General features: G+C 66.5%; 53 protein-coding genes and 2 tRNA genes (2 of these 55 only partly in view). 28 read left to right on the plus strand and 27 right to left on the minus strand.

Going from position 1 to position 56345, the window contains the following annotated elements; all coding sequences use genetic code 11:
- The 5 genes from MUN73_RS06950 to MUN73_RS06970 form a co-directional block, all read left to right on the plus strand.
- Positions 1 to 1142, plus strand: partial view of an aldehyde ferredoxin oxidoreductase family protein gene (locus MUN73_RS06950; RefSeq protein WP_250139731.1) — the 3' portion only. Its footprint begins 661 nt before the window's first position; the window shows 1142 of its 1803 coding nt (coding positions 662-1803); its start codon lies off the left edge, out of view; the stop codon is at positions 1140 to 1142.
- A complete protein-coding gene (locus MUN73_RS06955) occupies positions 1135 to 1896 on the plus strand; it encodes a DUF7124 domain-containing protein (protein WP_250139732.1) in 762 nt (253 codons plus the stop codon). Before MUN73_RS06950 ends, MUN73_RS06955 begins: the two co-directional genes overlap by 8 nt.
- Before the next feature lie 129 nt (positions 1897 to 2025).
- Positions 2026 to 2283 carry a hypothetical protein gene (locus MUN73_RS06960; RefSeq protein WP_250139733.1) on the plus strand — a complete coding sequence of 86 codons (258 nt, stop codon included), beginning with the start codon at positions 2026 to 2028 and terminating at the stop codon, positions 2281 to 2283.
- Positions 2284 to 2486: 203 nt separating this feature from the next.
- On the plus strand, positions 2487 to 2840 hold the full coding sequence (locus tag MUN73_RS06965) for a hypothetical protein (RefSeq protein WP_250139734.1): 354 nt from the start codon (positions 2487 to 2489) through the stop codon (positions 2838 to 2840).
- 148 nt (positions 2841 to 2988) lie between these two features.
- Positions 2989 to 3156 (plus strand): hypothetical protein, encoded by a 168-nt coding sequence (locus MUN73_RS06970; RefSeq protein WP_250139735.1) that lies wholly within the window; start codon positions 2989 to 2991, stop codon positions 3154 to 3156.
- 90 nt (positions 3157 to 3246) lie between these two features.
- Here MUN73_RS06970 and MUN73_RS06975 read toward each other — a convergent pair whose 3' ends face one another.
- Positions 3247 to 3879 (minus strand): TorD/DmsD family molecular chaperone, encoded by a 633-nt coding sequence (locus tag MUN73_RS06975; protein WP_250139736.1) that lies wholly within the window; start codon positions 3877 to 3879, stop codon positions 3247 to 3249.
- On the minus strand, positions 3876 to 6098 hold the full coding sequence (locus MUN73_RS06980) for a hydrogenase iron-sulfur subunit (RefSeq protein ID WP_250139737.1): 2223 nt from the start codon (positions 6096 to 6098) through the stop codon (positions 3876 to 3878). The genes MUN73_RS06975 and MUN73_RS06980 overlap by 4 nt, the downstream gene beginning before the upstream one ends.
- 261 nt (positions 6099 to 6359) lie before the next feature.
- On the opposite strand from MUN73_RS06980, the gene MUN73_RS06985 reads away from it, so the two are divergent.
- From MUN73_RS06985 to MUN73_RS07015, 7 genes are all read left to right on the plus strand, one after another.
- On the plus strand, positions 6360 to 9674 hold the full coding sequence (locus tag MUN73_RS06985; RefSeq protein WP_250139738.1) for a molybdopterin-dependent oxidoreductase: 3315 nt from the start codon (positions 6360 to 6362) through the stop codon (positions 9672 to 9674).
- On the plus strand, positions 9671 to 10354 hold the full coding sequence (locus MUN73_RS06990; RefSeq protein WP_250139739.1) for a 4Fe-4S dicluster domain-containing protein: 684 nt from the start codon (positions 9671 to 9673) through the stop codon (positions 10352 to 10354). The genes MUN73_RS06985 and MUN73_RS06990 overlap by 4 nt, the downstream gene beginning before the upstream one ends.
- Positions 10347 to 11084 carry a hypothetical protein gene (locus MUN73_RS06995; RefSeq protein WP_250139740.1) on the plus strand — a complete coding sequence of 246 codons (738 nt, stop codon included), beginning with the start codon at positions 10347 to 10349 and terminating at the stop codon, positions 11082 to 11084. The genes MUN73_RS06990 and MUN73_RS06995 overlap by 8 nt, the downstream gene beginning before the upstream one ends.
- Positions 11081 to 12121: a cytochrome b/b6 domain-containing protein gene (locus MUN73_RS07000; RefSeq protein ID WP_250139741.1), complete on the plus strand. Its 1041-nt coding sequence runs from the start codon at positions 11081 to 11083 to the stop codon at positions 12119 to 12121. Before MUN73_RS06995 ends, MUN73_RS07000 begins: the two co-directional genes overlap by 4 nt.
- A 138-nt stretch (positions 12122 to 12259) precedes the next feature.
- Positions 12260 to 12439, plus strand: a complete 180-nt coding sequence (locus tag MUN73_RS07005) for a hypothetical protein (protein ID WP_250139742.1) — start codon at positions 12260 to 12262, stop codon at positions 12437 to 12439.
- 152 nt (positions 12440 to 12591) lie between these two features.
- Positions 12592 to 13302, plus strand: a complete 711-nt coding sequence (gene msrA / locus MUN73_RS07010; RefSeq protein WP_250139743.1) for a peptide-methionine (S)-S-oxide reductase MsrA — start codon at positions 12592 to 12594, stop codon at positions 13300 to 13302.
- 91 nt (positions 13303 to 13393) lie between these two features.
- Positions 13394 to 13543 (plus strand): hypothetical protein, encoded by a 150-nt coding sequence (locus MUN73_RS07015; protein ID WP_250139744.1) that lies wholly within the window; start codon positions 13394 to 13396, stop codon positions 13541 to 13543.
- Positions 13544 to 13638: 95 nt separating this feature from the next.
- On the opposite strand, the gene MUN73_RS07020 is transcribed toward MUN73_RS07015, so the two are convergent.
- The 3 genes from MUN73_RS07020 to MUN73_RS07030 form a co-directional block, all read right to left on the minus strand.
- Entirely contained in the window at positions 13639 to 13779 is a 141-nt protein-coding gene (locus MUN73_RS07020) for a hypothetical protein (protein ID WP_250139745.1), read from the minus strand.
- Between the two features lie 125 nt (positions 13780 to 13904).
- Positions 13905 to 14702: a DUF8081 domain-containing protein gene (locus MUN73_RS07025; RefSeq protein WP_250139746.1), complete on the minus strand. Its 798-nt coding sequence runs from the start codon at positions 14700 to 14702 to the stop codon at positions 13905 to 13907.
- A gap of 241 nt (positions 14703 to 14943) precedes the next feature.
- On the minus strand, positions 14944 to 15822 hold the full coding sequence (locus MUN73_RS07030; protein WP_250139747.1) for a thioredoxin domain-containing protein: 879 nt from the start codon (positions 15820 to 15822) through the stop codon (positions 14944 to 14946).
- Positions 15823 to 16413: 591 nt separating this feature from the next.
- On the opposite strand from MUN73_RS07030, the gene MUN73_RS07035 reads away from it, so the two are divergent.
- Positions 16414 to 18054, plus strand: a complete 1641-nt coding sequence (locus MUN73_RS07035; protein WP_250139748.1) for an MFS transporter — start codon at positions 16414 to 16416, stop codon at positions 18052 to 18054.
- Positions 18055 to 18214: 160 nt separating this feature from the next.
- Here the strand turns inward: MUN73_RS07035 and MUN73_RS07040 are convergent.
- Both MUN73_RS07040 and MUN73_RS07045 read right to left on the minus strand, forming a co-directional pair.
- Positions 18215 to 18289, minus strand: a tRNA-Val gene (locus tag MUN73_RS07040).
- A 27-nt stretch (positions 18290 to 18316) separates the two neighbouring features.
- Positions 18317 to 18610 (minus strand): DUF7553 family protein, encoded by a 294-nt coding sequence (locus MUN73_RS07045; protein ID WP_250139749.1) that lies wholly within the window; start codon positions 18608 to 18610, stop codon positions 18317 to 18319.
- A 174-nt stretch (positions 18611 to 18784) separates the two neighbouring features.
- Between MUN73_RS07045 and MUN73_RS07050 the strand changes: the two genes are divergently transcribed.
- Both MUN73_RS07050 and MUN73_RS07055 read left to right on the plus strand, forming a co-directional pair.
- The gene (locus tag MUN73_RS07050) at positions 18785 to 19798 is read left to right on the plus strand and encodes an MBL fold metallo-hydrolase (protein WP_250139750.1); all 1014 of its coding nucleotides are present in this window, start codon (positions 18785 to 18787) and stop codon (positions 19796 to 19798) included.
- A 12-nt stretch (positions 19799 to 19810) separates the two neighbouring features.
- A complete protein-coding gene (locus MUN73_RS07055) occupies positions 19811 to 21589 on the plus strand; it encodes an adenine deaminase C-terminal domain-containing protein (RefSeq protein WP_250139751.1) in 1779 nt (592 codons plus the stop codon).
- 89 nt (positions 21590 to 21678) lie between these two features.
- Here MUN73_RS07055 and MUN73_RS07060 read toward each other — a convergent pair whose 3' ends face one another.
- A complete protein-coding gene (locus MUN73_RS07060; RefSeq protein ID WP_250139752.1) occupies positions 21679 to 22212 on the minus strand; it encodes a cob(I)yrinic acid a,c-diamide adenosyltransferase in 534 nt (177 codons plus the stop codon).
- A 101-nt stretch (positions 22213 to 22313) separates the two neighbouring features.
- On the opposite strand from MUN73_RS07060, the gene MUN73_RS07065 reads away from it, so the two are divergent.
- Both MUN73_RS07065 and MUN73_RS07070 read left to right on the plus strand, forming a co-directional pair.
- Positions 22314 to 22481, plus strand: a complete 168-nt coding sequence (locus tag MUN73_RS07065) for a DUF7838 family putative zinc beta-ribbon protein (protein ID WP_250139753.1) — start codon at positions 22314 to 22316, stop codon at positions 22479 to 22481.
- A 272-nt stretch (positions 22482 to 22753) separates the two neighbouring features.
- Complete coding sequence (locus MUN73_RS07070; protein WP_250139754.1) at positions 22754 to 24544, plus strand: NAD(+)/NADH kinase; 1791 nt, start codon at positions 22754 to 22756, stop codon at positions 24542 to 24544.
- Positions 24545 to 24556: 12 nt separating this feature from the next.
- Here MUN73_RS07070 and gcvPB read toward each other — a convergent pair whose 3' ends face one another.
- From gcvPB to MUN73_RS07105, 7 genes are all read right to left on the minus strand, one after another.
- Positions 24557 to 26050 carry an aminomethyl-transferring glycine dehydrogenase subunit GcvPB gene (gcvPB, locus tag MUN73_RS07075; protein ID WP_250139755.1) on the minus strand — a complete coding sequence of 498 codons (1494 nt, stop codon included), beginning with the start codon at positions 26048 to 26050 and terminating at the stop codon, positions 24557 to 24559.
- A complete protein-coding gene (gene gcvPA, locus MUN73_RS07080) occupies positions 26047 to 27384 on the minus strand; it encodes an aminomethyl-transferring glycine dehydrogenase subunit GcvPA (RefSeq protein WP_250139756.1) in 1338 nt (445 codons plus the stop codon). Before gcvPA ends, gcvPB begins: the two co-directional genes overlap by 4 nt.
- A gap of 150 nt (positions 27385 to 27534) precedes the next feature.
- Positions 27535 to 28806 carry an AI-2E family transporter gene (locus MUN73_RS07085; protein WP_250139757.1) on the minus strand — a complete coding sequence of 424 codons (1272 nt, stop codon included), beginning with the start codon at positions 28804 to 28806 and terminating at the stop codon, positions 27535 to 27537.
- Positions 28807 to 28899: 93 nt separating this feature from the next.
- Positions 28900 to 30237: a hydroxymethylglutaryl-CoA synthase gene (gene hmgB, locus MUN73_RS07090; RefSeq protein ID WP_250139758.1), complete on the minus strand. Its 1338-nt coding sequence runs from the start codon at positions 30235 to 30237 to the stop codon at positions 28900 to 28902.
- A gap of 110 nt (positions 30238 to 30347) precedes the next feature.
- Positions 30348 to 32957: a carboxypeptidase regulatory-like domain-containing protein gene (locus MUN73_RS07095; RefSeq protein ID WP_250139759.1), complete on the minus strand. Its 2610-nt coding sequence runs from the start codon at positions 32955 to 32957 to the stop codon at positions 30348 to 30350.
- A gap of 72 nt (positions 32958 to 33029) precedes the next feature.
- A complete protein-coding gene (locus MUN73_RS07100; RefSeq protein WP_250139760.1) occupies positions 33030 to 34400 on the minus strand; it encodes an outer membrane protein assembly factor BamB family protein in 1371 nt (456 codons plus the stop codon).
- A gap of 217 nt (positions 34401 to 34617) precedes the next feature.
- Entirely contained in the window at positions 34618 to 36873 is a 2256-nt protein-coding gene (locus tag MUN73_RS07105; RefSeq protein WP_250139761.1) for an NADP-dependent malic enzyme, read from the minus strand.
- A gap of 152 nt (positions 36874 to 37025) precedes the next feature.
- Between MUN73_RS07105 and MUN73_RS07110 the strand changes: the two genes are divergently transcribed.
- Positions 37026 to 37496: a phosphopantetheine adenylyltransferase gene (locus MUN73_RS07110; protein WP_250139762.1), complete on the plus strand. Its 471-nt coding sequence runs from the start codon at positions 37026 to 37028 to the stop codon at positions 37494 to 37496.
- A 162-nt stretch (positions 37497 to 37658) separates the two neighbouring features.
- Here MUN73_RS07110 and MUN73_RS07115 read toward each other — a convergent pair whose 3' ends face one another.
- On the minus strand, positions 37659 to 37967 hold the full coding sequence (locus tag MUN73_RS07115) for a transcription initiation factor IIB family protein (RefSeq protein WP_250139763.1): 309 nt from the start codon (positions 37965 to 37967) through the stop codon (positions 37659 to 37661).
- A gap of 247 nt (positions 37968 to 38214) precedes the next feature.
- Here MUN73_RS07115 and MUN73_RS07120 point away from each other — a divergent pair, with 247 nt between their 5' ends.
- The 4 genes from MUN73_RS07120 to MUN73_RS07135 all read left to right on the plus strand — a co-directional run bounded on the left by MUN73_RS07120 (position 38215) and on the right by MUN73_RS07135 (position 40437).
- Complete coding sequence (locus MUN73_RS07120; protein WP_165874869.1) at positions 38215 to 38388, plus strand: hypothetical protein; 174 nt, start codon at positions 38215 to 38217, stop codon at positions 38386 to 38388.
- Positions 38389 to 38434: 46 nt separating this feature from the next.
- A tRNA-Leu gene (locus MUN73_RS07125) sits at positions 38435 to 38519 on the plus strand.
- Between the two features lie 336 nt (positions 38520 to 38855).
- On the plus strand, positions 38856 to 39668 hold the full coding sequence (dacZ, locus tag MUN73_RS07130; RefSeq protein WP_250139764.1) for a diadenylate cyclase DacZ: 813 nt from the start codon (positions 38856 to 38858) through the stop codon (positions 39666 to 39668).
- Position 39669: 1 nt separating this feature from the next.
- Positions 39670 to 40437, plus strand: a complete 768-nt coding sequence (locus MUN73_RS07135; protein WP_250139765.1) for a mechanosensitive ion channel family protein — start codon at positions 39670 to 39672, stop codon at positions 40435 to 40437.
- Between the two features lie 38 nt (positions 40438 to 40475).
- On the opposite strand, the gene MUN73_RS07140 is transcribed toward MUN73_RS07135, so the two are convergent.
- Positions 40476 to 41300 carry a nucleoside phosphorylase gene (locus MUN73_RS07140; RefSeq protein ID WP_250139766.1) on the minus strand — a complete coding sequence of 275 codons (825 nt, stop codon included), beginning with the start codon at positions 41298 to 41300 and terminating at the stop codon, positions 40476 to 40478.
- A gap of 59 nt (positions 41301 to 41359) precedes the next feature.
- On the opposite strand from MUN73_RS07140, the gene MUN73_RS07145 reads away from it, so the two are divergent.
- A complete protein-coding gene (locus MUN73_RS07145) occupies positions 41360 to 41800 on the plus strand; it encodes a DUF488 family protein, N3 subclade (RefSeq protein WP_250139767.1) in 441 nt (146 codons plus the stop codon).
- A 22-nt stretch (positions 41801 to 41822) separates the two neighbouring features.
- Here the strand turns inward: MUN73_RS07145 and cdd are convergent, their stop codons facing one another.
- The 8 genes from cdd to MUN73_RS07185 all read right to left on the minus strand — a co-directional run bounded on the left by cdd (position 41823) and on the right by MUN73_RS07185 (position 51061).
- Positions 41823 to 42221 carry a cytidine deaminase gene (gene cdd / locus MUN73_RS07150; protein ID WP_250139768.1) on the minus strand — a complete coding sequence of 133 codons (399 nt, stop codon included), beginning with the start codon at positions 42219 to 42221 and terminating at the stop codon, positions 41823 to 41825.
- A gap of 69 nt (positions 42222 to 42290) precedes the next feature.
- Positions 42291 to 43433 (minus strand): CaiB/BaiF CoA transferase family protein, encoded by a 1143-nt coding sequence (locus MUN73_RS07155; RefSeq protein WP_250139769.1) that lies wholly within the window; start codon positions 43431 to 43433, stop codon positions 42291 to 42293.
- A gap of 229 nt (positions 43434 to 43662) precedes the next feature.
- Positions 43663 to 44709: an ABC transporter permease gene (locus MUN73_RS07160; RefSeq protein ID WP_250139770.1), complete on the minus strand. Its 1047-nt coding sequence runs from the start codon at positions 44707 to 44709 to the stop codon at positions 43663 to 43665.
- Positions 44702 to 45952, minus strand: a complete 1251-nt coding sequence (locus tag MUN73_RS07165) for an ABC transporter permease (protein ID WP_250139771.1) — start codon at positions 45950 to 45952, stop codon at positions 44702 to 44704. The genes MUN73_RS07160 and MUN73_RS07165 overlap by 8 nt, the downstream gene beginning before the upstream one ends.
- Entirely contained in the window at positions 45949 to 47613 is a 1665-nt protein-coding gene (locus MUN73_RS07170; RefSeq protein WP_250139772.1) for an ABC transporter ATP-binding protein, read from the minus strand. The genes MUN73_RS07165 and MUN73_RS07170 overlap by 4 nt, the downstream gene beginning before the upstream one ends.
- A 4-nt stretch (positions 47614 to 47617) precedes the next feature.
- Positions 47618 to 48670 carry a BMP family lipoprotein gene (locus MUN73_RS07175; RefSeq protein WP_250139773.1) on the minus strand — a complete coding sequence of 351 codons (1053 nt, stop codon included), beginning with the start codon at positions 48668 to 48670 and terminating at the stop codon, positions 47618 to 47620.
- Between the two features lie 189 nt (positions 48671 to 48859).
- Positions 48860 to 50257, minus strand: coding sequence for a phosphohexomutase domain-containing protein (locus MUN73_RS07180; RefSeq protein ID WP_250139774.1), 1398 nt, complete (start codon positions 50255 to 50257; stop codon positions 48860 to 48862).
- 162 nt (positions 50258 to 50419) lie between these two features.
- Positions 50420 to 51061 (minus strand): MaoC family dehydratase, encoded by a 642-nt coding sequence (locus MUN73_RS07185; RefSeq protein WP_250139775.1) that lies wholly within the window; start codon positions 51059 to 51061, stop codon positions 50420 to 50422.
- 379 nt (positions 51062 to 51440) lie between these two features.
- On the opposite strand from MUN73_RS07185, the gene MUN73_RS07190 reads away from it, so the two are divergent.
- From MUN73_RS07190 to MUN73_RS07210, 5 genes are all read left to right on the plus strand, one after another.
- Positions 51441 to 51755, plus strand: a complete 315-nt coding sequence (locus MUN73_RS07190) for an AbrB/MazE/SpoVT family DNA-binding domain-containing protein (RefSeq protein WP_250139776.1) — start codon at positions 51441 to 51443, stop codon at positions 51753 to 51755.
- A gap of 2 nt (positions 51756 to 51757) precedes the next feature.
- Positions 51758 to 52243 carry a hypothetical protein gene (locus MUN73_RS07195; protein ID WP_250139777.1) on the plus strand — a complete coding sequence of 162 codons (486 nt, stop codon included), beginning with the start codon at positions 51758 to 51760 and terminating at the stop codon, positions 52241 to 52243.
- 42 nt (positions 52244 to 52285) lie between these two features.
- Positions 52286 to 52834: a poly(R)-hydroxyalkanoic acid synthase subunit PhaE gene (locus MUN73_RS07200; protein WP_250139778.1), complete on the plus strand. Its 549-nt coding sequence runs from the start codon at positions 52286 to 52288 to the stop codon at positions 52832 to 52834.
- Positions 52831 to 54381 (plus strand): class III poly(R)-hydroxyalkanoic acid synthase subunit PhaC, encoded by a 1551-nt coding sequence (gene phaC / locus MUN73_RS07205; RefSeq protein ID WP_250139779.1) that lies wholly within the window; start codon positions 52831 to 52833, stop codon positions 54379 to 54381. The genes MUN73_RS07200 and phaC overlap by 4 nt, the downstream gene beginning before the upstream one ends.
- A gap of 117 nt (positions 54382 to 54498) precedes the next feature.
- The gene (locus MUN73_RS07210) at positions 54499 to 55242 is read left to right on the plus strand and encodes a beta-ketoacyl-ACP reductase (RefSeq protein WP_250139780.1); all 744 of its coding nucleotides are present in this window, start codon (positions 54499 to 54501) and stop codon (positions 55240 to 55242) included.
- A 52-nt stretch (positions 55243 to 55294) separates the two neighbouring features.
- On the opposite strand, the gene moaC is transcribed toward MUN73_RS07210, so the two are convergent.
- Both moaC and MUN73_RS07220 read right to left on the minus strand, forming a co-directional pair.
- Positions 55295 to 55840 carry a cyclic pyranopterin monophosphate synthase MoaC gene (gene moaC, locus MUN73_RS07215; RefSeq protein ID WP_250139781.1) on the minus strand — a complete coding sequence of 182 codons (546 nt, stop codon included), beginning with the start codon at positions 55838 to 55840 and terminating at the stop codon, positions 55295 to 55297.
- Positions 55833 to 56345 carry the end of an NAD(P)H-hydrate dehydratase gene (locus MUN73_RS07220; RefSeq protein WP_250139782.1) on the minus strand. 915 nt of this gene lie beyond the right edge of the window, so the window shows 513 of its 1428 coding nt (coding positions 916-1428); its start codon lies beyond the right edge, outside the window — the gene reads right to left on this strand; the stop codon is at positions 55833 to 55835. The genes moaC and MUN73_RS07220 overlap by 8 nt, the downstream gene beginning before the upstream one ends.

A 56345-nucleotide genomic window follows, 5' to 3' on the forward strand; every position in this document is an offset into this window, starting at 1 on the left:
AGAGCGACGCCGGCCGCTGGCAGCGGGCGAGCGAGACGCTCGAGACGATCGACTTCGCGAACGAGGTGGGCGTCCTGCCCACCCGGGGCTGGCAGGAGGGGCAGTTCGACGGCGCGAGCGAGATCGGGATCGAGGCCGTCCGCGAGAACGCGCTCGAACGCGAGCGCGAGGACGAGGCCGTTCCCGGCGGCTTCCGCGTCGAGAGCGAGGAGGGTGACAGCGTCCCGCGCGGCGCGACGCCGATCGTCCTCGGGGCCGGTCTCGGGATCGACGACTTCGACGCCGTCGCCGCGCTCGGGGCGATCTGCGACCGCCTCGCGCTCGACGTGATCACGGCCGGGAACGCCGTGGCCTGGGCCGTCCGCGCGAGCGAGGACGGGATACTCGACCGGGACCTCTCGTTCGGCGACTACGAGGCCGCCAGGGACCTGATCCGCGAGATCGCGACCCGGGAGACGCCGCTCGGCGACGCCCTCGCGGACGGGATCGACGCCGCGGCCCGCGAGTTCGGCGGCGAGCGGTCGATCCCGACCGTGAAAGGGATGGACCTGTCGTCGTACGACCCTCGCGGTGCCGAGACGATGGCGCTCGCCTACGCGACGAGCGATCGCGGCGCCTGTCACCGCCGCGCCCGACCCGTCGAGACCGAGGCGCTGGGCCGATCGTGGGCGAGCGATCGCGCCCGGGTCGCCGCCGTCGTCGGCGAGCAGAACCGGCGGGCCGTCCGCTGGTGCCTGATCGCCGACGACTTCCTCGATGGCGCGCTGGCCGATCTCGGGGCCGAGTGGCTCGCCGCCGTGGGCCGGTCGTACGATCGGGACGCCCTCGCGACCGCGGGCGAGCGAGTCTGGACGCTGATCCGTCTGTTCAACGTTCGCGAGGGGTTCGACCGGGCCGACGACGACCTGCCGGCCGCCCTGCTCGACCCGCCCGCTGACGGCGACTGCGCGATCGATCCGGCGGCGTTCGAGTCGCTGCTCGATCAGTACTACGAGTATCGCGGCTGGGACGAGGCGGGGCGACCGACCCGCGAGACCGTTCGACGACTCGGACTGGCGTCGGTCGTCGACGACGCGACGCCCGTTCCCGCGGCGGACGCGGCCGGGGAGGACGGGCCGCCGGGGGTGACCGAGGATGACTGACCGGATCGACCTCGACGACCTCGAGCCCGAACCGGAGGCGGACGACCCCGACGGGAACGACGGCGACTGGGTGTGGCGCGACGACGGCGATCCGGACGCCGAACCCGACGCTCCGCCCTCCGAGCCCTCGTCGGCCGATCGGGATCGGGGCGGTGCGAGGGCGAGCGCGAACGGCGCGGAGGCGAACGCCACCGACGCCGATCCATCGGACGCTCCGGCACCGCACGTCCCGAAAACGGGCGACAGGACGCCGGCCGGAATTCCGGCCGCAGGACGCAGCGGAGACGCATCGCGATCGGCCGGTGCGGAAGCGGGCGGTACCGGACCCTCAGCACCCCGGCCGATGGGTGCCGACGCGGCGACGGGCCCCCACGGCGGCGGTGCCGACGACATGACGATGGCGATCACGTACGACGCCGTCCGGGACCTCGAACGGCCGGCCCGGGTCTTCGCGGGCGCAACGTGGGCCGACTGGATCGGCATCGTCGGCGACGTCCCCGCTCACGTGATCCAGAAGTTCCAGCGCGACCACGGGATCGACGCGGACTTCTTCAACGGAACCGGGACGGCCCCGGCCGAACGACTGGCCGAGATCGATCGCAACTCGATGTTCTACGCCGATCGGCTGGTCCTCGTCGGCCGCGCGGGTGCGGACGAATCGATCGCCGAGGACGCCGGCTGGGAGTTCGTCCCGCTCTCGGAAGCGGCCGCGAAGGCCGACTGGGACCTCGCGTCGGACGACGACGCGGCGTGATCGATCGCTCGATCCGCCGCCGGGGCCGTGAGCCGATTCGATCGTCGCGTATCGATCGAAATCCGTGACACTCACTGCGAGAGACCGTTCACGGTGGGAATTTTCACCGTGGGGAACGATACCACGGCCATGGGGATCCGAACTGCAATCGACCACAACCCGCTCATCGCGTTCGGCCTGCTGTTCGCGGCGGCCTGGACCGCGCTGATCGGACTCACCGTCGTGAACCGGATGGGCGGTCTCACACCCGGCAACTGGGTCGGACAGCACGGCTTCGGCGGCCTGATGGGCGTGATCGTGATGGGCGCGTTCCTCGGACTGATCCTGCTCGCGTTCGGTGCGCTCGGCGAACCGGATCCGGCGCCCGAGGAGTGGCCGCCCGAGTAACCCGCTAACCGACCTGCGTAACCCACATCCGACCTGCGACACCTCACCGTGCGACGCACTATGTACGCCGACCCGACACGCTGTGGACGATCGTATCGTCTCGGACGCGAACCGACTACCGCCTCGTTTCGGCCGCCTCACTCCGTCGAGGATCCGACTCGCCGGCCGATCGAGAGCGAGACGAACGCGGACGGACAGTCGCGATGACGCTCTCGATCACCGTCAGCGACCGGTTCCGGGAGGCGGCCGCCGACTGGGGCGACGATCGACTCGTGGACGAGGAACGGGCGCTCGAGACCAAGGCCGAACAGGCACTGCTCGAGATCGAACACCTCGTCGCCGGCGCCAGCGAGGTGTCGTTCGAGGTCGAGGGCGAGACGATCCACCACGACCCGAGCGACGACCTCGAGGCGTTCCTCGAGCGACAGGCCGACGCGTACGGACTCGACCCGGCGGACGTGCTCGCCCTCCACGTCGACCTCTTCGCTCGCGCGTTTCTCGAGGACGAGGGTGGCTCCGGGCCGGACTGGTCCGACGATCCTCGTCCCGGGCGGTGAGTCGGCGATCGGAGACGGTCCCGCGATCGACTCGCTCACCCCGCTCGTCCGCTCGGACGAAAGCGCCGCCCGAAACCGGTTAGCGGACCTGACAGACAGCCCGATCGCCACAAAGCTATATCCGTGCTACCGGTACACATGAGCCTGTATGACCCACACGAATTGGCGACCGAACCCGGGTCTCGACAAGAAGCGCGCAAAGGAGGTCTGGTACCACACCGCGCCACACGACGTCAACGACGGCGAAGTGGACGGAGAAGTTTCGTTCGACGACGAGATTCTGGAGCCGTTCCGCGACGACGAGAGCGACGAGTAACTCCTCCTCATACGGTTTACTGTACGTCAGTTCCGGCGCAACCGCGATCCGGGCGGCGGTTGCGCCGGTACATCGTTACAGCAATCCGTATCAGGCCATCTGCATCGCGATATCCTCCTCGAACGCGACGTATCCCTGCAGGATCGCCGCGACGGCAACGTAGAACCGTTCGTCGGTTTCCTCGCGGACGTCGGCGGCGAGGTCGTCGATCCACGCCGAGAGGTGCTCCTCGTGGAAGACGCGCTGGTAGCCGAACGTCTCCTCGTGACCCTGGCGCTGCTGTCGGATCAGGTACCGGAGGAAGGCGAGTTCCACGGCGACGTAATCGTTCTCCTCGGGGTACTCCTCGGGCGGCGACCAGCCGGCGGCCCCGTAACTCGCCTCGACCTGTGCCAGCCCCGACCCGCGGAAGTCGGTGTCCTCGCGGTAATAGGTTTCGTGGGCCATGATCTGCGGTCGCGGGCCGACGAACAGGCGCGTGAATTCCCGTTCCAGTTCGTCCCGGACGGCCCCGGGATTGCGGTCCGCGTTCGCCTCGACGAACGCCCGCAACTCGTCGAATCCCCGATCGAGGTCAGCGCTGACGCTCTCGTTCGGAAGCCGAACTTCGCCGCTCAGTAGCGTTTCGACGAACGACTCGCTCGGGACGTCCGCGAACGCGTCGATCAGGAAGGTCACGAGTTCGAGCCTGGCGTCGTACAGCGCCTCCTGGTCGACGCTCATTCGCTCCCACCTCGATCGTACAGGAGCGTGGCGCGACAGTCGCCACAGTAGTCGAAGATGCTCCCCGACGCGCTCGGTGCGAGGCCGGCGACGACGTCGCCGACTTCCTCCTGGATCTTCTCGGCGGATCCCTCGCTCGCGAACGGCGTGCCGCAGTGTGCACACTCGCGCATCGAGCCCTCGAACACCTCGACCCACGGGTCGCCGTCCCGGCGCTCGGGAAGCAGGGTGAGATCGAGCCCGTCTCGCATGGTCATGACGTCCTCGATGCAGCCCTCCTCGCAGGTCCCGCAGTTGACGCATCGCTCGTGGTTGAACTCGAGGGTCGCGGTCTCCTCGTCGCGCCGGATCGCGTCCGTCGGACAGAGGTTCGAACAGGTCGGCGTGAGCGTACAGCCCTCCGCGACGTCCATCCGGGCGAAGTCTTTCAGGCCGCGGATCACGTCCCGATCGGGATCCGCGTGGTCGACGATCGTCCGGACGCTCTCGAGGGTCCAGCCGTGACTGTCGAACGGCGGGTTCTCCCGGTCGGCGTCGCCGAACTCCGTTCGGCTGCTCGTGGAGCGTAGCTCCACGCTGCCGCCGGACTGCGTCCGGCTGTTCGCGGAACGTGGTTCCGCGCTGTCGATCCCGCCGGTGGCTTCGTGCTCGCCGACGGGGATCGGTGAGTCGTCCAGTTCGACGGCGAACGTCGAGATGTCCTCGACGAACGCCCCGTGATCGTCGGGATCGGGCGCGAAGAACCCGATGCGTTCGCCGAGACCGAGGTCCGTCGTCGCCCGGTTGAGGCGGTCCACGAGTTCGGACTTCGGATCGGGGCCCGAGTGCAGGCAGTCGCCGCCGCAGCCGACGATCGCGACGCCGTCCGCGCCGCAGGCCAGTGCGTGCATCGCGTGAGCCTCCCCAACGGTGTCCGTACAGTTCACGTGGACGGGAAGGATCGGCGGGTATTCGATTTCGGCCTTGCCAGCGGCGGCCAGGCGGCCGTACTCGGCCAGCGCGTCGTCCGCCCGTTCCGAGCAGACGAACGCGACGATCGGGGAGTCGACGTCCGTTCCCGATCGATCGAGGAGCCAGCCGCCTTCCTCGTCGGTCGGCCGGAGGAGGGCCTCGACTTCGCGAGCGATCCGCTCGTTCGACTGCTCGCGAAGCCTCGTCGCACCCGTGGGACAGGCGCTGGTACAGGCCCCGCAGTTCTGGCAGGCGTCCTTGTGGAACTCGACCGCGTCGATGCGCGATCGCTCGACCGCGTCGTGGGGGCAGGCCTCGACGCACTCGTTGCACCCCGGCTGACTCGAGTTCCCGGCCGCGCAGACGTCCATCTCGAGGTCGAGGTGGTCCGGTTTCTCGATCCCTCCGAGGAGGTCTTTCACGGCCGAGATTGTCGCCGCGTCGATCGGCGCGGTGTAGAAGCCGATCCGGCCGCCCCTGGTGCGCCGATCGGCGGCCGGGTAGACGATCTGGTCGAACTCGAGCGTGCGATCGACGCCCGCGAGATCGATCGCGTCGGTCGGACAGACGTCGGTCCACTCGCCGTCGGGCGCGTCGGGATCGATATCGACCGGGTAGCGCGTCACCGCGCCGTCCGGCCCGTCGTGGACGCACTTCATACAGGAGATGCAGTCCTCGGTTACGCGGGCGTCGAGACGGACCGAAAACTCGCCGTAGCGTCCGTCGACGTCGACGACGCGTCCGCGCTCGATCGTCACGTCGTCCAGGTCCGCCGCGGCGTCGACGTACTCGTTGCCGTCCGCGATCAGGGTAACGTCGGCGTCGTCCGCGAGTGCGGCGGCCGTTTCGGGATCGGCGACGACCGCCACGCTGTCGCCCGCTTCCCGCGAGATCGATCGGGAGACCGACTCCGCCTCGAGCCCCGCGTGCCGGGCGTTGACCATACGGGCCGTCTTGGCCGTCGCACCGGCCTCGTCGTGGACCCAGCCGGCGCTCTCGCGCTGGTCGACGAACGAGACGCCGTCGGGGTGGACCCCCTGTTGCTCGGCGACACGTTCGATCGTCCGCTGGGCCCCTCGCTCGGGACAGGTCACGATCAACTGGTCGAGATCGTACTCGTCGATCACCTCCTCCATCGCGGGTAGCCCGTCCTGACAGAGCAGGCTCGAACTCGCCGCGACCTCGACCCCCTCGATCCCCTCTCGAACCCCCTCGAGATCGACGTCACAGGTGTCAGCACACGAACAGGCGAAACTCCCGACTCTCATCCCATCCTGCTATTCCGTGATACGGTAATAGCGTTATGTGACTGATCGATGACTTTCTCCGGGTATTTCACGAGTTAATCACTCGTAATGGTCACTTTGTTCTTTGAGTGGATGCTACTCTAGTCCACAGATAATTTTCACAAATATTGGGCAAGCAAATATTCATGGTCGCTAGCGGGGAAGGGGGTCTATGGGAATGGGTATCAGTGACACGGTATCGCGATCGATCGCTTCCCTCGATCCACCCGTGGTGGCACTCCCATGAGCACCGATCAGGAGCCGGTAACGATCGACCTCGATCGGCGCTCGTTCGTGAAAGCGAGCGCGCTCGCCGGCGGCCTGTTCCTCGGCGGCGGGGTCACCGGACACGTCCTCGGTGGGGCACAGGAGGACGAGGACGGCGTCGTCGACGACGCGGATACGTCGAAGGTGATCTGCAACTACTGTGCCGTCGGCTGTGGGTTCAAGGCGGTCAAGGAGGGCGACTCCTTCACCGCGATGGAGCCCTGGCACGAGAATCCGATCAACAACGGGTCGCTCTGTTCGAAAGGGGCCGGTATCCTCGAGACCGAGCACTCGCCCAAGCGGCTCAAACACCCGATGCGCAAGGAGGACGGCGAGTGGCAGAAGGTCTCCTGGAACGAGGCCTACCGGGAGATCGCCGACACCTGGCAGGAGACGATCGACGAGTACAGCCGCGAGAGCGTCATGCTGCTGGGAAGCGCTCACCACGCCAACGAGGAGGCCTACGCCATCAGGAAACTCGCGGCCTTCATGGGGACCAACAACGTCGACCACCAGGCGCGGATCTGTCACTCCCCGACCGTCACCGGGCTGGCGAACACCTGGGGGTTCGGCGCGATGACGAACACGATCAACGACTACCGCAACTTCAACCTGCTCATCATCCTCGGGCAGAACCCCGCCGAATCACACCCGATCGCGATGCAACACATCCTGGAGGGGCAGGCCCGCGGCGGAACGATCGTCTCGATCGACCCGCGGTACACGAAGACCTCGGCGCACGCCGATTACTACTACCGGATGCGGCCCGGGACGGACGTCGCGCTGGTGATGGGACTAATCAACTACGTCCGCGAACAGGGCGAACTCGACGACGAGTTCCTCGACGACCGCGTGATGGGGTGGCCCGACGCCGCGACGGAACTCGACCAGTACGACCTCGAGACGGTCGCCGACATCACCTGGCTCGACGTGGCGCAACTCGAGGAGATCGGCGACCTGATCGTCGAGAACAAGCCCCACATCCAGGTGGAGTGGGCGATGGGCGGCACCCAGCACAACAACGGAACCCAGAACATCCGCTCGTACGCGCTGTTCAGCCTCGCGACCGGGAGTGCGGCCCGATCGGGCGGCGGCCTGCAGGTCATGCGCGGCCACGCGAACGTCCAGGGGGCGACGGACCTCGGCGTGGACGCGAGCATCCTGCCGGGCTACTACGGCGTCGACTCGCCGGGCTCGTGGGAGCACTGGGCGGGCGTCTGGGACGAGAGTCCCTGGACCAGCGGGAGCACCTCCTTCGAGGAGATTTACGACCGGTTCGAGATGATGCCCGACGAGATGTGGAACGCCCTCGAGGTGCCGGCCCAGGTCGAAGAGGAGGAGTCCACCGAGGACGAAGAGGGAGAGGACACCGACAGCGAGGCCGAACAGGAGGGCGAGGAGGACGGCCTCGAGGAGACCGAAGACGCGCCGCTGGAGGAACCCGACCCGCAGTCGCTGATGTTCCAGCGCGGGCTGACCGTCGCCCGCTGGTACGAGGCGGCGCTGGAGCAGGAGAACCGCCTCCTCGAATCGGAGCTCTACCAGCCCGAGCCGCTGAAGATGGCGTTCTTCTGGGGTCACTCGGCCAACTCCATCAGCGAGATGGACCGGATGAAACAGGCCATGGAGAACCTGGACCTGCTGGTCGTCGTCGACGTCTTCCCGGCGGTCGCGGGGACGCTCCCCGACGACGCCGACGTGCTCCTGTTGCCGGCCTCGAGCCAGTACGAGCACGTCCGATCGGTGACGAACTCCCACCGATCGGTCCAGTGGAGCCAGGCCGCCGGCCCGCCGGCGCACAACTCGCGGCCCGACCTCCGGATCATGCAGGAACTGGCCCACGAGATGGGCTTTGGCGAACACTTCGACTGGGGGTCCGGCCCGGAGATCCACAACGGCCAGAGCTCCTACGAGGACGCCCTCCGGGAGATCAACCTCGGCGTCCGCTCGATCGGCTACCAGCAGTCGCCCGAAAAGCTCCAGCAACACCAGGAGTACGACTGGGCGTTCAGCACGGAGACCCTCCGGGCGGACACCGACGGACTGCCCGTCGACGGCGACTACTGGTCGTTGCCCTGGCCCTACTGGGGCGACGACCACCCCGGCTCGCCGATCATCTGGACGAAGGAGGCCGACCCGCGCGACGGCGGCCACGACTTTCGCGAGAACTGGGGCATGATGGCCCCGACCCCGGACGAGTGGGAGGAGATGAACGTCGACAAGGAGTACCCGATGCAGGAGACCTACGATCAGGACGGCGAGGACGGCCTCAACCTGATCGCCGGCTCGTTCGAGGCCCCGTGGTGGGACGACCAGGAAATCAACGGCGTCCCGTCGTACCCGGGCTATGCGACGATCCTGCCGGACGATCGGGCCGACGCGTCGACCCAGACGATGCCGGTCGAGATGGCCCTCGACGAGGAGACGTCGGTGTACGACGCGGCCCAGGAGATCGCCGACCAGTACGACGACGTCGACGTCGATCCCGCGGAGTACGAGGAGTACGACTACGCACAACCGGATCCGCCGACGGGCCGTGGGAAGGCACGAGCGATCGTCTGGAACTTCCTCGACACGGTGCCGGTCCACCGGGAACCCGTCGAGAGCCCGCGACCGGACCTCGTCGAGGAGTGGCCGGCCAACGGCGACCAGACCAACTTCTGGCGACTCGACCAGAACAACGCGACGGTCCAGCAGCGGGCGACGGAGGCGGTCCACACCGACCTCGGGAGCGACGCCGAGGACGGTCGAACCCTCATCATGACGTCGGGTCGGCAGGTCGAACACCAGGGCGGCGGGGCGGAGACGCGAAACAACGAGTACACCGCCGATCGCCAGCCGCACATGTACGCGGAGATCAGCCCCAGCCTCGCGGAGGACCTCGACGTCGTCGGCGGCGACGACCACGTGGTCGTCACGTCGGCCGACAAGGGGTCGATCCTCGTGAAAGCGAACGTGACCAACCGGGTCAACGGCGAGGAGATCTTCCTCCCGTACCACTGGGGCGGAGTCTTCCACGGCCAGGATCGCTCCGACAACTGGCCGGACGGAACCGAGCCGCTGGCGATCGGCGAGAGCGCGAACATCATCACGCCGAGCGGGTTCGACGCGGAGACCCAGATGCAGGAGACGAAGTCGGGCGTCGTCCACGTCCAGAAGGCCACCCAGGGGGTGGTCGACGACCTGGACCTGGAGTTCATCGACTACCCGCAGGACGAGCACGGACTCGGCGGACAGAAGCAGTACGACGTCCGCGAGTGGGACGTCATGGAGGGAGGTGACCAACTATGACACAGCAGGAGCCGTCCGGACCGATGCTGAGCCAGGGCGTGATGAGTACCGGCGAGGGGATGCGGATCTTCCCCGACGTCGAGGCCTGTATCGACTGTGGCGGCTGCGTCGTCGCCTGCAAGCGCACCTGGGATCGCGAGGTCCAGAACCAGCGCATCGACATCACGACGATGGCCGAGGGGACCGCGGGCCCCCAGGGCGAGAACGCCAGCAAGACCGATCGGCTGGTCGCCGGCGAGAACCCCGGCGAGACGAGCCTCCCGATGCAGTGTTATCACTGCGAGAACGCCCCCTGCGTGTCGGTCTGCCCGACGAACGCCCTGCAGAAGGAAGACGACGGCTTCGTGACGGTGACCGAGGACCTCTGCGTGGGCTGTCAGTACTGCCTGTCGGCGTGCCCGTTCGGCGCGCCGCAGTTCCCGGACAGCAACGACGGCACGGCCCAGATCTTCGGTACCGGCGGTATCATGGACAAGTGTACCGGCTGTCGCCCGCGACAGGAGGCCGGGAAGGGGCCCGCCTGTGCCGAGGAGTGTGCGACCAACGCGATCCTCGTCGGCAGCGCCGGCGAAATCGCGGACGAACTCGAGAAACGCGGCAGTGGCTCGTTCTTCAACGACGAGGCCATGGAGATCATCTTCGGCGCGGACGACGCCCAGCACTTCCAGGACAATGAGTGACGACCGACCACCGGACGATCCCGACGATCGCGCCGGCGGGCCAACCGCCCCGAGCGACGACTCGCCCGCAGACGAACCGACCAGCTACCGTGAGGACGGGCCGGCCGACGATCCGGCCGATCGCGTCGGCGACGCACACCCTGACGATGCGCCCGACGAACCGCCTCGCGAGGGACAGGCGAACGGCGGCTACAGCGACGAGCGATCGCAGGAGACCGCCGAGGGAGAACACGCCGCGCCGCCCGAGGAACCGCGCGATACGGAGACCGAAACCGGGACCGGCGGCCTCTCGGACCGCGCCGCGTTCTGGATCAGCGCCCTCATCGGCGTCGTCCTCTCGGTCGGCTCGATCGCGCTCGTCTCGGGCCAGGCCCCGTTCTTCGAGGACCTCCTGCGCGTCCGGCCCACCGTCGAGGGGGGTGGCGTCGGCGCGGACTGGGTCGTCGGCAACACGGAGCCCGTACTCGAGTGGCTGATCGTGCTGGTCCACTTCGCGGACGTCGTCCTGGGGATCTTCATCCTCGTGATCCTGTTCATCCACTGGGCCGCGTTCCGTCGGCTGGCCGCACGGATGCAACCGCCGGGTGCGAGGACGCGCACGCGGGAAACGACCACCGCGACCGACGGCGGCGGAAACACCGCGACCAGCGGCGGCGCGAGTCCCCGTGAGGGGAGCACGTCGCCCGACGATCGCTCGTCCGAGCCGCCCAGCGGAGGTGATCCGACGTGACGAACCTCGATCACGGCAAGTTCTCGCGGGCCACCACGATGTTCCACTCGCTGCTGGCGCTGACGGTGTTCGTCCTGTTCTTTACGGGCTACGCGATCGCGTTCAACACGGAACTGTGGTGGCTGGTCGAACTGATGGGGGGCAACGAGGGGGTGCTCTCGATCCACCGGCTGGCCGGCTTCACGCTGATCCTCCTGACCGGGTTCTGGGTCCCCTACATGCTCATCCGATCGAGCAGTCGATCGAATTTCGGCGAGATCCTGCCGGACCTGCAGGACGATACGGCGGCGTTCGTCCAGGACGTCAAGTTCGCGCTCGGCCGGGCCGACGAACGCCACCCGGCCGCCCGCCAGTTCGCCGGCTACAAGGCCGACGAGGTGCCGCTTCTGTCCTACGTCGGCAAGGGCGTCGTCGCCATCTTTACGATCGAACTGATCCTGCTGATGCTCTCGGGACTGCTCATCTGGCGGAAGACGTGGCTGATCGACGTCTACAACTCCCAGTCGGTCGTGATGGCGTTCGTCGCGTTCCACGGCCTGCTCGGAATCATCATGCTGATGGGGGTGATGTTCCACACCTTCGAGCACGGCTTCCACCCCGCCTTCTACCCGGTCGAGATGAAGGCGTTCCTGCCGAAAGAGCAGACGCCGAACTTCCACGGCGATCCCGAGGAGTACGAGACGACGGGGATCGAGCGCCTCCAGCTCAGACCCTCGTGGCGGTGGGCGACGAACGTCGTCGGCGTACTGGTCGTCGTCGGCATCGTCAGCGTCCTCATGGCCAGTCTCGAGTACGGCGGCTACCCCGTGCCGGACGCGCTCGTGTTCGGCGAGGGCAGCGTCGTGCGGACGATCGGGATCAACGTCGGCATCTTCGTCCTCCTGCTCGGACTCGTGCTCTCGATGTACGGGAACGTCCTGCGAGCGCGCTACATGCGCCAGCGCCGCGAGGAACCGACGGCGGCCAGGCCCGCCGCCGACGGTGGCGAATCCGACGTTCAGGGAGAGGGAACCGCCGCGAGCGGAACCGACGACTGACACTCCCGTTTCGTCCGTTCCACCCCCGATATTCGAACTTTGTATCCCGACGCTCTTCGAGCCGCACACCGCGACGATATCGTCGAAATCCGACCGGTCCGTCGGGGATTTACGTCGCTGGCCGCAGTAGACGATTCCATGGCGAGCCTCGTGTACTCGATCTACGCGATCGCCGTCCTGATCGTCGCCGCCGGGGGCCTCCTCGCGGTCGTGTTCGGGACGCCCGACCCCGGCGGCGAGTCGACCCGCGGCTACGACGTCCTCGCGATCGGCGCCGCCCTGTTCATCCTCGCGCTGGTCGGCACGTTCTTCTTCTAGGGGCGACCGGGGTCCGGCGACGACCGGGACGGCCGGCCGGAGACCCATCCGGCGATCCTGCGCCTGCGCTGGACGGCACCCGGTTTCGATCGGCCCGACCGTCCTCCCGATCGGAGCGGAGGACGCATACGGACGCGGACCCACGGGACCGTATGGGACAGTCGAACGCCGAGGAGTCGACCGGAGAGCGATCGGGCCGGGATCGGGCGATCCGGGACCCGGCGCTCGCGGAACCGATCGGGGAGACGCCGTCGCTGGTCCCGACAGCGACGGCAACCGCGACGTTCGGGATGGGCTGTTTCTGGGGTCCCGACGCCCGGTTCGGGGCGATCGAGGGCGTCGTCCGAACGCGTGTCGGCTACGCCGGCGGGACGACACCGGATCCGGCCTACTACTCGCTCGGCGATCACACCGAGGTCGTCCAGGTCGAGTACGATCCCGACGTGCTGTCGTACCAAAATCTGCTCGACGTCTTCTGGGCGAACCACGACTGGCGATCGACCGCGCCGAAACGCCAGTACCGGGGCGTCGTCCTCGCCCACGACGACGATCAGCGCGAGGCCGCCACGCGGCATCGGGCGGCCCTCGAAGAACGAACCGGCCAGTCCGCCACGACCGCCGTGGAGACGCTCGACGAGTTCACTCGTGCGGAGGACTATCACCAGAAGTACGAACTCCGATCGACGCCGATCGCCGGGGACGAACTCGCAGACCTGTACGGCGACGCGTTCGTCGACTCGACGGTCGTCGCGCGTCTCAACGGATTCGTCGCCGGCCACGGCGACCCGGACCAGCGTCGCGGGTGGCTGTCGCGACTGGATCTGTCGCCGGCCGTCGTGTCGGAACTCCGCAGACGTCTCTGAGCCGCCGATCTCGTTCGTGGACCCGAGGTCGAACCGCCCTTCACGGGGGAGCTATTTTGCCGACCCCATCCTACTAGCGGGTAGAGACGCGATGACCACTCCCTGCGCGAACTGCGGTGAGGCCGTCCCCACCGATCGTTACCACGTTTACCTGGCGACGGACGAGGTCGTCGAGGTGCACCTCTGTGAGGGCTGTCGGTACAAGTTCGTCACGGCGGACTGGGTACAGGCCGTCGTCTAGGACCGGATCGTCATGGCGCTCGATCCGGCCCGATCGACGAGTCGTCGCCGCGACGGGACCGCGATCCGGGACCGATCGGCCCCAGGGTGACGAGATCAGGCGTGCTGGAGGTCGTGAATGCTCACCCAGTGCTCGGTGAACTCGGCCTCGTGATCGCTGGCGTACCTGTTCGCGTCGGCCCAGTCCGCGAACTCGCGATCGAGATCGCAGCTATCGCACCGGAGCTGGTATGCCATACTGTATCGTACTACACGGCCCCGCTTAAACGTTCGTCGCGGGAAATCGCCAGCCGCTGGCTTCCCGGAGCGTGTCACGACCCCTCTCGTACCCATCGCCCTCTCGGTGTCCTTCGTGAACGTCGTCACGGCGCGACCTCGCGAATCCGGACCCCGTACTCGTCCGGCAGATCGTCGACCTCGACGCGGACCTGGAGTACGGAGACGTTCGGCGCTGTGGCTTTCCGTTCCATGATCGCGCGCTGTTCCCGCTCGAACGACGCGTCGCCGGTCTTGATCTCGACGACGTACGTCCGGAGCGTCGCGCCCGTCGACTCGCGACGAGCCTCCGCGACCGCGTCGGGGTCCCACCGCGCTTTGGTGCCGTCGGCCAGCCGCATCGTCACCGCGTCGGGGTCGCGCAGTCGGACCGTCAGGTCCGCTCCGTCGATCCCGAGATCCCGTCGCACGAAGTAGGAAAGCGCCGGCGGGTTCGTCCGCGGCGTCGTCACCAGGGCCTGCCCGATCGCACCGTACTGGTTCGCGCCCGGCTGGAAGGCCCACGTCGTCGCGTCGGGATCGATCGGTTCGTCCCGGTACCGAACCGGCCGTGGGATCAGGTAGGCGTCCGCCCGCGTCTCGTCCTGCGGTGCGACGGCCTGGAGTCGAACGCGAACGCCGCCGTCGGTCGTCATCTCGTCGGCGAACGCCGCCGCCTCCTGCCGGGACCCGAACTCGAGTCGTCGACCCTCCTCCGCGGCGATCGCACCCACTGCGGCGTTTCGCTCGCAGGCACTCGTCTTGAGTTCGAGCACGAACGGGTCCTGGGACGAACGATCGCTGCTCGCACGCTCGGTTCGACCGTCGGCCTGGCGACCGCTCGCCTCGATCGGTTCCTCGTCGTCGAACTGGAACAGGTTCGTCTGGTCGTCATCCCCGGGCACGACGATCACCGTCTCCGTCTGCTGTCGTCACGACGTGTTCCGTCTCTCGTGGGCGTGACCTGAAGGTGGCGATCGACCGTCGTCCACTTCCTTCTCGCCAGTAGCTGGACACCGCGTCGCGGGCTCACGGCGTCGATCAGCGACAGCGGATCGGGACAGTGAGGTCCACCGCGGGGATCGATCGGGGCGGACCGTCGCCGGATCTGTTCTGTCCTGGCGTCGAGTCCGTCACGACGCGGCGCTAGCAGTCGTCGGCGGTGCCGGATGCCTCGTCCGGATTCGATTCTTCGGGTTCCGTGACCCACACGAAGTCGTCGTCTTCGCTCTGTTCCTCGCCGTCGTCCGACGATTCGTCCCCCTCGTCGGTTTCGTCCGTCCCGTCGGTTTCGTCCGTCTCGTTCTCGTCTTCGGAACCGTCTTCGCCCCCGGTGTCTTCTTCGCCCGCACCGTCACCCTCGCTGTCCGTTTCCTGCTCGTCGTCCCCGAGGCGCTTCTCGATCCAGTCGAGAATATCGTCCCTGTCGTGGTGCGGTGCCGTCGTGTCGCCACCAAGTTCGAGGGTCGGGGTGAACGAGACGTCGTCCGCTGCCGCCGCTGCGGCGACCTGCTCGACCTCGTCGTCGTACTCCCCCACCCTGGCACGATCGACGATCGCCTCGGCGTTGGCGACGCCCGCCGATTGGAGTCGCTCCTCGAGGTCGTCGTAGTCGACGGTCCCGCTCGGCGTGTCGGCGACCGTCTCGCGGTGGAATCGCCAGTACCCGTCGGGGTCTTCGTCCCAGACACCGACGTCGACGGCTGCGATGCGCGGATCGCTACTGGAGATGTAGTACGCCGACGTGTCTCCCGGCTCGTAAGCCAGATTGTGGAACTGGAGGGCGAGTCGTCCCGGTTCGACGAACTCCTCGACGATCGCTTCGAGGTTTCCGGCGACGAACTCCTGGGTATAGGGACACTTGTAATTCCCGTAGATCGTGGCCGTCGGAGCGTCGTCGTCGCCCATCGTCGGGTACGCGTACGCGTCCGGGTCCGACGGAACGGGCGCGTCCACGATCGGCGACGATCGACCGGCGGCGACACCAGCGATTCCGAGCAGGGAAACCGTTCCGGTTGCTGTCAATACGGCTCTGCGTGACGTTCGTGGCTCACGTCGCATCGCCCTCGCGTCTCGATGGCTCCAGAATAAACCGGTGTCATCGTTCTGGTCATTCGTCCCGACTTATCGGCTATTGATCCCCTCGCAACGGTACTAGCGAGTTCCTCACCCTGCCCACCGATCGATGCAACTGTTTTGGGCCTCGTTTCGTCCGTGGGTGGGATTGCAAGTCTCGTTTGAACCCCAGCGATCGCCGTTCCATTTCGAGAACGGTGCGACTGGTACCTCCCTCGTTGCCGATCGGTCTCCGCAGGGCGTGACCAGCACAGTTGTAGACGCGGCGGTATATTTAGAATACCCACCACGTCCTGGCCTGGCGGCTCTCGGATCGGCATGTGGACTATTCGGTCGTGTGGGTGGAATCGACCTGATAGCCTCCCTGCCCCGACGGGCCGGACAGTAGCTTTGACGCTCGGTGCCTAACCAGGTCCATGCTATTTGGGGGTCAGCAGTGGTAGACCACCTATGCCCCCAGCTGGCCCTCCGTCCACCGGGAGTACTCGTTCCTCCACGGATTTACAGACGAGAGTACAACACTGGGCCCCAGCGATCGCCGTGAGTCTGACGACGTTCATCGTGGTCCTCAATGCATCCCTGATGAACGTGGCGATCCCCACGATGGTGGACGAGTTCGATACCACGGTTACCGTGATTCAAGGGGCGGTTGCACTCTACTCGCTGGTGACGGCTGCGCTGGTTCTCCCAGCCGGTACGCTGCCGTCTCGCCATAGTATTCGGCGTGTACTGGCAGTCGCACTGATCGTCTACGCCGGTGGGACGCTGGTGGCGTCGATTAGCTGGAATACGACGATCCTCTATCTCGGCTGGTCAGTCATCCAGGGTACCGCGGCCGCCGTGATTTTTCCCCTGACGTTCACTGTATTGATAATCAGCTACGAAGACGATGACCGGGCGAAGGCATTCGGACTGTTGGCTGGTGTGAGCGGGGTTGGATCGACTATTGGACCGATTATCGGTGGTGCACTCACCACGTACGCGAGTTGGCGGTGGGGGTTTGCGCTCCAACTCGTCGGTGTGGGGATTATTCTCTTTTTCGCTCAGTATGTGAGTCCGAACCCGCTGACAGAAACACGCAGTTCGCTGGATAAAGGCGGGACAGTGTTGTCCATCGTCGGTGCGACGTCGCTCGTCACTGGATTCCTTCTGAGCGGGAAGTATGGATGGTTAGTGGAACGGCGGCCGTTCGTCGTCGGCGGGATGCAGTTCAATCCGCTTGGGACGTCGCCGGCGATCTGGCTTCTCGGGCTCGGACTGCTCGCGTTCGCCGCGTTCGTTCAGTACGAACGCCGACTGGAACGGGCCGGGAAGTCGCCGCTCGTTCCGCTGCACGTCCTGACGAACCGCCCGTTTTTGGCCGGTGTTCTCACATACAACATTCGCTCGATCGTCTCGGCTGGCTTCTTTTTCATCTTCCCGGTCTATCTCCAGGCAGTACTCGGATACACCGCCTTCGAAACCGGGCTCGCGCTGTTACCGTATTCACTCGCGTCGATCCTCTTTTCGACGTTTACACCCAGCTGGCGGAAGTACGTCTCGCCGAAGACGCTTATCCAGGTCGGTATCGTTTGCATGGGCGTTGCACTGGTGCTGTTGTACGAGCAGACGGGCCCCGGTCAGACGATCGTCAGGATGGCTCTCCCGGTGGCGCTTTACGGGGCCGGCGTCGGACTCGTACTGGCACAGATCACCAATATGACGATGTCGGCCGTCCCGACCGCGTACTCCGCCGAGGCGTCCGGCGTTCTGAACGTAAGCTATTCGATCGGATTTGCCCTGGGGACAGCAGTCGTCGGCTCGTATTTTCTCGGGCGGTTCTACGGGAGCGTCGTCGATGGAGTACTCCGAGCGGAACACGAGACCGTTTCGGCCGAGCAACGAAATGAGCTGGTGATCGCACTCGAAGATGCAGCAGAAACGGCGACCGAAGCCACGCAGCAACAGTTCCTGAACCAACTCACTCCGACGCAACGGCAGTTGCTCGAGGGGATCTTCGAGGCTGCGATGTTCGACGCCCAACGGGCGGCGCTGCTCCTCCTGGTACTGGTCGTGTTGCTCCTGCTTCTCGCATCGACGTTCTTACCGCGGCAGATACCGGACGCCGACGACGAAACCGACCCCTCCGAATCAGCCCAGGATTCGACGCGTGAGACGTCTGAAACGGCCGTGGATGACTAACCGAAACAACCAATCCGGACGCCTCGAATGCGAGCCGACATCCGTTCGATCGGCACAGTGTGGATCGAGAGGTCGCAGGTGGCTTCCGATCGATGTACCCAGGACAATGTCGACTGCGATCGCACCGGAGTCCGTCCTTCGACTTCAGTAACTGAACGAGTGGGTTGGGGCAGATTTGAACTGCCGACTTCCTCCGTGTGAAGGAGGTATCATAACCGGACTAGATCACCAACCCGCACCGGGACGTATCAGTGCGTTCGACTTAAGACTTCCTTTCAGCGCCGACCGGGTACTTCGTCTCACCCGATCGGCCCCGCTCGTCCAGCGACGATCGAGCCGCTGCGATCGTCGCACGGGCCTGTCCCGCGACTGTTTCCAGGTCGTCACGCACGCGGTCGACCCGACGCTCCGGTTCGACCTCTCGTCCGGTCAGCGATCGAACGCGGGTTTCGGCGTCGTCGGCCACGTCGCGGAGGCCGAGGATGGCGTGTTCGCCGGCGCGCCGGAGGTAGTACAGACTGTCGTGGAAGTGGTTGTTCATGGGTTCCTCTACCACACAGTAGCACGAGAGTGAATATAGACCTTTTGCAGGCAACACAATTCCTTGCGCGACGATCGCGGCGGTTGTCATCGGCTACTCGGCGGTTTCCGTCCACCGAACCGGTAGCACAGTTGAGGAGTGGCCCCGGGTTTCCGAATCCTTAACACGGCCCACGGAAAGGAACCGACGATGTTCGATCGTCGTTCGATCCCGACGCCGTTCCCCGTCGGTGACGTCAATACCTATCTCGCGGGCCGCACGATCGTCGATCCCGGTCCCGACAGCGACGAGGCCTGGGACGAGGTCCGATCGTTTCTCTCCGTGCACGATCTCGAACCGGGCGATATCGAGCAGGTACTCCTGACCCACTCCCACCCGGACCACTTCGGCCTCGCGAAGCGCTTTCGCGATCGGGGCGCGACCGTCGCCGCGAGTCCGCCCGCGGCCGCGGTCGTCGAAGACTTCGGTGCCAGACTCGACGCCGAAGCCGCCTTCTTCCGCGACCTGTTCCCGGCCCACGGGATGGACGCCGACGCTGCCGCGACGATCACCGATCTCTCGAGCGCCTACCGATCGTACGCGCCGGACTGTGTGGTCGATCGACGGCTCACCGACGGCGACACGATCGAGGTCGGACCGGCGACGCTGTCGGTCCAGCAGGTGTCGGGCCACGCCGCCGGCGAACTGATCCTGTCCGTCGAGTCCGCCTCCCGTGGCGGGGTCGGGGCGCCGATCGGAGACGGTGGCGACCGGGCTCCCGAGGCGGCCGCGGGCACGACGGCCATCGTCGGCGATCACGTCCTCGAACACATCACGCCGAATCCGCTCCTGCGGCCCCCGGTGGACGATGGCGTGGACCGACCGCAACCGCTTCTGGAGTTCAACGCCTCGCTGCTACGCCTGCGCGACCGGGGGTTCGATCGGCTCCTGCCGGGCCACGGCGGGATCATCGACGAGCCGGCCGAGCGCATCGCGGAGGTCCTCGCCGCGCACGAGGATCGGACCGAGAACGTCGCCTCGATCCTCGACGAGGGGGGCGAGGCGACCGCCCACGAGGTCATGGAGGGCCTGTTCGGCGAGCTCTCGCTGGCCGACCAGTACACCGGCATGAGCGAGGCGATCGGCCACCTGGACGTGCTCGTGGACCGCGGGCGGGCGCGGCGCGTCGACGGGGCCGACCGCATCACCTACGAGCCTGCGTGAGAATCACGCCCCATGAACGAGTGCCAGCCGATCGCGCTCGAACGCGAGGGCACGAGCGCCGACCTGGTCGTCCGGGACGGTCGCGTCTACTGCTCGAATCGCCGCGAGTTCCTCGACCGTGACGTCGCCGTCGTCGGCGATCGGATCGCCGCCCTGCTCGAGGACGCGGACTCCGTCGTCGGTCCGGACACGACGATCGTCTCGGCGGCCGATCGGGTCGTGCTCCCGGGACTTATCGACGCACACACGCACGCCGACATCCACCTCACGCCCGAGCGGGGCGCCCTGCCGTTGCTCGCGACCGGGACAACGTCGATCGTCACCGAGACGTCCGGACTGGGACTGCTCTTCGGGAGTCGCGGCGTCGAGACGACGCTCGAACGGACCGCCGATCTCCCGCTCTCGGTCTTCTGTACCCTGCCGCCGCAGGGGCTGGTCGACACCTTCGACCCGGCGACCGCCGACGACGCGGAACACGAGGCGCTCGCGGACCTGCTCGAGCACGATCGAGTCGTCGGGATCGGCGAGATCGACTGGATCCACGTCGTCGGCCGTGACGCCCCCGTCGAACGCCTCTACGACCGCGCACGCGAGGCTGACGCGACGATCGTCGGCCACGGAGCGGGCTGTCGCGGGGCCGCGCTCCGGGCGTTCGCGACCGTCGTCGACAACGACCACGAGGCGATCTCGGCCGAGGGGATCCGCCGCCGTGCGGAACACGGTCTCCACGTGGTCGGCCGCTGTGGGACGATCCGCGACGACCTCGCCCCCTTCGTCGAGGCGTTCCCGGACGTCGATCGGGGGAGCGTCTCGCTCTCGACGGACGGCGTCTGGCCGCCGGATCTCGTCGACGGCTTCGGCATGGGCGAAGTGGTCCGGCGCGCGATCGAGGCCGGCATCCCCGCCGCGGACGCGATCGACGCCGCCACCCGGAATCCCGCCGATCACTTCGGACTCGAGAACCGCGGCGTGATCGCGCCGGGCGCGGTCGCCGATATCGTCCTCGTCGACGACCTCGAGTCGATGTGCGTCGAGACGGTGCTCGCGGACGGGTCGATCGTCGTCGACGACGGGAAACCGACGATCGATCCCCCGAACGGCCCCTATCCGGAGTTCGCCACCGACACCGTCGCCGTCGACCTCGAACGCGATCGGTTCACCGCCCCGCGATCGGCGGCCCCCGGGGGAACCGTTCGCGCGATGGCGGTCGAGGAGGGGCTCGTAACGACGGAGACAGTGGTCGAACCGGCCGTCGTGGAGACTACGGGTGAGACAGAGCGATTCGGGCCGGCCCCCGACGCCGACGTCTGCACGGCCACGCTGCTCGATCGGGATCCGGCGACCGAGGATCGCGGGTTCACCGGCTTTCTCACCGGGTACGGCCTCGAGACGGGTGCCGTCGCCGCCAGCGGGACGTGGGAGACCGCGGGGCTCGTAACCGTCGCCGCTGACACCGACGACGCCCTCGCGGCCGCCGAGCGCGTGCGTACGATGCAGGGTGGGTTCGCCGTCGTCGAGAACGGCGAGGTCGTCGCCGACCTCGCGATGCCGGTCGCCGCGACTGCGGCAGACGCACCGCCCGAAGACGTCGCGGCGGGCTTCGAGGCGCTCGAACGCGCCCTCGACGATCTCGGCGTCGCGGTCGATCGACCCCTGTTGACCCTCCAGACGCTCACGTTCCTCGGCGTCCCCGCGCTCAAACTTACGCCCTCGGGGTACGCCGACGTGCTGGACCGATCGCTGGTCGGACTGGATCCACACGCTAGCGGATCGACTGCAGAATCGTACTGACGAATCGACTGTCGAAAAGCGTACCTCGCGTCGACGACGTCTGCGCGTCCGTGCTACCCTGAAAGCGCGTTATCGCCTCGCTCGACGGCTCAGTACTGCGGCGACTCCTCGGGTTCGCCGTCGCGCTTGTTCACGACGCGGGCGAAGGTGAACAGCCCGTCGGAGAGGCGGTTCAGGTACTGCACGGCCTGTTCGTTGATCTGTTCCTCGTTCGCGAGTGCGACCGCTCGGCGTTCGGCGCGTCGACAGACCGTCCGCGCGTGGTGGAGCTGGGCGCCGTGTTCGCTTCCGGTCGGCAGGATGAACGAGGTCAGCGGCTCCAGTTCCTCGTCGTACTCGTCGATCCAGTCTTCGATCGTCTCGACGTGTTCGGCCCGGACGACGGGGTCGTCCTCGTCGGGATCCGGGTTCGCGAAGTCGGCCAGGACGACGTGGAGGTGATTCTGGACCGTTCGGAGTCGATCGTCGACGTCGTCGTGGCCCGTCGGACGGATCGTCCCGATCAGGGCGTTGAGTTCGTCGACGGTCCCGTAGGCTTCGATCCGCGCGCTCGCCTTCGAGACCCGGGTCATGTTCCGGAGATCGGTCTTCCCTTCGTCGCCGCGACCAGTGTAGATCGACATACGCGAACCGATGGTCGGGGCTCACTTAACTCCGCTGTCGTGTCGCGTGAGGTCGTGGGAAAATCAGTACGTTAAACTCGCTCCGGTCGGTAGTCTTCGACATGTCCATGGAACGCGAAGGCGAGTGTCCGAACTGTGGAGAGGTCACGTTCTATCGCGCCGCAAGCACGACGCTCCACCTCGGCGAGAAGGTCAAGTGGCACTGTCCGAACTGTGACTATGGATTCGTCCGGATCAACGGTATCGACTCCAGCACCGCAGAGGCCTGATACGGTCCCCTGTACCGATGTCCCGGTGCAACCGCACAGCGATCGCGGTTGCGCCGGAACTGGCTTGCAGTAGTCCGTAGGAACTGCGGATCGATCGCTCGTTTCGCGACCGCTATCGTCTTTCTCGACCGGCGTCCCTCCCGCAGTTTTCGACCGCCAGGTAGTTTTACTCAGTTCATAGATACGAGCATAAAAGCTCGGCTTGGCGAAACAACGGCCCGTTCGAGAGTCGATATACAAATGGGTGTGCTCTGCTGTGAGCACGGTATACGATGCAAGGACGCAGGCTGGCCACGACGGACGAACTCATCGCGATCGTCAGTCCCGACAGCGACGCGGCGCTCGATCGGCTCGAGACCTGGACCGACGACCGCGGGATCGACTGCTCGGTCGTCGACGTCGGGGACGACATCGACGACGCGTACGACGAGAACCGGGCGACGCTGGGCGTTACCCTCGGCGGCGACGGCACCTTCCTCGAGGGGATCAAGTCGTTCGCCCCCCGGAACATTCCTCAGCTCGGAGTCAACACGGGGACGCTCGCCTTCCTGGCCCGGGTCGAACCCGAGGACGTCGGGGCGGCGCTCGACGAAGTCATCCACGGCCGGGCCGCTGTCGACAGCCGCCAGCAGGTCGCCGTCGACGGTCCGGGAATCGACGCGACCGGGATCAACGACGTCATGATCCAGCACGTCCCGCCGGAGAACCCGATCGATCGGAAGATCACGCGGCTGGACGTCCACGCCGACGACGAGTACGTCGGCGAGTTCGAGGGGACCGGCGTCGCCGTCTCGACGCCGACCGGCTCGACCGGCGTCTCGCTCTCCGCCGACGGTCCCGTCCACTACCCCGTCAACAACCACACCCTTCAGCTCGTCCCCCTGCACACGCACCAGATCGGCGTTCGACCGGTCGTCTTCTCGCCGGAAACCGAACTTCGGATCACTACCCGGGGACAGGCGAGCCTGCAGGTCGACGGCGGCCGGGCACACACGATCCTCGACGAAGACGACGAGATCGTCGTCACGGGCGCCGACCAGCTCGCACACGTCGTCCGGACCAGCTACGACGACCACTTCTTTACCGCCATCTCGAAGAAACTCGGCTGGGACGTCCGCGACGCGGACGGGCCGGACGCGTCGGCCGGGGGAACGACCGTGGGCGCCGATGGGGCGGCCGCGACGGGCGACGGTGGGACCGATCGCACCACCACGACGTTGGCCGGACCCGCCACGTCGTCCGGGACGGACGACCCCGAGCCGGACACCGTAGATCGCGCCCTGACGATCGCCAAAGAGGCCGCTCAGGCCGCCGGCGACCCGCTCCGGGAACTCCACGGCCAGGTCGAGTCGGTCGACGTCAAGAGCGACAAGTCCGACATCGTCACCGAAGCCGACCACCAGGCCGATCGGATCATCACGACGGTCATCGGCAACGAGTTCCCCGACCACGCGATCGTCTCCGAGGAGAGCGCCCGCCAGACCGGCACCGATTCGGCGTACACGTGGGTCGTCGATCCCCTCGACGGAACGGGGAACTTCGCCCACGGCAACCCGAACTACTCGATCTCGATCGCGCTCGTCGAGAACGGCGAACCGGTGCTGGGCGTCGTCTACGTCCCCGAGACCGACGAACTGTTCAGCGCCGTCGCGGGCCGCGAGGCCAGAAAAGACGGGGCTCGAATCGAGACGACCGATCGCGACCGCCTCGACGAGAGTATGCTCATCTCGGGATACGATCCCGACGGGACGTTCCTCTCGCACTTCTACCAGGAGTCACGCGGCGTCCGCCGACTCGGTTCGGCCGCGCTCAACCTGTGTTATCTCGCCAGCGGCAGCGCCGACGCCACCTGGGAGTACGACACCTACCCGTGGGACGTCGCCGCCGGTCTCGTGATCGCTCGCGCCGCCGGTGCGGAGATCACCGACGAGACCGGTCAGCCGTTCGCGTTCGACCTCGAGACGAACGATCGGGCGGCCCTGCTGGGATCGAACGGCTCGCTCCATCCCGCACTGCTCGACCACCTGGAACGCGATACCGGGTTGGCGACGCCGTCGCGGTGAGCGCCGTGGAAATCACTCGTCGTCCGCGAGCGCCTGCCACGAGAGCCGCGGGTTTCGCGCCGCACTGGTCTGGTCGATCCGTCGGGCCGTCGTCCGATCGGGCGCGGCCGCGAGCGTCTCGTCGTCCTCCTCGGCGACGGCGTCGAACGCCGCGGCGAGCCGGTCGAGCGTCGCCTTGCTCTCGACCTCGGTCGGTTCGGTCATCAACGCCTCGGGGACGATCTCGGGCCACTTGGTCGTCGGCGGGTGGACGCCGTAGTCGAGCATCCGCTTTGCGACGTCGGCCGCGTCCTGCTCGCCCGCGCTGGCGACGAACTCGTGGTGGAACGGCTCGTAGGGAACGTCGTAGTCGATCTGGCTCGCGAGGTAGTTCGCGTTGAGCACCGCCTTCGCGCTGGCGTCGGTGAGCCCCTCGTCGCCGAGGCGGGCGATGTAGGCGAACGTCTTGACGAGGACGAGCCAGTTGCCCTGGTAGCCGTGGACCTGCCCGATCGTGTGCTCGGGGTCGAACAGTTCGTAGGTCTGCTCGCTCCCGCTCGAGCCGTCCGCTCGCACGCGCGGCGCGGGCAAGAACGGCGCGAGGTCGTCGACGACGCCGACGGGGCCGGCACCGGGGCCGCCGCCGCCGTGGGGCGTCGCGAACGTCTTGTGGACGTTGTAGTGCATCACGTCGAAGCCCATGTCGCCCGGCCGGGCGCGACCGAGGAGGGCGTTGAGGTTCGCCCCGTCGTAGTAGAGGAGACCGCCGACGTCGTGGACCATCTCGGCGATCTCGGTGATGTCGCGCTCGAACAGGCCGAGCGTGTTCGGGTTCGTGAGCATCAGCGCGGCCGTGTTCTCCGAGAGCGCCGCCTCGAGTGCCTCGAGGTCGACCCGTCCCTCGTCGTCGCTGGGCAGGGAGACGACCTCGTACCCGCCGAGCGCGGCGGTCGCGAAGTTCGTCCCGTGGGCGCTCTCCGGAATGATGACCTCGTCGCGGTGGTCCTCGCCGTTGTGCTCGTGGTAGGCCGCGGCGACCCGGATGCCGACGAACTCGCCGGCCGCCCCCGCCGGCGGCTGGAGCGTCACGGCGTCCATCCCGCCGATCCGGGCCAGGTAGTCCTGCAGGCGGTACATCAGTTCGAGGGTGCCCTGGATCGACCCCTCGGACCGATCGGGGTGGACGGCCGCGTCCGGGAGGGCGGCCACGTCCTCGGTGAACTTCGGGTTGTACTTCATCGTACACGAGCCCAGCGGGTAGGGGCCGCTGTCGATCCCGTAGATCATCTGAGAGAGGCGCGTGTAGTGGCGGGCCAGTTCTGGTTCGGAGAGTTCCGGGAGTTCGATCGCGTCCCGCGTGAGGTCGTCCGGGAGCGGGGAGTCGTCCGCGTCGATCTCGACCTCGGTCCGGTCCTTCTCGGCGAGCAGGGGTTCGTACTGCCCGTCGTCGACGTACCGGGCCTGATCGTAGCGAGCCTGTTCGCCCCGCTCCTGGGAGGGGTTCCCGTCGGCGCTCTCGTCGGTCATCGAACCACCTCCGTGAACGCGGTGACGAAGGCGTCGATCCGATCGTCGGGGACGCCGGCGACGCAGACCTGGATCTCGTGGTCGCCGACCACGTGGATCGCGAACCCTCTCGTCTCGAGGTCGTCGGCGATCGCCGCCGCGGGCTGGTCGACGTGGGCGACGAACTCCCGGACGTGTCGCCGACCGTGGACCGGTGCCACGACCCCGACGAGGTCGTCGAGTCTATCCGCGAGGTTCTCGGCCCGCGTGACCCCCCGTTTGGCGAGGTCGACCATCCCGCTCGGGCCCAGAGACGCGGCGTGCATCGCGGTCCGGAGCGCGACCCACGCCTGGTTCGTACAGATGTTGCTCGTCGCGCGCTCCCGGCGAATGTGCTGTTCGCGGGTCTGGAGCGTGAGCGTGTACGCCCGGCGATCGGTCGCGTCCTCGCTCGCGCCGACGAGTCGGCCGGGCACCTGCCGGAGGTAGTCCTCGCGACAAGCGAAGAGGCCGAGCCCCATCCCGTAGCTGGTCGGCAGACCGAGTACGCTCGCGTCGCCGACGACGACGTCCGCGCCGACGTCGACCGGCCGCTGGAGCAGGGAGAGCGCGATCGGGTCCGAACCCAGCACGAACAGCGCGTCCTCGTCCGCGACGAGGTCACCGATCGCGTCGAGTTCTCCCTCGATCGTCCCGCGCACGGTCGGGTTCTCGGCGTAGACCATGACGACCTCCTCGTCGACTGCGGCCGAGAGCGCGTCGACGTCGACGGTGCCGTCCTCGGTCGGGTACTCCTCGATCGCGAGGTCGGTGCCGGCCACGTAGTTCGCGAGCGTGCTCCGGCGCCCCTCAAGCAGGAGATCCGGGACGAGCACCCGGTGGCCGCTCGTGCCGCGAACCCGATCGGCCAGTGTCGCGGCTTCGCCGAGCGCCGTCGCGGCGTCGTACATCGAGCAGTTCGCGATTTCGAGGCCCGTCAGTTCGACCAGCAGCGACTGGTACTCGAACAGTGCCTGCAGGAATCCCTGCGACACTTCGGGCTGGTACTGGGTGTACGACGTGAGAAACTCCGATCGATCCGCAAGGTGATCGACGAGCGAGGGCACGTAATAGCCGTAGTGACCCCGCCCGAGCAGTTCCGTCAGGTCGTCGTTGCGCCCGAGGATCGACCGGACTAGCCGCCGCGTCTCGCGTTCCGTTCGCGACTCGATGCCGAACTCCTCGTCGAATCGGACGTCTTCGGGGATGTCGAAGAGGTCGTCGACCGCGTCTACCCCGATCACTTCGAGCATCGCCGCCCGATCCGCGTCCGTGTGGGGAGCGTACGGACTCCCCGTGGTGTCTGTTCCGTACATGCTAGAGCAGGTCCCGACCGAACGCGCTTGCCACGCCACTCTCACACCGAGACGGTCGACGGCCAGGTTCGATTCGGGACACGATATTCGCCTCTTACGGGCACGGGATAATGAACACACCTCTTCCATCGCGGTCGACGGTGCGCGATACTACTCGTCGGAATCGGCCGATTCCTCTGGCCCCCCGTCCTCGGCGTCCGTCTTTGCCTCCGCTTCCGGGGCCGATCGATCGTCGTCCGGTTCCGAGTCCGGGGCGCGATCGGCGTCGTCCTCCATGCCGGGCCGAATGCCGGTATCGGGTTCGGTATCCACCGCGGCGTCGTCGACCGCGTCGGTGGCCACGGCGGCGTCAACGTCGGGGCTAGCCTCGCCCTCGGGCACGCTGGGTTCGCCCTGCCGAGTCGATCGTTCCCGGGCGAACAGGTCCAGCGTGACCTTGGCACCGCCGAGCACGACCGGCCCGACGAAGAGGCCGACGGCACCGAAGACGACGATCCCGCCGAAGATACCGACGACGATGATCGCGGAGTTGAACGCGCCCGTCTTGCCGATGAGCGCCGGACGCAGGTACGTATCCGAGGCGCTCACGAGCGAGCCGTAGGCGACGAGGATGGCGGCCGAGATGACGTCGCCGATCGCGACGAGATACAGGACGACCGGTACCCAGACCCCGAACGCGCCGACGAGCGGGAGCAACGTCAGGACGAACGTCACCACGCCGAGAAACGCCACGGCAGGAACGCCGAGCAGCCACAGCCCGGTCGCGAGCAGGACCGCCTGGATCGCCGCCACGGCGACGTTTCCGACGAGCGACGCCCACATCAGCTGGTCCAGTTCGCCGATCAGTTCCCGCTGGACGTCGTCCTCGATCGGGACGACGCGACGCATCCACGCGACGAGTCGCTCGCCGTCGCGCAACAGCGCGAACAACACGAACAGCGTCACCGTGAGCCCGATGAGAATGCCGGGCAGCCCGCCGACGAACTCGATTCCCGTGCTCGCGACCCCCTGGAGGGCGGTTCCGATCGGCTCCTGGTAGGTTCCGTACATCTCGGCGAGATCGACGGTGAGTCCGCTCGATTCGAGTTGCCGCTCGATGTCGCCGACGTCGAGGGTACCCTCCTGGATGGCCGTCACCACCTCGAGCGCCTGCTGGAGTGCGATCGCGAGGACGTACATCGTCGGCAGGAGAATCGCGAGAATCGCCACGGCGACGAGCGCGAGTGCCGCAATCGCCGGACTGACGACCGTTTCGAGCCGCCGCTGTGCGGGCACGAGGATGTACGCGAGAACAACACCGAGGAGAATGTACTGGAGGTACGGCAGGACGATGAGCGTTGCGAGGGCGACGCTCACCAGCGCGAGCGCTGTCAACCCCGCCCCGTCGGCGAACCAGTCCGAGGAATCGGCGTCGTCGGCCATACCCTCACTTGGGGGCACACGCTACATTATCCCCAGGGCCGGACAGCGACAATCGGCGATCGAACCCGCGAACGGGAACCGACGGCGAACGCGCTACTCGACGTAGCGGTACTTCCGTTCGCCCATTCGACCCCAGCCGTCGAAGACGAACTCCTCGCTGGGGGTCGTGAACTCCTCGACGTCGACGTCCATATCGTGGTTGTGGGCGTCGTGGATCTCCTCGTAGTCGTCCCAGCTCATGTCGTACCGGTTCGCGAGCTGTTCGTCGACGTTCAGCGCCGCGATTTCGTCTTCCCAGCCGTCCTGGATCGTCTCGGCGTGGATCTCGGCCTGGGCACCGCTGCCGTAGGAGCCGACCAGCAGTTGCTCTCCCGTCAGGTCGCGCCCGGCCTCCAGGGCCGTCTTGAGCGCGCTCACGCGAGCGACGTGAACCGACCCGGTGTACCAGTTGCCGACCTCGCGCGAGAGCGTCAGCGTCGGGTCGATCGTCGCGTCGTACCACTCCTGGTAGCGAGCCGTCCCCTTGAGCGCGTCCATGTACTCCCGGAGCGCGTCGCGGTACGCGTCGTCAGTGTCGAACGCTTCGGGACGGGGCTGGCGGCCGATCTCCTCCGCGAGTTCGTCCTCGATCGCGGTGTCGCGCGTGATGTGGCGGTAGGCGAGCATCGCCGCCTTGCGGACCATCCCCGGGAACGGCGTGTGGAACGGCGCGAAGACGATGTCGTCGGGGTGGACGTCGCCCGCGACGCTCTCGTAGTCCTCGAGCGCCTCGCGCATCCGGGCGAGATACACCTGCACGGAGCGTTTGCCGTCGACGGAAGGGAACTGCTGGTTGGGTTTGAGGAAGTCCGTCTCGTCGGCCGAGCCGTAGCCCTGCTCGGCCGAGAGTTCGACCAGATCGGGATCCTCGGCGATGTACATCGCGACCGCGCCCGCCCCCTGGGTGGCTTCGCCGGCGTCGCCGCGCGCGTAGAGTGCGGTGTCGGTCGCGATCACGAGCGCACCGCGGCCGCGATTTCGCCCTGCCCGGATCCAGTTGTACGCGTCGTCCAGGCTCTGGGTCCCGGCGATACAGGCGAACTTCCGTTCGCCCTTGTTCGCGTGGTGGAAGTCACCGTCGTAGACCGTTTCGAGACAGCCTGCGACGTACGTCGAAACCGGTTTCGAGTTGTCGAACGCGCTCTCCGTCGCGACGTCGATTCGGCCGATATCCTCGGGTTCGAGCCCCTTGCGTTCCATCAGCCGGTGGGCCGCGTTGGCCGCCATCGTGACGATGTCCTCGTAGCTGTCGGGAAACGAACTGGCCGTCAGCCCGAGCCCCTTCGTGTACTTCTCGGGGTCTTCGCCCTTCTCGGGCGCGAACGTGCCGGGCAAGTCGAGTTTGAGATTTCCCGTCCAGATCTCGATCGCGTCGATACCGACTGCTGTCATAGGTGGAGACTATTGCCGACGCTATATGGTATTGTCGTTTGAGGTTTCGACAGCTGTCGATTACTTCGGAGAGGTCGGTTTACGTACAGTCCGATCCTGATCGAGGGTCGCTATCCAACGGAGAATCCAGTCGTATCGTCGTTCGTATTGTCGATATCCTGCCGGAGAACATCAACGGGGTATGAGCCATCTGTACCAGTCTGAACGTCATCGATCAGTATTTCGATCACGTCGCCATCGCTGTCCGTCTCACCCGCAGTGTAGGTGATGCTAGCTCGGAACTGATCCTGTTGCGTGAACGTCGCTTCGCTACCACTGCTTCCGCTAACGTCGACGACCCGCGAGTTTTGATAATCCACGTCCCGACCGAATAACCAGTGCCAATTTTGAGCGGCATCGAGGTCAATTTCGATAGTTTCGCCCTCCTCGAGGTCACCCTTCAGTGTGAAGGTAACCGCTTGATTCTGTCCAGCCTCGTTTGCGGCCAGGTCAGTTGCGGTCGCATCATACACCCCGGGACGATCGAGTCCGAAGTCGACGCCCGTCACGTCCTCCCCCGGCCCCACCGAAACCGCCCGTGAATCCGATTCGAGGTAGCCGTCGGCGTCCGCGGAGACGGTGTACTCGTCGCGTGGCATCTCGATCGCGTACCCGCCGTCGGTCGCCGTCGTCGCCTCGTACTCGGACCCGTCGTCAGCGACTGCGGTCACGGTCGCGTCCGCGATCGCCTCGCCGTTCGCATCCTCCACGACGCCGTTGATCGATCCATTTTGCGCATCGAGCGCGAAGTCGACGCCGGAGACGTCCTCGTTCGCGCCGACAGAAACCGCCGAGGAGCCGGACTCGACGTAGCCGTCGACATCGGCTGAGACGTCATACTCGTCGGCTGGCACGTCGATCGTATACGTTCCGTCATCGGCTGTCATCGTCTGAAACTCTCCGTCGGTGCTGACGGCAGTCACCGTCGTGCCGGCGATACCATCGGTCGTCTCACCGTCTCTGACGACGCCGCTGATCGATCCGTTTTCCGGCTGGAGGTCGAAGTCAGCGGTGGTGTTCCCGTTTTCGTCCACGGTAATCGTCTGCATATCATCCTGATGCGTATCGACGGCCACCGTCACGTCCTGCTCCCCCGCCGGAACGTCGTCGATCGCGTACTCGCCCGACACGTCAGTCTGGGCGGACTGGCCGGTGTCGTCGACGGTCACCGTTGCACCCCGGATCGCCTCGCCGGTCTCTGCATCCGTAACTGTCCCATCGATCGTGCCGGTATCACTGCTCAGTTCGAAACTCGCGTCGACGCTCCCGTTATTCGGAACGGTAACGTCCTTCCATTCGCTGCTGTAGCCGTCCGCAGTCGCGACGACGGTATGCTCTCCCGACGGGACGTTCGTCAACGCGTAGGTGCCGTTGGCATCGGTCGTCGTCTCGTTGCCGGTGTCCTCGACTGTAACTGTGGCATCCTGGATGCCGTCTCCTGTATCGACGTCGGTGACCGTTCCGTCGATAGTCCCCGTGGGTGAGTCGCTGACTAGTTTGAACGACAGCCGATCGCCGTCGCTCCCGCTCGACACGAAGGCTCTGAGCCACGCTTCACCGCCGCGGGCGTCGACCGCCGATTCGTTGATGTCCAGCGTGGGATCGTCTTCCCCGTTCTCGATGACGCCGTCCGAGTCGATCGTCCCGAGGTCGGTATCGTCGACCGCGTATTCGACCGTTGCCCCGTCGACGACCGGATCGGTTTCTATCCACACTGTCGTCGTCTCCCTGCTCTGGACGGTGAGTTCACAGCCGGAATCACAATCGTCGACGTTGGCGTTCTCCGCTTCGATGCGCGTCACGTTCCACTCCGTCGCGTACGCGCCACCGTCCCCACTGGCGTTCGATTCTCGCCGTTCGGTTCCGATATCGAAGTCGTCGTTCAGTGAACTCCCGCCGCTTCCGACGCCGACGCGAGCGATGTCGAGATCGAACTCTTTCTCGAGAACCAGCACCACCTCGCCGGCGCCGCTCTCGCTCTCGTCGTATCGCACCCCGGCAGTCTCCTCGAGTTGCGCTTCCCACCGCTCGGCGCTTCGCGTCGGAAGGGTTATTCTCGTATCCGGTTCGAGCGTCGTCGTCCGCACCCGATCGAGCGATTCGACGCTCACCGATGCTGTGCCAGTACTGCGCTCGTTCACGGTCCCGTCGAGGAGCACGATCGAAATCCGTTCGTCGCCGATCAACTGCTGACTTCCAACGGAAACGTTCGTCTCGTCGAACCGGTTGTAGACGAATCCGTGCTCGACGACGGTTCGGGGCGCACTGGTGTACTCGTTGTAATCGGGTTCGTACACCAACTGGCGCGTCCCGAACTCGTGGTCGCTCCCGTCGGGTTCCTCGATCGTCACGTTCGACTCGGGTTCGATCGTCCGAACCGTCCCCGTCGGATGCGGTGGATTGACGGCGGTCACCCGCGACTCGTACTGCGTCCCGAGTTCGATCGGAACCCCCTGCGTGCCGCCCGTCGTCCCCGTGTTCAGGATCGAGTCCCGCAACTCGACGAGATCACCCCGGACCCGATCGTTGTGGTCGATCTCGACGCGCTCGTTCTGCTGGGGGACGGCGTTGACCTGGTAGAGGGCGAGTGCCGAGAACGCGATCGCGAGGAGGAGGACGGCACCGATCTGGATCGTCACGGCTCGCTCGTCGAGTCCGATCCCCTCCCCCCGACGTGACATACCCGAGGATAGTCATGCCAGCTTAAACGCTTGGTGGCCGCGAAAACGGCGGTCGCGACTGTTGCACGCCGGTTACTCGTCACCGACCAGGCAGTACGCGTGGCCCGGTTCCTCCATGATCGTCTCCCGATCGTCGTCGTAGTAGTTCGAGAAGACGGCCCGCTCGGCGTAGTAAATCCGACCGTCGACGGGAACCGGTGCACTGGTGACGCGACCCCGGTTCTCGACGCGCCAGCAACGCGCCCCCGTCTCCTTGTCGAGGGCGTAGAGGTGCCCGTCGTACGATCCGGCGAGTACCGTCCCCGCGGTAACGGAGAGGGCACCGATGACGCGACCGCCGACGTTCGTCGACCACAATTCGTCGCCGGACGCGGCATCGATCGCGTAGACGTACTCGTCGTCGCTACCCATGTAGACGACGTCTTCCTCGACGTCGACCCCCGGGTTCGACATGATCGCCCCGTCCGTCTCGAAGACCCACTCGGGTGACCCGTCCTCGAGATCGAGGCAGTAGACGTTCTCGTCCCAGGAGCCGACGTAGCCGTAGCCGTCGTGGGCCGCGACCGTCCCTTTGATCTCGGCGCCCGCGTAGAACGCGCCGCCTTCCCGTTCCTCGCCATCCGCCTCGGCCTGGAACTCCCATGCGAACTCGAGGGACGGGAACTCCCAGCAGTAAACGACGCCGTCGTTCGACCCGGCGAGGATCCGCCCCGCCTCGAGATCGATCGTCGGCGACGGATGGGGCTGGCCCCACAGCCGATCGTCGCTCCAGGTCGGCTCACCCGTTTCGGGATCGATCGCCCAGAGGGCCCCGGACGAGGGCGACCCGTACTCGGCGATGACGTAGAGCGTCCCGTCGTAGTAGGCCGGACTCGACCCGACCGCGAGCGTCCCCTCGAGATCGGCCGATCGCGTCCGCCAGACGAGGTCGCCGGTCTCGAGGTCGAGCGCGTAGAGGTCGCCGTCGTAGCCGCCGATGTAGACCGTGTCGTCGACGATCGCCGGTGAGCCGTGAAAGCCGAGGTCCGTCGCGCCCGTCCGCGTCGACCAGCGGAGTTCGCCAGTCGGCGTGTAGGCGTGGACCCACCCGGAATCGCCCGCGAACACGATCGTCTCCCCGTCGGGCGACGGGACGGGACTCGACTTGGCCGCGGTGTGGCCGACGTAGTTGATCGGGAACGTCCAGTTGACGCTGACGGACGACGGAACGACCTCGTCGGGGTAGTAGCCGAGTCGACGCAGTCCGCGACGGAACAGTGACACGTCGTCGTCGGGGTGTGTCGCGTACTCGGAGACGGAATCGGCGGGCTCAGCACCAGCGCCGCAGGTCTCGTCGGTCCAGGTACTGCTGTCGTCCAGGACCCCCGGATCGTTGCTACAGCCAGCGAGGCCCGCGACTGCAGTCGCGCCGGTCAGTCGAAGGAGGTGCCGTCGGGACGGCATGACGGAACGCCTTCGATCGGTCCCGGGCGCTTGAGACTGGTTCGTCGGGTGCATGTGGGGCTCTCCTGTGTGTCAAGAACGCTGGCCAGCAAAATAAATCACGATTCTGCTGGGTTCGTCCCGGGCTGGCGAACGGGGGCAGTGTCGGCCTCGTTCGAGCCGCCAGGTGTCTGCGACCAGCAGGGCGACACGCGAGGGATCCCTCGACGTCAGTCGGTCACTCCTGCTGGGCGTCCACCACGGCGACGCCGGCCAGGTTCACGATGTCCTTGACCTCGTCGCCGCGCTGGAGGACGTGGACCGGTTTGTCCATGCCGACGAGCATGGGACCGATCGCGTCCGCGCCGCCGAGACGCTGGAGCAGTTTGTAGCCGATGTTGCCCGACTCGAGGTTCGGGAAGACGAGCACGTTCGCGGGTTCTTCGAGTTCCGAGAAGCCGTACGTGCCCTCGAGGATGTCCTCGACGACCGCCGTGTCGGCCTGCATCTCCCCGTCGACCGGGAAGTCGACCTCGGGGTCGTTCTGGAGCATCTTCGCGGCCCGGCGCGGTTTGCGGGTTCCCTCGTTGTTCACGCTCCCGAAGTTCGAGTACGACAGCAGTGCGGCGCGGGGTTCGATGTTGAACCGACGGGCCAGTTTCCCGGTCTGTCTGGTCACTTCCGCGAGGACGTCCTCGTCGGGATCCTGGTTGACCGTCGCGTCGGCCACGAAGATCACGCGGTTCTTGAACGTGAGCATGTAGACGCCCGCCGCGTAGTCGACGTCCTCGTCGGTGCCGACCACCTGCAGGGGCGGCCGGAGCGCCGAGGGATAGTGATGGGAGAGGCCGGTCAGGAGCGCGTCGGCGTCGCCCTGTTCGACCATCACGCTGCCGAAGTAGTTCGTGTCGTGCTCGATGAGTTCGCCCGCTTCGGACCGGGTGATCCCCTTGCGCTGGCGGAGTTCGTGGAGCCGTTCGGCGTACGCTTCGTAGTCACCCACGGACGGGTCGGCAACCTGCGGTTCGAAGTCGAGTCCGAGGTTCGCCGACGTCTGGCGGATCTCGCTCTCGTCGCCGATGAGGATCGGGAGCGCGATCCCCTGCTCCTGGATCTGGTAGGCCGCCCGGATCATCTTCTCGTTCTCGCCCTCCGCGAGCGCGACCGTCTTGGGGTCGCTCTTGGCCTTGTTGAGGACGACCCGCATCATCTCGCGGGACTTGCCCAGCCGCGCCTCGAGTTCCTCCTCGTACTCGTCGAGATCGATCTCGGTGCGGGCGGCACCGGACTCCATCGCGGCCTCGGCGATCGACGGCGCGACGCGGAAGAGCACGCGCGGGTCGACGGGCTTTGGAATGATGTAGTCGGGCCCGAACTGGAGCGGTTCGTCGCCGTAGGCCTTGACGACCGCGTCCGGCACGTCCTCGCGGGCGAGGTCGGCGAGGGCCCGGGCGCAGGCGACTTTCATCTCCTCGTTGATCTCGGTCGCGCGGACGTCCAGTGCGCCGCGGAAAATGAAGGGGAACCCGAGGACGTTGTTGACCTGGTTCGGGTAGTCGGAGCGGCCGGTCGCCATGATAACGTCGTCGTCGCGGGCCGCCTTGGCCTCCTCGTACCCGATCTCCGGATCGGGGTTGGCCATCGCAAAGACGATCGGATCCGAGGCCATCGACTGGATCATCTCCTGGCTGACGATACCGCCGATCGAGAGGCCGACGAAGACGTCCGCTCCCTCCATCGCGTCCGCGAGGTCGCCCTCCCGCACGTCGCGGGCGAACTGCTGTTTGTACTCGTTGACCTCGCCTCGCTCCGCGCGCCGCTGGGTGATGATCCCCGAGGAGTCACACATGGTGATGTTCTCCTTCTTGCAGCCGAGCGAGACGTAGAAGCGGGCCGTCGCGATCGCGCTCGCGCCGGCGCCCGAGAAGACGATCTCGAGGTCTTCGAGGTCCTTTCCGGCGATGTCGGCGGCGTTGAGCAGGGCGGCACCGGAGATGATGGCGGTCCCGTGCTGGTCGTCGTGGAAGACGGGGACGTCGATCTCCTCGCGGAGCCGTTCCTCGACGGTGAAACACTCGGGGGCCTTGATGTCCTCCAGGTTGATCCCGCCGAAGGTCGGCTCCATCATCTTCACCGCCTCGACGATCTTGTCCGGGTCGGCCTCGTCGAGTTCGATGTCGAAGACGTCGATGTCGGCGAAGCGCTTGAACAGGACGCCTTTCCCCTCCATGACGGGTTTGGAGGCCTGCGCGCCGATGTCGCCCAGTCCCAGCACGGCCGAACCGTTCGAGACGACGCCCACGAGGTTCCCCTTCGCGGTGTAGGTGTAGGCGTCCGTCGGGTCCGCGTCGATCTCCATACACGGGGCCGCGACGCCGGGCGAGTAGGCGAGCGAGAGGTCCCGCTGGGTGTTCGTCGATTTCGTGGTCGAAATCTCGATCTTTCCGGGTGGATCCGTCCGATGGTATTCGAGTGCGTCCTCGTCTAGTCCCATACCGGGGACAGTGCGGGGCAGGACTAAAAACAATGCGAAGGGGAGTTTCGACACCTGTCGTACTCTCCGGCCGAAAGATGCCGACGGCGAACCGGCCGACCGGGAGTCGGGGATTCGACCGTTTTATACGCTCCGCCCAACTGGGATGGGATATGGACGTCGCGCTTGGTGGGACGTTCGACCCCGTTCACGACGGCCATCGACGGCTGTTCGAACGGGCGTTCGAACTCGGAGACGTGACCGTCGGGCTGACCAGCGACGAGCTCGCACCCAGGACACGGCACGTCGAACGGCGGGTCAGGCCGTACGACGAACGAGAGCGGCGACTCGAAGCGGAACTCGAGTCCTTCGCGGCGGAGTACGATCGCGAGTTCGAGATTCGGACCCTGGAGGAACCGACCGGGATCGCGACCGAGCCGCAGTTCGACTACCTCGTCGTTTCGCCGGAGACCCGCGACGGCGGCGAGCGAATCAACGAGATCCGTCGCGAGCGCGGGCACGACCCGCTCGAGGTCGTCGTCGTGCCACACGTCCGCGCCGACGACGGGGACATCATTTCGAGTACCCGGATCGTCAAGGGCGAGATCGACGAACACGGGAACGTGCTTTCGGACGACGCCTGAGTTACCCCCGCAATTTTCGGCCTCGCCGATCGCGGCCCGTCACCGTGCTCGAACGGGCGCTTCTCGTTTCCCATCGGCCGATTCCGCGATCGACTGCTACCGTTTCGTCAGCGTATCGTACACTTACGTGGATAAGCGATCGGCTGACCGGTGAAACGGTCGCTACCAGCGCGGTGGCTCGAGCCCGGCCGACTCGAGGAGGTCCTTCCAGCGCGACTGGATCGAGAGTCGCGAGACGTCGGCGGCGTCGGCGACGGTCCCCTGTGTCCGTCCGTCCCCGGCGACGAGCGAGCCGGCGTAGAGACTGGCCGCGAGAACGGCCCGTTTCGACCGATCGGTCTCGGGCACGTCCGAGAGAAAGAGATCGATCGCACACGACCGCGCCTCGTCCGCGAGGTCGAGGCGATCGGCGACGGTCTCGAGTTCATCGAGCCACGGTTCGTACTCGATGCGATCCCGGGCGCTGTGCATACGACGACCTATCGCGTCATCCGGGATAAACCCACGGTCCGGTCGGGAGATCATCGGACCGGGCCGTTGAGAGTCGGTGAAACGGAGCCCAATACGGAGCTACGCGGGGCAACGTTCAGCTACGAACGACTCAGGGAAACGGCCGTTCACCGCCGATTTCACTAGGAGACGACTACTAAAGCCGGAGAAGATCCAAGGTCGCCACGACGCCTGTCGTTCGATCCCGGTCCGCGGCTCGCGTTTCGCCATGAAAGAACCAACGTGTAAACTCGTCTGTACCGGCTGTGGTCTCGAGATGCCGTACCGGGACCGATCGCTGGCCGAACAGGCGGCCGAACTCCACCAGCTTCGCGATCCCGAGCACGTGACGTTCATCGTGCCCCCAGACTGGTCACCGGAGGAACCGGTCAAACACGAGTAGGACGGATCGACAGCTTCTTACTCGATTCGAAAAAAGCGGGACGTGAGCGCGGGTAGCCAAGCCAGGCCAACGGCGCAGCGCTTAGGACGCTGTCTCGTAGGAGTCCGCCGGTTCGAATCCGGTCCCGCGCATGCTTCTCCGAGCAACTACGCGAGGAGAAGCATCGCGACTAGGATTCGAACCCTGCAAGTCACAGCCCGCGCAGGGAACGAAGTGACCGAGCAGGACTGTCTTGCTCCGGTTCGAATCCGGTCCCGCGCATTCGTTCTCGATCGCGTCACCCGATTACGCCATGCGAGTCGATCGCGGTCGAAACCCGATCGATCGCGGCCCAACGCACCCGATCGGTCGACCCGATCGCGGGCGAACCGCTCGGATCGGATGTCCCCTGGTCCGATCGCTCGGGCGACGGACACACGTCTGACGCTTCACAACGTTTATTCGCGCGCGACTGGGTGTTATGAGCAATGGCCGGATTAGACGACGTGTTCGGGGACATCTTTTCGAGCGTGGACGCGGTCGTCCTCTTCTCGCCGAGTGGGTCGTACTACGAGCGGTTCTCGGACGTCGACGATCTCGACCTGATCGTCGTCGGGACGGAAAACCCCGTGGGGGCCGAGACGTTCGTCGAACTCCCGCTCGCGTTCGACGAGATGTCCGAACGGATTCGGTTCGGGATCGAAGGGGCGTTCGAACAGGACCTGATCGAGGACGGCGACGTGCTCGCGTGTGCGACGGGCGTCTTCGGCAACGAGATCGACACCGTCTCTCGCGTGCGAGCGAGCGCGGACCAGCACACCGGAGTCTACGACCTCTTCGCGAAATCACGCGCGGATCCGGACGTCATCAAGGCGGTGCTGGAGCTGGCGATCGAACTCGGGAAGAAGGGCCAGAAGGGCAAGCCCGTCGGCGCGCTGTTCGTCGTCGGTGACGCGGGCAAGGTGATGAACAAGTCCCGGCCGCTGTCGTACAACCCCTTCGAGAAGTCCCACGTTCACGTCGGCGATCCGATCGTGAACGTGATGTTAAAGGAGTTCTCGCGACTCGACGGCGCGTTCGTGATCTCGGACGCGGGCAAGATCGTCTCGGCGTACCGCTACCTCGAACCGTCGGCGGAGGGCGTGGACATCCCGAAGGGGCTGGGTGCACGGCACATGGCCGGGGGAGCCATCACGCGCGATACGAACGCGATCGCGATCGTGCTCTCGGAGAGCGACGGCCTGGTGCGGGCGTTCAAAGCGGGAGAACTCATCCTGGAGGTCGATCCGGAGGCGTACTGATATGGTGGACTGGCAGACGCTGATCGACGAACCGGCCGTCATAGCGGCGGCGGTGCTGGCGCTCGGACTGGTGATCGGCTATCTCGTCGGCCGACTGAACAAGGAGTTGCTCACCGCCTCCGGCGTTCCCGAGGCGGTCGAAGGGACGCCGTTCGAGCGGACCGCCCAGTCGATCGGGACCTCGACGGTCGAGATCGTCGCCCGACTGAGTTCGTGGTTCATCTACGGGATCGCCGTCCTGACCGCGATCCACATCGCGCAGTTGCTCGATACGAACGCCTTCTGGCTCCGCGTGACGGAGTTCATCCCGCAGGTGTTTATCGCCGTCCTCGTGCTCATTCTCGGCTTCATCATCGCGGACAAGTCCGAACTGGTGGTCAGCGAGTACCTCCGCGGGGTCAAACTCCCGGAGGTGTCGGTGATCCCGAAGATCGTCAAGTACTCGGTGCTCTACGTGGCGTTCATCATCGCGCTGGGCCAGATCGGCGTCCACGTGATCGCGCTGATGATTTTGCTGACGGTCTACGCGGCCGGGATCGTGATCGTCGGTACCTTCGCGTTCAAGGACTTCCTCGTCTCGAGTGCGGCGGGAATCTACCTGTTGCTCAACCAGCCGTACAGCATCGGCGACGAGATCGAGATCGGCGACCAGTCGGGCATCGTCCAGGAGGTCGATCTGTTCGTGACGAAGATCGAGAACGACTCGGAGGAGTACATCGTTCCCAACCGGAAGGTGTTCGAAAACGGGATCGTCCGTGTCAGGGAGTAAGGCGACCGTCGGCGCCCGAAACGGCCGGCTCGACGATACTATCCGTCGATCGAGAGACCCGCGTGCCAGCGATCGACGCCGGCCTCGCGCTTGACCGCGTCCATCTTCGCCAGCAGGTGGGTCGCGAGGGTGGCCGTCTCGGCCGCGCGTGACTCGCCCTCGGTCCGGAACTCGCCCGTTTCGCGGTTGGCGTAGACGGTACAGACCGCACCGGCCCGGAGGCCGTAAATGTTCGCGAGCGTGAGGATGGCGCTGGCTTCCATCTCGATGTTCTTGACGTTGGCTTCGGCGAGCTGGTCGACGAGGTCGTCCGCCCCCGCGGCCTCGAAGCCGTCGAAGCCGGGCCGGCCCTGCCCGGCGTAGAAGGAGTCGGCGCTCATCGTCACGCCGGTGTGGTAGTCGTAGCCGAGCCGTTCGGCGGCGGCGACGAGCGCCGAGACGACCTCGTGGTCCGCGGCGGCGGGGTAATCCTCGCGGACGTACTCGTCGCTGGTCCCCTCCTGGCGGACGGCACCGGTCGTGATCACGAGGTCGCCGACGTCCATCTCGGCCTGGATCGCGCCGCAGGAGCCGACCCGGATGAACGTATCCGAGCCGACGCGGGCGAGTTCCTCGACGGCGATCGCGGCGGAGGGACTCCCGATCCCGGTCGAGGTGACGGAGATCGGCGTCCCCTCGGCGGTCCCCGTCGCGGTCCGGTACTCGCGGTGGTGGGCGACGACGTCGTGGTCGTCCCAGCCCGCGACGATCTTCTCGAGGCGTTCGGGGTTGCCCGGCAGGAGTACGGTGTCGGCGACGTCTTCGGGGCCGACCTCCAGGTGATACTGTACGTCAGCGTTGGGATCTTCGCTGTCCCCTGGCATGGAATAGCGGCGTTTCGCACCGCCACTGTATATAAATGCGGGGCGGGCGTAGCCCGCGTATGGCAGACGCGACGCTCTCGGACACCTACGTCGCCGCGATCCAGCACGATCGGGCCGACGTGGCGCCGGACGCGACGCTCGTCGGCGTCGTCCGGAGCCCGACCGGGTGGTTCCACGCGGCCGTCGACGAGAACGTGCCCGAACTCGGGCCGCCGGCCGCGTTGCTCGACGAGATCAACGACGTCGAGGAGGAGTTCAAGATGCAGGGGCTCTGCGAGGAAGGCGCGCACAACGCCGCATGGGATCGGGTCGACTTCGACGATCGGTACCGCGAGCACATAGACGAGTCCCCCGACGCCCGGACGGCGTTCGAGTCGCTGTGCGATCGGCTAGAGAGCGGCGAGTCGATCGCGCTCGTCTGTTTCGAGAACACGGACAAGAAGCGGTGTCACCGGACGATCCTGCGCGATCGGCTCGAAACGCAACTGGCCGACGACTGAGCGGGACCACGGGCCAACGGCGCTACTCGAGCGTCTCCTCCGTAATCGTGTTCGGCAGCAGATCGCCGAGCGCGTACTCGGACGCCGGTTCGTCGTCCCCTTCGTCGCAGATCACGACGAGGTCGTCGTCGCAGAACTCTGCGAGGGTCTGGCGGCACATCCCGCAGGGGGTGACGCCGTCCCGGCGGTTCGAACTGACCGCGATTCGTGAAAAGTCGCGGTGGCCGTTCTTGACCGCCTCCGCGATCGCGACCTCCTCGGCGTGGAGGCTGTTGCTGTAGTTCGCGTTCTCCAGGTTGCAGCCGACGAACACCTCGCCGTCGGCGGTCTCGAGGGCGGCCCCGACGCGGTACTCGGAGTAGGGGACGTGCGACTGCGACTGGATCTCCCGGGCGGCGGCGACGAGTTCGGCTGCGCTCATGGGAAGAGGTATCTCGGGTTCGAGGAAGAAAGTACCGACCCGATCGCGATCGATCGGCCGCTCTCGGAATCAGTCGCCGTCCAGCAGTGACTCGATCGCCGCCTCGTCGTAGCCGATCGATGCCAGGACGTCCCGGGTGTGCTCGCCGTGGCCCGGCGTCTCCGACGGGGCGGGCGACGCACCCCTGATCGGCGAGAGGATCGCCGGGTCGTCACCCCGCCTGACCAGTCCGCGGTCCGCGAACTGGGGGTGCTCGAGCGCTTCCGCCGGCGTCAACACGGGTGCGACGGGGACGTCCGGGTCCACGAACGCGACCCACTCGTCGCGGGTCCGGTCGGCGAACACGTCCTCGAGTTCGGCCCGGAGGGCCGCCTGCTCGGCCTCGTCGTCGGTCCCATGGACGGACGCGAGGTCGGGGCGATCGACGGCGTCGCAGAACACCCGCCAGAACTTGGGTTCGAGCGCCGAGAGCGTGACGTACCGGCCGTCGGCGGTTTCGTAGACGTTGTACCACGGATGACCGCCGGTGAGGAAGTCGTCGCCCGGACGCGGGTCGTCGCCGTACAGGGCGGGCGTGGCCACCGCCTGGGAGAACGACAGCACCGCGTCCGAGAGCGAACAGTCGAGGTAGGTACCGCCCGTGCCGCCGAGTTCCCGCGAGAGCAGGGCCGAGACGATCACGAACGCGGCGGACAGTCCGCCGGCCATGTCCGCGATCGGGTAGCCCGGGATCCGGGGCCGTTCGTCGCGATCCGTTCGGGTCACATCGAGCAGCCCGGCCAGGCCGACGTAGCCGAGGTCGTGACCGGCGTGATCGCGGTACGGTCCCTCCTGACCGTAGCCGGAGAGCGAGCAGTAGACCAGGTCGGGATTGCGTTCGCGCACCGTCTCGTGGTCGATCCCGAGCCGATCGACCACGCCGGGACGGAAGCTCTCGATCAGGACGTCCGCGTCCTCGACGAGTTCCAGGAACGCGTCGCGTCCGTCGTCGGCTTTCAGGTCGAGCGCGACGCTTCGTTTCCCGCGGTTGACCGCCTCGAAGACGGCCCCGGTGCCGTCGTCGGTAATCGGCGGCAGGTACCGCGCGTAATCGCCGCGATCGGGATCTTCGACCTTGAGCACGTCCGCACCGAGGTCCGCGAGCAACTGGGTGGCGTACGGGCCGGGCAGGAGCCGCGTCAGATCGAGCACGCGGACCGAATCGAGGTTCATACCTGCAGTCACGACGGGGCGGTACTTTACGGAATTGCAAGGAGAACGCCCCGGGGCTCGACCCCGAGGCGATTCACCGTCGGTATACGGAACCGCGACCTGGATTCGGATGGATCGCGCGAAGCGCTCCTATAGTAGCAACTGAAAGTCAATGCACACCTGATCGCAGGACAGCTTTGCGATCAGTATGTAAATCGTTTCAGTTGCTACGATACCCGCCGATCCGGTATCAGTCCTCGCCGGACTCGTAGTGTTCGCCAGCGGCCTCCGGGAGACGGGTGCGACCGACGAACACGAGGACGACGATGACCGTCATGTGCGGGATCGTCCGGATGAGTTCCGTCGGAATGGCGTAGCCCGCCGTCTGGAGCCCGGTTTGCATCGAGTTGAGCCCGGCAAAGAGGAACGAGCCGAGCAACGCGCCGATCGGGTGGTAGTTCGCGAGCAGATAGGTCGCGATCGCGATGAACCCGCGGCCGCCGATCGCCGTGTCGCCGCCGCCGGCGAACGTTCCGAGGTGGCCCAGTGCGAACCCGGCACCGCCGAGGCCGGCGAAGACGCCGGAAAGGAGCACCGCGGCGTACCGGACCTTGCGGACGTCGACGCCGGCCGTGTCCAGCGCCTTCGGATTCTCGCCGCTGGCGACGACCCACCGTCCGAACGCCGTCCGGGAGAGCAGGTACCAGCCGGCGACCGCGCCGACGAGCATGAGGTACACCTGCGGCGGCGTGTCGAACAGCAGGTGGCCGATCAGGGGGATCTCCGACAGCACCGGAACCGTCACGGCGCCAAAGCGCGTGACGTTCGCGGTGTTCGGACTGCCGAAGACGATCCGCGAGGCGAACGGCGCGAGCCCGAGCGAGATGAGCCAGACCGCGAGCCCCGCGATGATCTGGTCGGCCTCGAAGTCGATACAGACGATCGCGAAGACCAGCGCCAGCAGGACGCTGACGAGGACGCCGACCAGCAGGCCCCACCACTGGTTCGAGAGCCCCATCGTCGCGGCGCCGTCGCCGAGCCAGTGGACGGCGATGATCGAACTGAACGCCGACACGATGAGCAGGCCCTCGATCCCGATGTTGATGACGCCGCTCTTCTCGGCGAAGATGCCGCCGATCGCGGCGAGCGCGATCGGGACGGCCAGCCGGAGCGTCGCCGCCTGCCAGCTCGCGGGCGTGACCCACAGGAACGCGAGGAGGAGGATGAGCCCACCGATCGTCGCCTCGAGCGGGCGCTCGGCCAGCTGCTCGCGAGCGGTGCGGAGTCGCTTACGCATCGGTCTCACCTCCGTCGTCGGTGCCGCCGTCCGCCCGCACCGGTTCCCGCGAGCCGACGTCGGTGTAGCGTCGGCCGAGCATCCTGAAGAACTCCGGCATCGCGACGAAGAGGATGATCAGGCCGGAAAGGATGCCCACGAGCTCCGGCGGGACGTCCGTCGCGGTCCCGATCGAGTTCGAGCCGCTATCGAGAACGCCGAACAGGAACGCCGCCGCGCCGACGCCGAGCGGGTTGTTGCCGGCCAGTACGGAGACGGCGATGCCGTCGAAGCCGATCGAGGGGACGTTCTCGAGCCAGCGGCCGTGGACCATGAGCACCCAGAACGCGCCGGAGATGCCCCCGAGCGCCCCGGAGAAGGTCATGCTGGCGACGGTCATCCGCTTTTCGTCGACGCCGCCGTAGGCGGCCGCCGCGGGCTGGATGCCGCTGGTCCGCAGTTCGTAGCCGAACGAGGTTCGCGCGAACAGCCAGGCGATCCCGAGGATGAGCGCGACGGCGAAACCGAGCGCGAGCAGCGAGAAGTCCATCCGCGGGTCGAAGCCGACGACCGGAACGGTCGGGATCTCTGCGTACTCGGGCACCGGCGCCGTCTGGGAGTTGGGGCTGTTCGGGTCCTGAAACTGCCAGGAGAGCAACGTCGACGTGATGCCGACCGCGACGAAGTTGAGCATGATCGTCGTGATGACCTCGTTGGCTTCTGCGTAGGCCTTCAGGACGCCCGGTATCGCGCCCCACAACCCACCGACGATCGCGCCGGCGAGCACGCCCAGCGGGATGAGCGCGACCGTCCCGACGAAGCCGCCGGGGACGACTGCCGCCGCGTAGACGACCGTGATGGCCGTCGCGAGTCCGCCGATGACGAGTTGTCCCTGGGTCCCGATGTTGAGCAGGCCGGCGCGGAACGCCACCGCAACCGACAGCCCGGCGAAGATCAGCAGCGTCGTCCGCTGGAGGGTCTCCGCGAGGCTGTAGTTAGTGAGGCTCCACCCGCCCTCGAGCGGGTGGCCCAGCGCGCCGAGGAACAGTTCGTAGTAGACCTGCATCGGATTGTAACAGAACGTCCTGCCGGCGAGATCGAGGCCGGCCCGGCAGGAGGCGTAGCCGCCGGAGACGAACACGAGCACGCCGCCGACGAGGACGGCGGCCAGCAGTGCCGCGAGGCTGATGACGACCCGTTCGAGGACCGACGCCCGGACGAGCCGTTCGAGAAGCCGTTCGAACCGCTCTTTTGCCGCGCTCATCGGGTCTCACCCCCGAGGTCGCCAGTCGTACCGTCGCCGCCGTCGTCGGCGCGATCGGCCCCGGGACGGTGGCCGGCCATGAGCAGACCGAGGTCCTCCTCGGTGACGGCGTCGGGATCGGTGACGTCGATGAACTCCCCCTCGTAGATGACCGCCAGCCGATCGGACAGCGAACGGACCTCGTCGAGTTTCGAGGAGACGAGCAAGATTGCGACCCCCTCGCGCCGGAGTTCGAGGAGTCGATCGTGGATGAATTCGGTCGACCCGATGTCGACGCCCCGGGTGGGGTGGGTCGCGACGACCAGCGACGGATCGCGCTCGAACTCGCGACCGACGATGAACTTCTGCTGGTTGCCCCCGGAGAACGAGTGGGCGGCGGCGTCGGCGTCCGGTGGGCGGACGTCGTAGGTCTCGATGAGTTCTTCGGTGTGGTCGCGGACGTCCTCCCAGTCGATGCGACCGTCGTCGGCGAACTCCGGCGATCGCTGACTGCCGAGGAGGCCGTTCTCGACGAGGTCGAACGGCATGACGAGGCCGCGCTCGTGGCGGTCCTCGGGAACGTAGGCCATCCCGGACTCGATCCGCCGGCGGCGGGGCCACTCCGTGACGTCCTGCTCCTCGTAGCGGATCGTCCCCGTCTCGGGCGTCCGCAGGCCGGTAATCGCCTCGATCAGTTCGGCTTGCCCGTTGCCGTCGACTCCCGCGATGCCGACGATCTCGCCGGCACGAACGTCGAGGTCGATTCCGGAGACGACCTCGACGCCGCGAGCGTCCTCGACCGTTACGTCCCGCGTCGAGAGGACGACGTCGCCCGTCTCGACCGGTTCGGATTCGGCCTCGAGGATCACTTCCCGACCGACCATGCGCTCGGCCAGGTCCGTCCGACTCGTGGTGGTGGGGTCGACCGTCCCCACGGACTCCCCGTCCCGGAGGACGGTGATCGCGTCCGCGGCGTGGGTCGCCTCCTCTAGCTTGTGCGTGATGAAGATGATCGTCTTCCCCCGATCGGTGAGTTCCTCGAGGACGTCGTAGAGCCCCTCAACCTCCTGGGGCGTGAGGACGGCCGTCGGTTCGTCGAGGATAAGGACGTCCGCGCCGCGGTAGAGGGTCTTGAGGATCTCGACGCGTTGCTGGAAGCCGACGCTCAATTCCTCGACCGTCGCCGTCGGATCGACGTCGAACCCGTACCGATCGCAGAGGTCCCGGATCTCGGCGTCGATCCGATCGCTGTCGACTGCCATGCCGAACCACTTCGTCGGTTCGTTCCCCAGCGCGATGTTCTCGGCGACCGTCATGGGATCGACGAGCATGAAGTGCTGGTGGATCATGCCGATACCGGCGTCGATCGCGTCCCGCGGCGTCTCGAACGACCGTTCTTCGCCGTCGACCACGACGCGTCCCTCTTCGGGTTCGTAGAGCCCGTAGAGGACGTTCATCAGCGTCGTTTTGCCGGCGCCGTTCTCGCCGAGCAACGCGTGGACGGTCCCCTGCTCGACGCGCAGGTCCACGTCGTCGTTGGCGACGACGCCGGGGAACCGTTTGGTGATGCCGTCGAGGTGGACGGCGAGGTCGCCACCCGTCCCGTCCCGGTTCGCGGAGTCGCCTGCCACTCCCTCGGACGTTCCCGTCCCGTCAGTCGTTCCCGTTCCCGACTCGGTCATGCGGTTACAGTTCGCTCGGGACGTCGATCTCGCCGTCGATGATCGCCTGTCTGGACTCCGCGACCCGATCTTTGATTTCCTGGGGGATTTCGTCGCCGAGTTCGTCGCCGTAGGTGGCGCCGACGCCCTCCTCCTCGAGGCCCAGCGTCTCCGTCTGGCCACCTTCGAAGGCGTCGTCGACGACGGACTCCGTGGCCGAGTAGACCGCGGTGTCGACGCGCTTGACCATGCTCGCGAGGATGACGTCCGCGAAGTCCGGGTTGGACAGCGACTGGTCGTCGTCGACGCCGATCGCGAACCGGCCTTCCTCCTGGGCCGCCTGGAAGACGCCGATGCCGGTGCGTCCGGCCGCGTGGAAGACGATGTCCGCGTCCTGCTCCTGGTACATCGTTCGCGCGGCTTCCTGGCCCTGTGCCGTGTCGTTGAAGCTTCCGATGTACGAGGAGACGACCTCCGCGTCCTCGTTCGCGTACGCGACGCCGGCTTCGAAGCCGGCCTGGAACGACTCGATCAGCGTGGATTCGGTCCCACCGACGAAGCCGACGACGTTGGCGTCGGGATTGGTCTCGCCCGCGCCGGCCGAGAACTCCTCGGTGGTGAGCAGACCCGCCAGGTGACCGACCTGGAACGATCCCTCCGGTTCGCCGAAGACGTAGCTCCGGACGTTGTCTGCCTCGACGACCGAGTCGACGATCATGAAGTTCTGATCCGGATACTGCTCGGCGTTCTCCGTGAGGGCTTCCGCCTGAGCGTAGCCGATACAGCTAATCAGGTCGTACTCGCCGGATTCGGCGAAGTCACGCTGAGCGCTGGGGAACTCGCCTTCGCTCCCCGGTTCCGTCTTGTCGTACGCGAGGTCGAAATCCTCCTCGGCCTGCTGGATCCCCTGCTGGGCCATGTCGTTGAACGAGTCGTCGCCGAGGCCACCGGTGGCGTACACCATCCCGACCTGGGCGTCCGCACTGCCTTCGTCGCCGAACCCACCGACACAGCCCGCCATAGCGGTGAGCCCTGCGATCGCTGTCCCCTTCAAAATTGTCCGTCGATCTCGTACCATCGGGCAGACTAGCGCAAACCATCATTTTATACCCATCGAAACGGACATGTGTCGATTCAGTACGATCGAGCACCCAGGCCATCCGGCCAGCGACCCGATCGAGGACGGAGGCGTGTGCGTCGGCGCCGATCGGGAGCCACGCCGGAGGAGTCGATCGTACACTCACGAGGGGGAACCAAACCCGGCCCCTCACGCCGAGCTAACGGTTGCAACCGCCGTCTCGATGTGCTCGGTGGCGTCTTCGATCAGGGTGTCGACGTCGTCGCTCTCGGCGTAGAGCCGGACGTACGGTTCGGTTCCGCTCGGACGGACCAGGAGCCAGGACGCATCGGCGAACTCCAGGCGGATGCCGTAGTCGGTGTCGACCGTCGCCTCCGGGAACGCGTCCTGGAGGGTCGTTTCGAGTTCGGCCATCGCGTCGGCCTTGGCCGCATCGGGACAGTCGACGCTGACCTTCCGGTAGGGCCGTTCGGTAATCGGCGCCCGGAGCGTGTCGGTGTCGCCGGCGTCAGCAACGAGCGCGGCGACCGTGGCGGCGCTCGCGACGCCGTCGATCCAGCCCCCGAACGCGGTGTGGATGTGCTTCCAGGGTTCCGCGGCAAAGACGACCTTGGCTTCGGGCCCGCCCCGATCGCGCTCCCTCGCGATCCCCTCGTGGAGCGCGCCGAGTCGAACCCGCTCGACGCGCCCGCCCGCCTCGCGGACCTGCTCGTCGATGCGGGCAGAGGCGTTCGGGGTGGTGACCACGACGGGGTTGTCGGCCTCGCTCTCGGCCGTGTAGTGGGCCGCGACCACGGCGAGGACCGTATCCTCGTGGATCACGTCGCCGTCGGGTCCGAGGACGACGAGCCGATCGGCGTCGCCGTCGTGGGCCAGTCCGAGGTCAAACGCGCCGGCGGCGAGGAACGCGGAGAACTCGGCGAGCGTCTCGGGGGTCGGTTTGCTCGGCCGGGCCGGGAAGTGGCCGTCGACGGACGCGTTGACGCCGACCACGTCCGCACCGAGCCGATCGAGTACCTGCGGCGTCGCGAGCGTCCCCACGCCGTTGCCGCAGTCGACGGCGATCGAGAGCCCCGCGAGCGGCCGATCGTCCGGCGTCGCGGACTCGCCGTCGCCCGCGAACCGATCGCGCACGTACGCGACGACGGCCTCGCGGTACCGATCGAGGATCTCGAGGCGGCGTGACTCGCCCCACTCGTCCCACGGCGCGAGTCCGCTGGCTTCGCCGGCGACTCGGTCGTCGATCGCCCGCTCGGCGTCGCTGTCGTACTCGACCCCGTCGGCGAAGAGTTTGATGCCGTTGTCCGTCGGCGGGTTGTGGCTCGCGGTGAGCATCACGCCCCGGCGTCCGCGCGAGGCGAACGCGAGCGCGGGCGTCGGGACGACGCCGACGCGGCGGACGTCCGCGCCGGCGCTCTCGAGGCCGGCCTCCATCGCGGCCGCGAGCGCCGACCCCGTCTCCCGACCGTCGCGGCCGACGACGAACATCGTTCCGGGATCGCCCGCCGCCTGCCCGACCGAGAGCGCGAGCGACGGCGTAACCTCCTCGACTGGACCCCGGATGCCTGCTGTCCCGAACAGTGTCATGGTGGCCCGTTCCGCGAGGAACTACTTATATGTCCGAGAAGGAGCGTCGTCTGCCATCCGGGAACCGGACCGCGAAATCGAGGTCGGATCGATCCCGGGACTCGACGGCGATCGAGGCCGGGCGCGAGGCGGAGAATCAGGTGGGAGGAGCGGACCGGCGGATTACTCGTCGTCCGGGATTTCGTCGATCAACACGACGGCCTCGCCGTTGATCACCGTCGCGTCGTCGTCCTCGTTCCGGATGACCGTCTCGAGGCGGTACTGGTCGTTGCCGAGGTCCTCGACGACCTCGACGCGGGCGGAGACGCGATCGCCGATGCCGACCGGGCCGCTGAACTCGAGGTCCTGCGAGAGGTAGATCGTGAGGCCGGGGAGTCGAGCCAGCGCCGCGCTGATCAGTCCGGAGACGAGCGTCCCGTGGACGATGCGCTCGCCAAAGCGCGTGTCGGCGGCGAACCCCTCGTCCAGGTGGAGGCGGTTCGTGTCGCCGCTGACGGTGGCGAAGGCGCGAACGTCCTCGTCGGAGAGGCTCTTCTCGAAGGTCACGGCGTCGCCGACGCTGATGTGTTCGGGGTCGTCGACGGTCCGATCGAACTGCCAGTCGAGGCTCGAGTGATCGATCGAGGGAATGGATCCGGGAACGGTGTCGCTGTCCGTACTGTTCTCGCTATCGGAGGGGGGCAGCATGGCGGAGACCGCCGCGCGGTTCGCGGCTGTCGCACTCTGCAGGAGGGTCTGGGTCATCGCCGTCCACGCGTTCGTCATGGCAGCGAAGTTACTCCCCCCAGAGTTCTGGTGTGACATCTACCCGCGCATAAGCGTGTGGGGGTTATGACTTCTTTGGCCGAAGCAAACCGCACTTACTCTCCGAAATCCGGTTTCACCGGCTTTCAGACCGGTCCCGTACTGCGGTTCGATCGTGGACCGGGTGGCGATCCGGGTTCCGGAATTGGCCGATACCCATCGCGGACTCGTCAGCAGGTGACCCCATTCGCGGACCTGCCAGCACGCAACTTCGTCCTCGCCGATCCCCGTCTTCACCTCGACAGTCCCCGATCTCGTGGCTGGAACGGGAGCATCACCCGATACTCTCTGAACCACGAGATACCATGTTCTCCATCCCATGGTATCAGATGGTATCTGAGGGCAACCTTTATTACGATCGGGGACCTCCGTACAGGTGATGACGGACGACTCCGACCGATCGCTCTGGTTCCCGCCTGCGATGTTCACCGAACAGATGCAGGAGGCAGGCGAGCAGGTCGCCGAATCCCAGCAGGAGATGATGCGAAAGTTGATGCAGGCGAGTTCCGCGAACCCGTTCGAGGGTTCGTCCGCACTCGGCCCGATGAACATGGGAACGGCGACGTTCAAGGCTCGCGTCCAGAGCGGCGGTCGGATCAGCATTCCCGGCCCGGAACGGGAAGCCCTCGACATCGAGGAGGGCGATATCGTCCAGACGATCGTCGTCCCCGTCAAACGCAACCGAGACGAATAACCATGACCCAGAACCCATTCACCGCCGTCTTCGACGCACAGCGCACCGCAGTCGAACAGTCCCAGAACCTCACCCACGACGCCCTCGAGGCCCAGAAGACCTCGATCAGCGCCGTCTCCGACGCCGTCCAGACCTCGGGCGCGATGTTCGAGTCGAACGCCGAACTCACGAAGGGTGCGATCCACGCGTACTTCGACGCGATGGAAGCCTCGCTCCCCGAAGAGGCCGCCGACTTCGACGAGGCTCGCGAACTCGTCGACGAGAGCTTCGACGCCGCCACCGAGGCCCAGTCGCAGTCGCTCGAGGCCGTCCTCGACGCGATGGAGGAGTCCGAAGCCGCCTACGACGAGTTCGCCGGCAACTACTCCGAGGTCGTCGACTCCTCGTTCGACGCCTTCCTCGAGGCCCACGAGCAGGTCGAGCAGAACGTGACGGCCGTCGCCGAAAACGTCGAAGACGCGGCCGAAGAGTTCGACGTTTCCGCGTAGAGCGACCTCAGCCTTTTCACACTAGCTCCCCAATTTTAGCCAATGGCAGACTCACAGCAGCCCCAGGCGCAGAACTGGAACGAACTCGTCGAACAGTGGAACGAACAGTTCATCGAATCGCTCGAGGACAACATGGAGGCCCAGGCCCAGTTCGTCGAGAGCTGGTCGGAAGCCGTCGGGGAGGTCAGCGAAGAGAACGAGATCTCCGACGGCGTCGAGGGCTACGCCCGCGCCTACGAGACGTGGATGAACGCCTCCCAGCAGATGGTCGAGCGGATGAACGACGCGCTCGAGGGCGAAGACGTCGAGATGGAGGAGTTCCGCGACGTCTGGCTCAACACGGCCAACGAGGCGTTCAAGGAGGTCATGTCGACGACGGCGTTCGCCAAGATGACCGGTGAAACGGTCGGCGACGTCCTCGAACTCCAGCAACAGGCCGACGAAGCCGCCGAGGAGACGCTGCACAGCCTCGGCTTCGCGACCGAAGGCGACGTCGTGGAGATCGGCGACCGCCTCGTCGAACTCGAGCGTCGCCAGCACGCCGTCGAGCAAAAACTCGACCGCGTCCTCGAACACCTCGACGAGCAATGATCAACCCGTACACAACCGTCCTGGACATGCAACGCCAGGCCTGGGAAAACGCGGCCGATCTGGCCGACAAGGGCCGGGTCGCACCCGATCGCACCGAGACGCTCGAGAACGTCGAGGTCGGCCAGACCCCGAGCGAGGTCGTCTACGAGGAGAACAAGCTTCGGCTCCTCCACTACGAGCCGATGACCGAGGAGCAACACGACATCCCGATCCTCGTCGTCTACGCGCTGATCAACAAGCCGTACATCCTCGACCTCCAGCCGGATCGATCGGTGGTCCAGACGCTGCTCGAGGCCGGCTTCGACGTCTACATGATCGACTGGGGCGAGCCCTCGAAGCTCGATCGATCGCTCACGCTCGACGACTACGTCAACCGGTACATCGACAACTGCGTCGACGTCGTGCGCGATCGCTCCGGGCTCGACGCGATCAACATCCTCGGCTACTGCATGGGCGGCACGATGACGGCCATGTACACGGCGCTCCACGCCGAAAAGGTCGAGAACCTCGCCCTGATGGCCGCCGGGCTCTGCTTCGCCGGCGACGGCGGCGTCCTCGAACTCTGGGGAGCGGAGGACTACTACGACCCCGAACGGGTCACCGAAACGTTCGACAACGTGCCCTCGGAGTTCCTCGACGTCGGGTTCGCGCTGATGGACCCCGTGGCGAACAACCTGACGAAGTACGTCCGCTTCTACGACAACGTGGAGGACGAAGACTTCGTCGAGAACTTCGCCCGGATGGAACGGTGGCTCGACGAGGGCATCGACGTCGCCGGCGGCGCCTACGAGGAGTTCATCGAGGACATCTACCAGGACAACAAGCTGTACGAGAACGAACTCCATCTGAACGGCGAGCACGTCGACATCACCAACATCGACATGCCCGTCCTCCAGATCGTCGCGGAGTACGACCACCTGATCCCGCCGGGGGCCTCCAAGCCGTTCAACGAGAAGATTCCCTCCGACGACACCGATATCATGGAGTTCGCGACGGGGCACATCGGGATGTCGGTCTCCTCGCGGAGCCACGCCGAACTCTGGCCCGACGTCTGTGACTGGTTCGAGGCGCGATCGGTCGGCGAGGAGGAAGCCGAAGCAGCCGAACCCGAGACGCCGACGCCCGACGAACCGGACGCCGCGCTCGCCGAGGACGTCGCGGGCGACGAGAGCGGTGCCGAGGACCTGACCGACGGCGGCGCGACCGTCGACCGCCGGTCCGACGACCTCCCCGGTGAAACGCGTTCCGACGAAGAGATCGCCGAACGCGCCGAAGACGACGTCCAGGAAGCGCCCGCGGAACCGGGCGAGATGACCGTCGACGAGGACATCGCCGAGGGCGTTACTGACGACGAGGTCGTCGAGGAGTCCGCGGACGATCTCACCGACCTCACCGGCGTCGGCGAGGCCTACGCGGCGGATCTCTCCGAGGCCGGCATCGAGACGTTCGACGACCTCGCGGCCGCCGACGTCGCCGACCTCGCGACCGAGACCGGGATCTCGCCGAGCCGGCTCGAAGACTGGATCGAGCAGGCGGCGAACCGGTAGCCGGCCTGGGACCGGCGCCTGGCGTCCGGTAGGTCCGATCGAAAACACGTTCGTTTTGCTGTATGTTCTGGTATCTCACAGGTCGTTATTTAGTATCGGAGGTGGAACAGTCCGTGTATGTCTATGGAGGGACGCACCTGTGTCATCACGGGTTCGGCACGCGGTATCGGACGGGGCATCGCGGAATACCTCGGCGAAAGGGGTGCGAACGTGGTCGTCAACTACCGATCGTCTGAGGGGCCTGCCCACGAAGCCGTCGACGCGATCGAGGCGGCGGGCGGTCAGGCGGTCGCGGCCCAGGCCGACGTCTCCGAACGCGACGAGGTCGAGCACATGCACGAGGTCTGCCACGAGGCGTTCGGGCCCGCAGACGTGCTGGTGAACAACGCGGGGATCACCGCCGACGAACAGTTCACGGACATGACTCGCGAGGAGTGGGACCGGGTGATGGACGTCAATCTCGGCGGGATGTTCAACTGTACCCAGGTGTTCTACGACGACATCTGGAACGCTCACGAGGGCCGCCTGATCAACATCTCGAGCGTCGTCGGCAAGCAGGGCAACTTCGGCCAGGCGAACTACGCGGCCGCCAAGAGCGGTATGTTCGGCTTCACCCGGACGATCGCGCTCGAACTCGCGAAAGGCGGATCGACGGCGAACTGCGTCGCCCCCGGCTTTACGCGCACCGACATGCTCGAATCCGTCCCGGACAAGGTCCTCGATCGGATCATCGCCGGGATTCCGCTCGAGCGACTCGCCGAGGTCGAGGACATCGCGGCGGTCGTCCAGTTCCTCGCGAGCGAGGACTCCTCGTACGTCACCGGCGAAGTGATCGACGTCAACGGCGGGATGGACCTCTAGGGGTCACGATCCCGCCCGACCGGGCGATTCACCCGGGCGTAGATAATCTGCGTCAGGCGTCACCATCGGACTCGCGACGTTTCTCCTTCTCGCGGACCCGCACGTTCTCGATCGCCGTCTCGGGGTACTGGCCGTCTGCGTCTTTCTCGACGGCCTTGACCATGTCCCAGACGACGTTCAGCCCCGTCGTGACGCCCTCGAGGGCCTCCATCTCGCAGCCCGTCTTTCCGGTCGTCTCGACGGCCACCTCGAGTTCGACCCGATCGTCGCCCAGATCGAACGCGGTGTCGACGTTCGTGATCGGGATCTGGTGGCACATCGGGATCGTCTCCCAGGTGTGTTTGACCGCCTGGATCGCCCCGACGCGGGCGGTCGCGAGCACGTCGCCCTTGCCGATCTCGTCCTCGCGGATCGCGTCGATCGTCGACGGCCGGAGGCGGATCTCGCCGGCGGCGACGGCCCGGCGCTCGCTGTCGGGTTTGTCGCCGACGTCGACCATCTGGACGTCGCCCTCCGCGGTGGTGTGGGTGAGGTCGTCGGCCGGGGATTCGCGGTTCTCGGCCGCGTCAGACGTCGACTCGGGGCGATCGTCACTCATCGTCCTCACCCCACAGGACCGCGGGGATCTCCGCGAGCATGTCCGACGCGAGAAAGCCGTGTCCGTCGCGCTCGGCGAGGCGTTCGCCGGCGAGTCCGTTGACGTGGGCGGCCGCGGCGGCGGCGTCCATCGGATCGGCGTGTTCGAGGAGCGCCGCCACGATTCCCGCCAGCGTGTCGCCGGTGCCGCCGACTTTCATCCCGATCGTTCCGGAGCGGCTGATCCGCGTTCGCTCGCCGTCCGTGATCACGTCGTCGGCCCCCTTCGCGAGGACGACGTGGCCGAGGTCGGACGCGAAGGATTCGATCTCGTCGGCGACCTCGCGGAGGTCGGACGCGTCCGGCCCGCCCATCCGCGCGAGTTCGGCCCGGTTGGGCGTACAGACCAGCGTCGCGTCGGTCTCGACCTCGGGGACGACCGCGAGTGCGTCGGCGTCGACGACCACCCGGCCGTCGTACGACTCGAGGAACTCCCGCGCGGCCTCGAGGGTCTCGTCGGCGGTCCC

The sequence above is a fragment of the Halosolutus amylolyticus genome, from assembly GCF_023566055.1.
Classification (GTDB): Archaea; Halobacteriota; Halobacteria; order Halobacteriales; family Natrialbaceae; genus Halosolutus; species Halosolutus amylolyticus.

Coding starts and splice junctions, on each gene's coding strand:
- MUN73_RS07070 (WP_250139754.1), top strand. CDS start 22,754: ATGCAAGGACGCAGGCTGGCCACGACGGACGAACTCATCGCGATCGTC.
- gcvPB (WP_250139755.1), bottom strand. CDS start 26,050: ATGACCGACGAGAGCGCCGACGGGAACCCCTCCCAGGAGCGGGGCGAA.
- MUN73_RS07095 (WP_250139759.1), bottom strand. CDS start 32,957: ATGTCACGTCGGGGGGAGGGGATCGGACTCGACGAGCGAGCCGTGACG.
- MUN73_RS06965 (WP_250139734.1), top strand. CDS start 2,487: ATGACGCTCTCGATCACCGTCAGCGACCGGTTCCGGGAGGCGGCCGCC.
- MUN73_RS07060 (WP_250139752.1), bottom strand. CDS start 22,212: ATGTCGATCTACACTGGTCGCGGCGACGAAGGGAAGACCGATCTCCGG.
- MUN73_RS07055 (WP_250139751.1), top strand. CDS start 19,811: ATGAACGAGTGCCAGCCGATCGCGCTCGAACGCGAGGGCACGAGCGCC.
- MUN73_RS06995 (WP_250139740.1), top strand. CDS start 10,347: ATGAGTGACGACCGACCACCGGACGATCCCGACGATCGCGCCGGCGGG.
- MUN73_RS07020 (WP_250139745.1), bottom strand. CDS start 13,779: ATGGCATACCAGCTCCGGTGCGATAGCTGCGATCTCGATCGCGAGTTC.
- MUN73_RS07110 (WP_250139762.1), top strand. CDS start 37,026: ATGGACGTCGCGCTTGGTGGGACGTTCGACCCCGTTCACGACGGCCAT.
- MUN73_RS07200 (WP_250139778.1), top strand. CDS start 52,286: ATGGCAGACTCACAGCAGCCCCAGGCGCAGAACTGGAACGAACTCGTC.
- MUN73_RS07050 (WP_250139750.1), top strand. CDS start 18,785: ATGTTCGATCGTCGTTCGATCCCGACGCCGTTCCCCGTCGGTGACGTC.
- MUN73_RS06985 (WP_250139738.1), top strand. CDS start 6,360: ATGAGCACCGATCAGGAGCCGGTAACGATCGACCTCGATCGGCGCTCG.
- gcvPA (WP_250139756.1), bottom strand. CDS start 27,384: ATGTACGGAACAGACACCACGGGGAGTCCGTACGCTCCCCACACGGAC.
- MUN73_RS07165 (WP_250139771.1), bottom strand. CDS start 45,952: ATGAGCGCGGCAAAAGAGCGGTTCGAACGGCTTCTCGAACGGCTCGTC.
- hmgB (WP_250139758.1), bottom strand. CDS start 30,237: ATGACAGCAGTCGGTATCGACGCGATCGAGATCTGGACGGGAAATCTC.
- MUN73_RS07005 (WP_250139742.1), top strand. CDS start 12,260: ATGGCGAGCCTCGTGTACTCGATCTACGCGATCGCCGTCCTGATCGTC.
- MUN73_RS06990 (WP_250139739.1), top strand. CDS start 9,671: ATGACACAGCAGGAGCCGTCCGGACCGATGCTGAGCCAGGGCGTGATG.
- MUN73_RS07180 (WP_250139774.1), bottom strand. CDS start 50,257: ATGACACTGTTCGGGACAGCAGGCATCCGGGGTCCAGTCGAGGAGGTT.
- cdd (WP_250139768.1), bottom strand. CDS start 42,221: ATGAGCGCAGCCGAACTCGTCGCCGCCGCCCGGGAGATCCAGTCGCAG.
- MUN73_RS07100 (WP_250139760.1), bottom strand. CDS start 34,400: ATGCCGTCCCGACGGCACCTCCTTCGACTGACCGGCGCGACTGCAGTC.
- MUN73_RS06955 (WP_250139732.1), top strand. CDS start 1,135: ATGACTGACCGGATCGACCTCGACGACCTCGAGCCCGAACCGGAGGCG.
- MUN73_RS07115 (WP_250139763.1), bottom strand. CDS start 37,967: ATGCACAGCGCCCGGGATCGCATCGAGTACGAACCGTGGCTCGATGAA.
- MUN73_RS06960 (WP_250139733.1), top strand. CDS start 2,026: ATGGGGATCCGAACTGCAATCGACCACAACCCGCTCATCGCGTTCGGC.
- MUN73_RS07135 (WP_250139765.1), top strand. CDS start 39,670: ATGGTGGACTGGCAGACGCTGATCGACGAACCGGCCGTCATAGCGGCG.
- MUN73_RS07145 (WP_250139767.1), top strand. CDS start 41,360: ATGGCAGACGCGACGCTCTCGGACACCTACGTCGCCGCGATCCAGCAC.
- MUN73_RS07155 (WP_250139769.1), bottom strand. CDS start 43,433: ATGAACCTCGATTCGGTCCGCGTGCTCGATCTGACGCGGCTCCTGCCC.
- MUN73_RS07190 (WP_250139776.1), top strand. CDS start 51,441: ATGACGGACGACTCCGACCGATCGCTCTGGTTCCCGCCTGCGATGTTC.
- MUN73_RS06980 (WP_250139737.1), bottom strand. CDS start 6,098: ATGAGAGTCGGGAGTTTCGCCTGTTCGTGTGCTGACACCTGTGACGTC.
- MUN73_RS07105 (WP_250139761.1), bottom strand. CDS start 36,873: ATGGGACTAGACGAGGACGCACTCGAATACCATCGGACGGATCCACCC.
- MUN73_RS07015 (WP_250139744.1), top strand. CDS start 13,394: ATGACCACTCCCTGCGCGAACTGCGGTGAGGCCGTCCCCACCGATCGT.
- MUN73_RS07120 (WP_165874869.1), top strand. CDS start 38,215: ATGAAAGAACCAACGTGTAAACTCGTCTGTACCGGCTGTGGTCTCGAG.
- moaC (WP_250139781.1), bottom strand. CDS start 55,840: ATGAGTGACGATCGCCCCGAGTCGACGTCTGACGCGGCCGAGAACCGC.
- MUN73_RS07195 (WP_250139777.1), top strand. CDS start 51,758: ATGACCCAGAACCCATTCACCGCCGTCTTCGACGCACAGCGCACCGCA.
- MUN73_RS07160 (WP_250139770.1), bottom strand. CDS start 44,709: ATGCGTAAGCGACTCCGCACCGCTCGCGAGCAGCTGGCCGAGCGCCCG.
- MUN73_RS06970 (WP_250139735.1), top strand. CDS start 2,989: ATGACCCACACGAATTGGCGACCGAACCCGGGTCTCGACAAGAAGCGC.
- MUN73_RS07185 (WP_250139775.1), bottom strand. CDS start 51,061: ATGTCACACCAGAACTCTGGGGGGAGTAACTTCGCTGCCATGACGAAC.
- MUN73_RS07085 (WP_250139757.1), bottom strand. CDS start 28,806: ATGGCCGACGACGCCGATTCCTCGGACTGGTTCGCCGACGGGGCGGGG.
- MUN73_RS06975 (WP_250139736.1), bottom strand. CDS start 3,879: ATGAGCGTCGACCAGGAGGCGCTGTACGACGCCAGGCTCGAACTCGTG.
- MUN73_RS07210 (WP_250139780.1), top strand. CDS start 54,499: ATGTCTATGGAGGGACGCACCTGTGTCATCACGGGTTCGGCACGCGGT.
- MUN73_RS07170 (WP_250139772.1), bottom strand. CDS start 47,613: ATGACCGAGTCGGGAACGGGAACGACTGACGGGACGGGAACGTCCGAG.
- msrA (WP_250139743.1), top strand. CDS start 12,592: ATGGGACAGTCGAACGCCGAGGAGTCGACCGGAGAGCGATCGGGCCGG.
- dacZ (WP_250139764.1), top strand. CDS start 38,856: ATGGCCGGATTAGACGACGTGTTCGGGGACATCTTTTCGAGCGTGGAC.
- MUN73_RS07140 (WP_250139766.1), bottom strand. CDS start 41,300: ATGCCAGGGGACAGCGAAGATCCCAACGCTGACGTACAGTATCACCTG.
- MUN73_RS07175 (WP_250139773.1), bottom strand. CDS start 48,670: ATGGTACGAGATCGACGGACAATTTTGAAGGGGACAGCGATCGCAGGG.
- MUN73_RS07065 (WP_250139753.1), top strand. CDS start 22,314: ATGTCCATGGAACGCGAAGGCGAGTGTCCGAACTGTGGAGAGGTCACG.
- phaC (WP_250139779.1), top strand. CDS start 52,831: ATGATCAACCCGTACACAACCGTCCTGGACATGCAACGCCAGGCCTGG.